Source organism: Peribacillus sp. P4_C12 (genome assembly GCF_056402095.1).
In genome coordinates this window covers 1-57,671 of record NZ_JBFUIB010000006.1, presented here as the reverse complement: position 1 = coordinate 57,671, position 57,671 = coordinate 1, and the positions used below count along the sequence as shown (strand labels likewise).

Below are 57,671 nucleotides of genomic sequence, written 5' to 3'. Positions count from 1 at the left end.
TCACCGGGAATGCATTCCTTAATTCATAGACTACTTGTGCTTTGTCTTGTTTGGTGATTTTTCCTTGTTTTGAACTAAGGCATTCAACTTTTTTAAATAGGCAATCTCCATACGTAAACGTTCATTCTCCGCCTGTAAAGCCTCTATTGATCCTTCATCGGGTACTTGAGTATTTGATGTCTTATTATTTTTATTTTTCATGGATGGACGCCCCTTTTCCTTTGATTGTAGGGCATCAAATCCTTTTGTTTCATAAGCAATTTTCCATTTTCTAAGCGTTTCATAAGATGGAATATTAAAAATCGCCGCTGTTTTCCTGATAGACGTCCCGTGTTCGTTCATATAATTGAGTACATCTAGTTTAAACTGTGCGGGGTAGAGTGTATAGCGTTTTTCAAAMGCATCATCACCAAAAAGTTCAAATTGTTTAATCCACTGATGGAGTAAACTCGGATGAACACCAATAGATTTAGCAATTGTTTGTCCTCCCTCATTACCATCTATATATTGTCTTACTGCCTGTATTTTTTCTTCTGAAGAAAATCTCGCCATAAAAAACTGCACCTCCAATTGTTAGTTGTGTCTAACAATTGGGGTGCAGTTCACATAGAGGAGATCGACTTTTTAGATTGGAATTCTCTTAGCCTATAAAATTTCCGAAATGGGCGGTATAGCATTGTTGCTACCGTTCGTTAAAGTCTTTTTTGAGTTTACTGACGTTCGCTGGTTGTTATGTACATTTATGAACGTGTCTAAAAGTTACAAGTAAGACACTAAATAAAATCCTTAGAATCTCCCTGTCACTTTGACCGATAATTTGCGTATATTTTAAGTGTTATTTTGCACATCCAACTTTAAAAACCCAGCTACCTTCATATAAGAAGATTAGCTGGGTTTCTTAATTATTTATAGAACTATTCGGATACGCCTAGTAGCGACTGCTCATTGTTCAGCAATCGCGCCCGTTTCTTGAATAACTATAGGTTCACCTCATATTTATCTCATTCTGTTTTATTTTTCTCCCATTATTGGAGGTATAAATGTAAAGAAAAGCAAGAAGTCCATATAAGATACCTCCTAACAAGAAAAACGGTTCAACAATTATTAATAGTAAAGAAAGTGGTTCTGCTTCCAACAAGCTTTGAATTATCCCTGCACCACCGCGCAAACCCAATACCACACACGCTCCCCATGCTGAAGTGAGCAACAACCAGGATGGAAACCTTCGTCCCCATGCTTGAACAAGTGCAAGTGCAGTAAAAGCAGCAATTATACATAGGGCAATTGCAACCAGATTAATGATGAATAACACTTCGCTCATCGTCCTGCCTTCAAATCCAAAAGTGCCTCCTGCAGCCCAGTAAATGTGGATTAACCCGAATAGAGTCGACCAAACAAACGCTGCATAACCAGTAAAAACCAACCAACTCTCTGTTTTGTCCAGAGGATGACGATCATTATTGTTTTTGATTGTAATAACTCCTTTCATTATGAGGGATAACAGAACTCTCTTTAAAATACGTATAGTTTTATATATTGTTTCATTTAATAATTTGTTAAGTTCAATTAAATTTTTCTGAATATCCAGATTATATTTGTGCATTAGTACAATCAGTTACTGCATTATATGGCCCGATTGCTGAACAAAAGTAAAAAAGTATACATTTCATAAATAAGTTATTATTTGTTCCAAAACTCATAAGTTCTAGAGACAGTTAGATAAAAAGAAAGCACCCGTAATGGATGCCTTACTTTTCAATCTTCATCTTCGTCATAAGTTGGATCAGTAGTGATGGTAAGCGTTTTATCCAAGCTTACTTCAATTTTAGTATCCCAGCTAGTGTTATCCACTTTAAGGATATCGTCGTTTACTGAAAATTTTAGAACCATTTCTTCTTCATGAAGTACTACATAGCTTTTGTCATTAGAGTACACTGTAAAATCTGGATGTGCTATAAGTTTCCAGCCATCGACTAATTCTTTTTTGATAGTTTCCATGAAAGTCCACCTCATTTTATGTAATACCTAAATTATACAATAACATGATGCAAAAGTAATAGTTGGAAGTTCTTCGTACAGGATAAAGTACCATACGAATATCTCGTACCCCATTATGAACTCTATTTTGTAGGTGATTGGATTGTGTCTAAAAAGGCTCTACACTATTGAGATTGTGAAAGAATGTACTTAAACTAAAGGGGCAGGATAGTTGAAGAAGGAAAATAGAATTATCCATTTGAATCATAGCAAGTTGCTCTTTTATCGTTAAAGTCTTTTAAGGTGGCTGTTATTAACATTATTAAACTCACAATGGAATCACTTGAATTTTCAGGAAAGATAGTTCAAGATTGGAAGGTGTTTAAATTAATGAACTTTTAAACTATTTTAGGGGAGAAAAAATGGATAAAGAAAAAATTCGTTTGTATTTAAATATGTTTTTGGGAACTATTGGTATAGTTCTAGTCGGAGTAGGTGCTTTGAAGTATCAAGTTGTAATGAATGATATTGAAGGATACATCATTGCCTATGCTGGTTTTATACTTACGGCCGGTTACATAAATTACTTAGAAAAAAAAGCTGGAATAAGCAATAAAATAATTTGGATTAAAGCAGGTATCTCTATTGCTCTATTTTTAATTATTTCTTTTATTTTATATCGCTATCCCTATCCCTATTAACAGGTTCTCTAACGACTATTAAGGTTGTAGCGGAAGGACAAAAGTGAGTGGTATCATATGGCGTTAATGAAGTACTAACAGAAAGAGAAACAGACCTATGCCAGAAAATAAAAATGATTCATTTCGTGATATGAATATAAAAGAAAAGATGACAACAGTTGCCGGAATAGCGTTTCTCATTATCCTGGTAGTAGGCTTTGTAATGGGGCTTTATTTCTTTGGACTGGTAGGGGTTTTTGAATTGCTCGGCGTTCAATATGAATCTATCCGGTCATTGGTTGTTTTTGTTGTCAGTTTCTTTATTCTAGGCATCATTGTCGAATTGTTTTTCAAAGCAATTTTCGAACTGTCTGTCCGAAATATAACAGGAAAAATAAAGGTATGTTTTATCCGAATCAGTTTTGAAGGGACATCGAACTTGCTAGTCCTGTTCGCCGTGGATGAGGTTATGAAAAGCATTACACTTTCCTTGAAAACAGAGATTATTATAGCATTGCTACTTGCCATAATAGAAATTGTTTTCGACGATGATAGGGAAATATCTTAATAAAACAATTTCCCTAAGTATAATTGGGGGATTCTTGTACCTCAGATAGAGAATAATGGAATTGGGAAGTGAACAGTTCGAAAATAATGTGTAAAAAAAGAGAAGTCTTGTTAAACTACCGGGTGCTTTAGCTGAAGAACGGAGTAGGCTTTAAGGCAGCTTTTTGTTATGGAACTAAAGGGGCAGTTTAGTTCAACAAGAAATATAGAATGAATAAGATAAAAATGTGTCAATAAAAGGAGGAACGATAAATTAATAACATACCTCGATTCATATTAACGTCATAAGTGAGCCACCAATAGCTCCGGTTATTACTATAACCCAAGGCGGCAATTTCCAGTACACAAGCATACTGAATAAGATCGCAGCAAAAGCAAAGTCTATAGGAGCTAAGATGGAGCTGGTCCAAATGGGATTATAAAATGCCGCAATCAAGATGCCTACAACTGCTGCATTTACTCCCATTAATGCCCCTTTTACTTTAGAATTACGGCGTAATGTGTCCCAAAATGGCAATGTCCCTAAAATAAGAAGAAATGCAGGTAAGAAAATAGCAATTGTTGCTAATAAGCCACCTTGCCATCCATTTATCACGGCACCTATGTATGCTGCAAACGTAAATAATGGTCCTGGAACAGCTTGTGTTGCACCATATCCAGCAAGAAATGTCTCTTTGTCTAGCCATCCAGTAGGGACAAATTCACGTTCAAGCAAAGGCAAGACTACGTGTCCACCACCAAACACTAAAGAACCAGACCGATAAAAGCTATCAAACAGAGCAATCCAATTTGATGAAGTAACTTCCCGTAAAATTGGAAGTAGAAACAGTAATCCGAAAAATAATGCTAAACTAACAAATCCAACACCCCGCGAAATCGGAAAATGAATATTAGATTCATAACTTTCGTCGTGTTGTTTATAAATTAGAAAACCAATCAATGCGGCCAGTATAATAATACCTACTTGCACATAGGCAGTCTGCCACATCAAGGTCCCAACCAAGGCTATTAATGCAATTGTTTTTCTCTTTATATCTGGAGTTAAATTTTTTGACATCCCCAAAATGGCGTGTGCAACTATGGCTACGGCTACTATTTTTAATCCGTGTATCCAGCCTGCATTTGAAACATCCATTCCTTGGAGAAATAATGCTAATATTACTAACGCTATCACCGAAGGCATTGTAAAACCAAGGAAAGCTAAAATTCCACCGATGAAACCGCCCCGCATAACTCCGACTCCAATTCCAACCTGACTGCTAGCTGGACCAGGCAAGAATTGACACAAAGCAACTAAATCAGCATAGCTTTTTTCATCCACCCATTTTCTTCGTCTAACATACTCATTATGAAAGTAACCTAAATGTGCTATTGGTCCACCAAACGATGTTAGACCAAGCCTTGTTGAAACAAATAGTATTTCAATTAGTGATTTAAAACTTCTGTTTGTTTTGTTTTGATCCACTACATTATTCCTCCTATTCTTTAATTTCTTTGAAAAGCATCCAACTATATTCCAATATCGATTATCTATATTGAAGTATAATATTAGAAATGTTTAATTTTTAAATTCTAACAATAGATTTACACACTCTTAATATTTGATCATTTAAAAAACCATCTTGTTGAACTAACGGGTGCGTTAGCTGAAGATCAGAGCTGTCTTTAAGGCAGCTCTTTCTTTATGGAACTTCGGGGCAGGATAGTTTATTAAGAATAAAAGGAATTTCTTACTAATTAATGGAATTTATATTAAAATGATTAAATCCAAATAACAAGAATTATAATTACATATGAAAGAGTGATGAAAATGAATTTTACTATCCGTAAAATGCAAATGGAGGACATACATCAAGTTCAACAAGTTGCAAAAGCAAGTTGGAACTCTACCTATGAAGGCATTATCCCTCTTAAAATTCAGGAAAATTTCTTAAAGTCTGCTTATAATGATGAGATGATGCAAAAACGTTTAGAGGGTTCTTTTATATTCGTTTCAGAGGTTGATAGGAAAATTGTGGGTTTCGCTAACTTCTCTCCTGTAAAAGAAGGCGGGGAGGCGGAACTTGGAGCAATTTATATAAACCCAGAATACCAAGGAAAAGGAATAGGAACTGCTTTACTAAAAGAGGGCATTAAGAACTTAGAAGGTGCAAAAGAAATTTTTATCAATGTAGAAAAAGATAATCAAATAGGAACAACGTTTTACAAGGCAAAAGGATTAGAAGTTGTATCTGAATTTGATGATAACTTTGATGGACATATCCTTAAAACAGTAAGAATGGTCCTAAAACTATAACTATGAATTTGTTTAAAGAACAATGATTTGAGAAGTTAAACAAAGGGTTGCTGCGGCAACCTTTTTCTTATTCAACAAATGGGGGAGGTTAATAAGTTAAGAAAATAGAAAAGATTCTTATTACGGAAAAAGGAGGGTGAAAATGGAGACTTGTATCTTTTGTGAGATCATCCAAAAAAAAGCTGAAGCCTACATAATATATGAAAACGAGTTGGTGTGTTGCTTTTTAGATAAATTCCCAATAAATAAAGGGCACGTTTTAGTAGTTCCTAAAACACATTACCAAGAATTCAGTGAAGTTGATGGAAAGAGTTTGAATGAAGTAATTCTTATATCTCAAAAAGTAGCTATTTCACTTGAAAATTTACTCAATACCGATGGAATAACCATTATGCAAGAAAATGGAATCTTCAAAGATGTGGAACACTATCATATGCATATAATACCGAGGTTTAAAGGTGATGGTTTTTCTTGGATCGAACCTGAAATTACCGTGAATCAAGTTGATTTTATGGATTTAAAAACAAGTTTGCAGGGCTATCTTAGTAAAAATTTTATTTAAAGCTGGTAGAACTAACGGGTGTGTTAGCTGAAGATCAGAGCTGTCTTTTGTTTCATTACTGAAAATAGGAAAAGCCCTTATGTACCAAGGGTTTAATAAGCACTTATAATCTGCTGTAGGAATCAATCTATTCGATGAAAATTGAATCACTCTAACAAAAAAGACGGCCAAATAATATCGGCTGTCTCTTTTTTAGGCTAACTAAATAGGCAGCCCACATTTATTGTCCATCTTTGTCCATATAGGACATAAACTGCCTTTCTACCATTTATGCTATTACTAAAATACCACATTCTTTTGATAGTATCACGATGTCCAAAGTGATTTTATTTATTATTTTAAATATTCAGTTTATTAAATTGACTTTAGTAAATATTTCAAGCTATGATGAAATAAACCCGGCATTATAATAGGGTTTTTATTTTTGAGAGGAGGCTAAGATTTACCCAAACTTGCTATATTTAAATTAAATGGAGGAGGGGAAAAATTGAAAAGATCACTTAGTATTATATTTACTTTGACTTTACTTTTAAGTATGATTTCGGGCAATTCTTTTGCATCTAATTTTAAAGAAGAGGCTGATATTGTTTATTTAAATGGCAATATTTACACTGTGGATAATAAATTTTCAAAAGCAAAAGCACTGGCAATCAAAGGGCAGAAACTCATCTATGTCGGTAATAAAGGGCAAGCCAAGAAATACATAGGTTCAAATACGAAGGTAATTGATTTAGAAGGGAAAACTGTGATTCCAGGATTAAATGATGGACATCTGCATTTTCCAAGTATGGGTATGAATTTACTCCAAATTAACGGTTTTAATAAACATAAGGAAGAGATATTGAACCTAGTGAAGGAAGAAGCCGGTCGACGTGAGCCAGGGGAGTGGATTTTAGGATATGGTTGGAACCATGAACTTTGGCCGGATAAGAAATTCCCAACCAAAGAGGAGCTTGACACTGTTGCACCGAATAATCCGGTTATGCTTCAAAGAGTCGATGGACACTCTATCTGGGTGAACTCCAAAGCACTGGAAATCGGTGGCATCACGAAAGACACTCCCGACCCTCAAGGTGGAGAGATATTACGAGATGCCAGTGGTGAACCAACCGGTGTCTTGATTGATACTGCCGGCACATCAGTTACATCAAAGATTCCACCGTACAGTACTGAGCGTATAGAGGAAGGCCTGTTAAAAGCTCAGGAAGAACTATTTGCAAATGGGATTACAAGCGCAACAGATGCTGGTACGCATCTAAGTTATATAAACGACATGAAGAACTTATATAAGAAAGGAGATTTAAAAGCTAGATTAAATGTCATGGTAGCCAATGGTAAAGGTGGAGAAACTGGTGAAAGCCTGGAATATTATTATAAAAATGGACCGGAAATTGGTCTGTTTGGAGACCGTTTAACCGTAAGATCTTTAAAACTTGTCGGTGATGGTTCCCTAGGCTCCCGCAGTGCGGCCCTTTTGGAGGACTATAGTGATCGATCAGGACATAAAGGAAACTATAGATTTACAGATGAGGAGTTATATAGACTGGTAAAAGAGGCTCGTAAGTATGGCTGGCAGGTAGCTACCCATGCAATAGGTGATGGTGCTATTCTTCAAGTGCTTAACACCTACGAGAGAGTATTGAAGGAGGATCCGTTGGCAGATCATCGCTGGAGGATCGAACATTTCCAAATAGCTAACGCGAGCGAAATTGACCGAATTTCCAAGATTGGCATCCTGCCTTCCATGCAGCCTGTGCATGCGACTTCTGATAAAAATATGGCTGAGGATCGAGTTGGACCCGAAAGAATAAAATACTCCTATGCGTGGCGAAAGGTTATTGATGCAGGGTCGTATATTATTGGAGGTTCAGATGCACCTGTAGAGTTGGTCAACCCTTTCCATGGATTATATGCTGCCATCACACGTATGGACCGTGACGGAAATCCTGCTAGAGGTTGGTATCCAGAGGAAAGTATGACAAGGGAGGAAGCTGTTAAAGCGTTTACAATCTGGGCAGCGGAAGGAAGTTTTGAAGAGAAAATCAAGGGCTCTTTGGAGGCTGGAAAGTTAGCTGACTTTATAGTAATTGACAAAGATCCTATGAAATGCCCAGAAGAACAATTAAAAGATATTCAAGTACTTACTACAGTATTAGGTGGAGAAGCTGTATATAAAAAATAGATCAACAAAAAAATCTTTTGAGACTGCTGATAACATCAGTAGTCTTTTTAATATGCATTCATTGTAGCTTTATAAAAAAGTTTGAAAAAAGAAAGTAAAGCGCCTGTAGTTCAATAAGAAAAGGTTGCCGTAGCACCCTGTTTTTGAAGTAAAGCATCCATTAGTTCGACAAGAAATTTATTTCGTTTTCCTTTTATGTACGTTTAAATACCTATACAACTGATAGGATAGACAAGCTATATTTGCCATATAAGTAAAACGCAAGAGGTATAGCTGTTAAGTCAGATATTTTATTAAAAGTGAGTGTTATGTTTGAACAACAAGGTTACCCTGGTACCCCCTATGTAAAGGATTTGTGACACTTAAGAAACAGAAAATACTAGTCTTGAAAAAGCTGTTCGACAAGTGCTTTCAGAAAGAGCAGGAGCAACAGTTTGCTTTATGAATCAAGACATATTAGAAAAGACTATAGAAAGCCTGGAAGCTAAATTAAAACAAGTAAAGTAGTAAAATACAGAACTTATAGAATTTAATAGAAGAATAGAATCCCAACTCACGAAAAGATGGTGGCAGAAATTATTTGATCGGAGTAAAATCTCGATCTTCTTTATTGTTGAAAAAATCGTAACAAAGAAGGCGTCTCACATAGGACGGTAAACAACATTACGAACGGAGTTGTAATTATTATGAGTAGAAAAAAACAATATATATGACATTGGGACTCGTTAGTTGTTTCTTGATGATTGGAATTGCAGTTATTTCAATATTAGTCAACGTTAAAACCTTTGATAGAAATTCACTAGGTAAAACGGGGTCACCGTCGATCGGTAGTGGCGGCGAAGATTATTCCAAGGAAGTTGTGAATGAACCCGTTGAAAAAGATATTGTCAAATTGGCGGACGGCACGGACGCACACTGATATACCAATCCTGAACCCATTTTAAACCATTCATAAATTCTCTCTCCCTAAGTTACCATAACTCGATGTTATCGGTACTGAAAAGGATCTTCGGTTGGAAGATCCTTTTAGCTTCTTATTCAATTAAAGCGCCTGATTACGGAAGATCATTCCAAGGCCTTATTAAAAGTAAAACTCCTTGTTGCTTATAGAGCTGTCACTTGATCAAAAGGCATTGATTCCCCATCCACTAGAACATCTATTACATCGTGTCCTGGGTCCGTTGTTAAATAATAAGTTTTTTGCTTTACAACATCATTTTGTAGATTAGATACATTAAACTTTATGGTTACTGTATCCCCTTGTGTTTCTAAATCCGTTCCTACATCTCCATTTGATTGAAAAATAATATAATAGCCTTTTTTACCATCATTGATTAATTGAAGTTTTAAATTGGAATCAACTTTTTCCTGCACATTATCAGGTACATATTCAATTTCACTAAAACTCAACGTTGATGAATTACAGGCCGATAAAATTAAAATTATTAAAAATGTGGCTACAAATATTTTCTTCAATGCCCTTCACTCCTTCTGTCCTATACTTTAGTACGATTAATCTCAATATTAAACGTAATTCCGAGTGCAGTCACTCATATTCCTAAAGAGGCAAGCCACTACGCCTTTGCAACTCGTTATTTCGCAATCTGGCTCTTTAGTTGAACAAGGTCCCAAATTATCACATGAATACTGTATACAAATCTAGTTCACTAAAAGCCAAATCCCTTTGTATCAGGGGTTTGGCTTTTAGTCGTTTTTTATCGTTTATTCAGGATTTTATACAACCTTGATGTAGCAAGGGTTTGCTAGATGATCAATAAAAAGGCCCTAGATTAACCACTAGAGCTTTTTCTATTTCATCTTTATTTATCTAATTATGAAAGCTGTAGGTTCGTAAAAGTACACTTTTACGAACTTTTTTTTGATTTTTCTACTTCAACTAAGGGGCAGGTTAGTCGAAGTAGAATTATTAATGATGTTGTTACATAAAGTGTACAAGAAAAAATAAGGAGGTAATTATGAATAAAAACCTAATGGCTTTTTCTATTATTTTTTTGGGGTTAAGTATTATTTTAGGTTGTTGGTTTATTTCACAATCTTTAAGTTTCAAAAAAGATGATGTGGTGGAGCAAAATCGTTATGAATTTATCATAATGAATGATAATGAGAATAGAATTTTTGATAAACAGACAGGAGAATATTGGCAAAGCATATCTAATAACGATAATTGGGACAAAAAAACTCCACTAACCTCAAATCAATCAAATTAGTATATTGCATCAAAAAAGTTAAACGCCAGTCCTATATGGAATACACAGTAGATTTGGAAATGAATCAGAACACAATGTTTGAAATTTTATAATTTTTATAAATAGTTAGAAGAGAGTAGGTGTAAGCCACCACTTGTACCAATACAATATTGTGAAGGATTACACTTAAAGTAACGGGTGCTTTACTTCAATAAGGGGTTACTACGGCAACCTTTTTCTAATGGAACTACGGGGCAGGTTTGTTGATGAAAAATGAACCTCTTGTTGTTCAATTTACGTAGATGATAATAACAAGGCTTAAATTAATTAGGAGTTGATATTACCTTGATTTGTTTATGGCTTTTGCTGGGGGAATTATTGCTATTACCGGCTTCTCCGTAATATTGGGGAGAAGGATTTTGGAACCGAAGAAAGAACTTCAACAAAAAATAGATAAACTAGAAGAAGAGGTTCGTATATTAAAAAATCACAATTAATAAACTATGCTTTAATGTACAGATGCGTTAGCTTATCGGAGCTGTCTATAAGGCTTGATAACAGGGTTCTTGCTGTAGACCGCAAAGTAACCTGTAATAAAAGTAAGGACAAAAAATTCTCCTTGTGTTTCTATTTCTTGAGGCTCACTTCGATTGACTGCTCTATATAGAGAACCTTGAGATATTCCTCTTACTTCCAAAATCTCTTTTAATGAATACTCTTTACAATCATACATTTGCAGAGCAACAGTAAGTTTTTCTTTATCTAACTTAGGTCTACCCAATTCTTTTCCAACTGCTGTATAATGCTGAGGATATCCAATGGTTTACGACCTAAACGGGAGATACTTTCCACTACAGCTGTATCTCCTTGTCTGATTACATCAAACAACCGATGAAGTCCTTTTCGATCTTTAATGGTACCAGTAAACTTCTCGTATACTAATTTTTCACAATCATATTCAGTATATAAGAAGATTATTAATTGGAGGTAAGTTGATGATTCGAAGATCTATCTTAATATTTTTAACGTTAATCGTATTCCTTGCTGGTTGTAGTAATGAAGCAGAAAGGAATACCTCAAAAATTCAGAAACCATCAGATTCAAATCAAAGTACACCTCAGACTTCCTTAACAGATGAACAAATATTAATGATACCTCCAGGACGTTTTGCTGGTTCTAACTATGATGAACAGAAAGTTCAGGCGGTTCTGGATCAATTACCAAGTAATTTGACAGCTGATCAATATATGGAAGAACTACTCCTCCTATTGGCTGAAGACTATCGCCCTTATGTGTCCACTTTCATTAATTTTGAATCCGAAGTTACAGTGAATAATCAACGACCTAATGAAAAGGTTACATTACCCACAAGTAAGAAGTTACATATTTCAATCTTACTTGATGCCAGTGGCAGCATGAAAGAACAGATTAATGGAAAATCAAAAATGGATTCTGCAAAAGAAGCTATTCAGAGCTTCGGGGATAAATTACCAAAAAATGCAGAGATATCTTTGCGGGTTTACGGACATAAAGGAACAGGAAGTCAGAAAGATAAACAAATATCATGTAACAGTACAGAAGAAATCTTTCATGGTCAAGGTGAGCAGACAAATCAAATAAAAACGGTACTTCAAGGTGTAAAACCGGCTGGATGGACACCAATTGCAAATGCTCTAAAATCTGTAAAACAAGATATTAATCCTGAGACAACCGATTCGATTGTATATGTGGTAAGTGATGGAATTGAAACATGTGGAGGTAATCCAGTACAGATTGCAAAAGAACTCAATCAATCAAAGGTTAAGACAGTTGTGAATATTATTGGCTTTGAGGTGGATAATGAAGGACAAAAAATGCTTCGACAGGTTGCTACATCTGGTGGTGGAGAATTTACTTCCATTGATAATGACGAAACACTAAAAAATTATCTGGATAAAACGTATGATAAATTACGAGGCGAGTGGACGAGATGGAAAGAAAAAGGAGCAGGGGAGGCAAATATACAAAAAGAACAGAAACAGGGAACAATCAATAGAACACAAGAAACGATGCAAGGTCTAGCGAACAAAGAACATTCTAATCTGCTTGCAGCCCTTAAGTATCTAGAAACTAGAAAAGAAAATGCTTTCCCCCAGAACGAGCTCTTTAAAAAGGTTAATGAACGCCAAAATTTCGCATGGAATTATGCTCGCGATACAGGGAAGCGTTTGTATGAAGAAGTTTCTAAAAGTGGAAATAAGGTTTATGACGATATAACTGATGAAGGAAATAAGAATATCGATGATTTGACTAATAATAAAAATAATTAGCTGCTGCAGCGGAATGACTCGGGCATGCTTTTGAAAATGTGATGGAGGCGGCCGAGGGCGCTACCCAATTGCTAGGAGGGGTCCAGACAGCATTTTGGCAAAATTGTACGTTAAGGATATAAATGTTGATATAAAAGGGGTGTTCCATTAACGTTCGATTATGGTACTGATGCATTTAAACTCAATCCAGGCTAAATATTAGTACCAAAAGGTGTTCCAAAATCAAAGTATCAGTTACACCCTTTATGAAACTATCATAACGTACGTAAATCACCTATTTTCCACTTTGAAAATGTCAGGTTGATAATGTTTTCACTTGAATAAATTTTGCTTTTCGATACTAATCACGCACCTTTTTTAGAGTAATAGTATCAGTATGTCCTAGATTTAGAGATTAATTGCAATTGTGTTGAAATTTTTGCACCAGAACCTAATAATGTATATATTGATTTAAAAGTGGAATTACCTTAGAATAAAAAGCAAAGATTACCTTTTTAGGATATCGGACCTTTCCAACTTTAGCAAAGAGTGGAAGGATTCAATGAAAGGCATTGTCATTAGCAGTTTCTTTACGGGACTGCTAACGACAATGCCTTTTTCATTAACTAAATCTAAATATAAGAAAGACAAAACATTTCGAATAAAATGAATGAGTGTTTCCGATATTTATTTGAATAGTTTGAACAAGGTAATTTCAATGAACTTGGAGGTCCTATAAAATGGAGTTTGTTACAAGTATAAACTCATTAGTCAACATTAAAGTAATTGGTATTGGCGGCGGAGGCAATAACGCCGTTAACCGTATGATCGAGCATGGAGTTAAAGGTGTAGAATTTATTGCTGTTAATACAGATGCACAAGCTCTTAATTTATCAAAAGCAGAGATCAAGATACTAATCGGTGCAACATTGACAAGAGGTTTAGGATCAGGGGCAAATCCAGAAGTAGGTAAAAAAGCAGTTAAAGAAAGCAAAGAGCAGATCCAAGAAGCATTAAAAGGTACAGACATGGTATTCGTTACAGCCGGAATGGGCGGCGGTATAGGAACGGGTGCTGCCCCTGCTATTGCTCAAATTGCCCGTGAGCTTGACATACTAACCATTGGCGTTGTAACACTTCCGTTTGCGTTTGAGGGCCATAAGCGTGCAACACAAGCAGCAGGCGGAATCGCCTCAATGAAGAAAGCAGTGGACACATTAATTGTTATTCCAAACGATCGCTTATTGGAGATTTTACATAAAAATACACCCATGCTTGAAGCATTTCGTGAAGCGGATAATGTTCTTCGCCAAAGTATCCAAGGTATATCGGATTTAATTGCTGTACCAGGTTTAATCAACATTGATTTTGCTGACGTGAAAACAATCATGTCCAATAAAGGGTCTGCCTTAATAGGCATTGGCAGAGCAACAGGTAAACATCGCGCTGCGGAAGCTGCAAAGAAAGCCATTTCCAGTCCGTTACTTAACACTTCCATCGACGGAGCCCAAGGTGTGCTAATGAAACTCACAGGCGCCAATATAAGTCTATATGAAGTACAAGAGGCAGCAAATATTATTACTTCTGCGGCAGACTCCGAGTTAAATATGATTTTCGGTTCTGTTATTAATGAAAACTTAAAAGATGAAATTATAGTAATTATTATTGCTACTGGCTTTAATGATCAGGAGGTTCCATCATTAAAAATGTCTGCCCGTCCTTCAATAGCAGAAATGGAAAAACCACTGTCACAAGAGTTCTGATGCAAAAATTTTACGAAGGGAGCCGTTTAGGCTTCCTTTTGTACGTTCAGTTTTTTACCTCCTTAATAATCGTAAGCTGTTAAGAATGACTAGAATCGTACTTCCTTCATGACTGATCACTTATACGGGGGTAACTCATATTACGTCGGTTGGAAAGTGATCGGCTTCCCTGGACTTAAATCTTTGGCTGACACCAACACCTTAAAGTACAGCTTTAAAGATTACTACCACCAAGATTACGATTGGGCTGATTTGATCCCTTACTTGAAAGAAAAGAAAGGGGATTAGCAATGGTTCTACCCCGGCTACGGTTATAAAGTCAAAGAATTGATGGAATTTGGCTAACTTTTTTTCCGTGCAAATAAATTAGAAGCCCAAACCCATTTGAAAACAGATCTTGGATGATAAATAAAGGAGAGAGGATGGCTAACAGTCACCTCTTTTCTTATCTAAAGAACGCTTTAAAATAGGCTTTTCCTCATTTTAATCAATCGTTTGATTAAAAAAATATTCTTGACTCCTCAACCGTTACGTTGGGCATCTTCCCAATCCTATTGCTCAGAATTGCAATCACACAAATTATATTTTAGTTCTTTTCGATTCCAGCTAGTAAGCGGTAACCGCCCCCGTAACCATAGCCACCGCCGCCGTATCCACCAACAAAGCTAGCTCCAACAATGATTAAGAGTATAAACAAAACGACTATAAAGGCGAAACCTCCACCAAATCCAAAACCGTCGTCACACCTTGATTCACAACCTGACATACAGAAACCTCTCCTTATTTGTTTTTAAGGAGAAAATTAATTAAATGGGTTATATCACCTTATGCTCTAATTAGGAAAATGACACAATAGTCTCCATTTCTGTTCATAGGATAAAATGTTGGAGGTACCCCATCACCATCAAGTTAAAATTCTATAACTCCCCCAGAGTTTTCTTAGCTTGATGGGCACATGTGGAGGTACCCCTATTTTACGTCCTATTCAAGAACTATCATTAATACTCCCACACTAGAAAAATCAGTTTAATCAATTGTGGATCTAGGATTCAAACCACTTTTTGAGTGGAACACAATAGAATTAGGTCTTATTCGTTATTGGTTTTTTTCAAAAGAAACAGACCGACAGCCGATCTTTCATATGTGTTCTTCAACTGAACTTCACTAGTTATTTGAAAGAATTTTCAGAATTTATCTATTGTGTTTTATCAGAATAGTTAGTATTATTATACCTAACTAAATTAGTTAGGTGGTATGTTGATGACGAAAAATAAAATTAAAGAAGTTGCTTACAAGCAATTAGCTGAGAAAGGCTATGAGCGTGCAACTCTTTCAAGCATTGCTAAAGAGGTGGGGATTAAAACACCGTCCATTTATGCTTTTTATAAAAGTAAAGAAGATCTATTTATGGCTGTATATAAAGATCTGTTGCAAGATAATCACCGTCACATAAAAAGTTCAATGGACAATTTAACAAATGGAACGGTAAAAGAAAAGCTCTATCAAATATTAGAAGCGATATGTCATTATCATTTAAGTCAACCTGAGAAAACGGCAGCCTATATGAAATTTACCTTTTTCCTTCCTCCGACTTTAAACGATGAAGTAAAAGAAACGTTTAGCGAGATGGAAGAGGTTCTTGGTGAGATGCTTGAAAGTATCTTTTCTGAGGGAATTAGGCAGGGGGTGCTAAAAAATCAACCTATTGATGATTTAATTGCCTCCTTTCTATGTTTAATGGATGGAATCTTTTTGGAATTGCTCTATTATCATCACCAGGAAAACAAATTTAAAAGACGGGTAGAGCAAACTTGGAGCATTTATTGGAATGGAATTTATAACGATCATGAAAAAGCAGCTTACTCTGATGAACAAAGTAAAAAAAATTGTGACAATAAATAGGGGGCTGCGTCTATGAAAGAGGAAAAAGTTATTTCAGATTTTGCACGAGAGGCCGTACCAAAGGAATTGCGAAGATCATGGTTTTCGATGTTTTCGGTATTAGTCGCTATCGGGGTCGACTTATCTGCGGTTATGTTAGGGGCGGAATTAGCGAATGGGATGCCGTTAAATCAAGCAATTTTATCGGTTTGTGTCGGATCGCTCATTCTTGCCATTTTATGTACGATTTGTGCGATTGTCGGAGCTTCCACCAATCTTTCTACATCAATGATTACAAAGTATGTATTTGGAAAATATGGTGCTCAAGTGTTTTCTGTTGTCCTCGGGATATCTTTACTTGGGTGGTTTGGGGTACAGGTGGGCTTTTTTGCTACCAATGCGCACACAGTTTTACAAGACGCCTTTCACTTATCCTTCAACGTTAAAGCCCTTTCTTTAATTGGCGGTCTACTGATGATGACGACCGCTATTTTTGGGTACCGGGCTATTGAGAAATTAAGCGTGTGGTCTGTGCCTCTATTATTAGGATTAATGCTGTTCACCTTATTTTTAACGCTGAAAAATTATTCGATACCCGTAAGTATTCCAAAAGCAGGAGGATTTACGTTTGGCAGTGCGATATCGCTTGTAATCAGTATCTTCATTGTAGGAGCAACAGTGCAGCCGGATTATGCTCGTTGGGCAAAAAGTAAAAAGGATGCAATCATTGCCACATTTTTCGGTATTTTTATTGGAAACAGCTTTATGATTATCCTGGCCATTTTAATGTCAAAGGCAATGGGAACTGATGATATGATGAAAATTTTTATCGCGCTTGGATTGGCGATTCCAGGAATACTCGTATTAACGCTCGCACAATGGACGACGAATACGACGAATTTATACTCTTCTTCGCTAAGTTTTTCATTAATTTTCACGAAAATTCCGAAAGAATGGTTAACGATTATTTTAGGAATCATTTCAACGATCCTGGCAGTTCTCGGTATTTATGATCAATTTCTTTCATTTTTAAATATTTTGGCGATTATAATCGCACCGATTGGTGGTATTTATATAGCTGAATATTTTTTTGTAAAAACTGAATTCCAACGCTATGACCAACATTTAGAGGCAAAGGCAGTCGTAATTCGTTCGAACCTTGCTTGGGTTGTTGGGATGCTGATTACTTATTTGACAACCGCACAGCCGTCAGGATTAGCTTTATTTTCCCTTACAAGCGCCTCTGCTCTTGATGGCTTTTTAACCGGATTTATTGTACAAGCGGTGTTAGGAAAACTATTGAAACAAAAGGATTCGTTTCAACAAGTAACGATTGACAAAAAAGAAAATGAGGAGTTTGGACAATGAGATATATAGATGAACAGACAATTGAAAAAATCGCATTAGGTGCAGCCGTTTTAGGAACAGGCGGCGGTGGAGATCCCTATATTGGGAAATTGATGGCGAAAGAAGCCATTAGAAAATATGGACCTGTGAAGTTAATTTCATTAGATGAATTAGAGGATGACCAGTTGGTAGTAACTGTATCTGGGATGGGTGCCCCAACTGTTGTAATTGAAAAAATACCGTCAGAACATGAAATGACAGCACCATTGGAAACGTTAGAAAGAGTGCTGGGGAGAAAAGTCGATGTGGTAATGCCAATTGAAGTAGGGGGGATCAACTCTTTATTTCCAATTATCGCAGCTGCTAAAAAAGGTTTGCCAATGTTAGATGCGGATGCGATGGGGCGTGCGTTTCCAGAAGCACAAATGGTCACCTTCTATTTGGACGGTTTTGACCCATCACCTGTTACAATGGCTGATGAGAAAGGAAACACGGTCGTGTTGTATCCACAAGGTGGAGTGTGGACAGAACGATTAGCACGTGCTCTTACGGTTGAAATGGGCGGAAGCTCATCCGTTTGTGAATATAGTCTTTTTGGAAAGGATGTCAAGATGTCAGTTATTCCTGATACACTTTCTTTGGTTGAACGAATTGGTGAATATTTGTTAGATAATCAAGTGAAAGAACAAGTAAGAATCAATAAAATGTTAGAGGAATTAAATGGATATCATTTGTTTGAAGGGAAAATTGCAGACATTGAACGGAGGCTTAGTGGAGGCTTTACAAGAGGTAGTGCAAAGTTGGAAGGTAGTCGTAATGACCAAGGGAAAACATTTACCATCTTTTTTCAAAACGAGCATTTAGTTGCGAAAGAAGGCGAGCATTTACTATGTTCTACTCCAGATTTGATTGCTGTTTTAGATGCGGAAACGGGTTTCCCTATTACAACAGAACGAATGAAATATGGTGCACGTGTTGTAGTCGTTGCATTTCCTTGCCATGATAAATGGAGAACGCCAAAGGGAATTGAAACAGCAGGACCTCGTTATTTTGGGTACGATTTTGACTATAAACCAGTAGAAGTTCTACAGAAGGAGAGAAGATAATGTATCGCTTAGGAGTAGATGTTGGAGGAACTAATACAGATGCAGCTTTACTAGACGAACGTTTACAAGTTATTCATACGGTTAAAGTACCAACTACAAAAGATGTAGAAAGTGGGATCTTTGGTGCCATCGCAAAAGTGGTACAAGAAAGCAGAATAGAGCCTAGTGATATTGGATATGCCATGCTCGGAACAACGCATTGTACGAATGCTATTGTTGAGCGTAAACGTCTAAATAAAGTAGGTGTTATTCGAATTGGGAAGCCTGCTACAACAGCTATCCCTCCGTTTGCAGATTGGCCACAAGATTTAAGAGAAGAAATTGAAGTAGCTTCCACTATTGTTTCTGGTGGCTATGAATTTGATGGAAGATTGATTTCTGAGTTAAATAGAGAAGAAGTGTCAAAATTTTGTAAAGAAATTCAGGGAAGTGTAGAAAGTATTGCTATTTCGGCTGTGTTTGCGCCTGTAAATAAAGAACAAGAAGAAAATGTTGCGAACTGGGTAAAGGAAGAGCTTGGAGATGTTCCAATTTCTCTCTCTAGTGAAATTGGCAGTATCGGTTTACTAGAACGTGAAAATGCCACTATTTTAAATGCAGCCTTAATGAAAACAGGTCAAACTGTTATTAATGGATTTTCTAAAGCATTAGTTAATCTCAATATTAAAGCGGAAATGTTTTTCAGTCAAAATGATGGAACTTTGATGAGTGCGCCTTATGCGCTTCGTTATCCGATTCTGACCATGGGGTGCGGTCCAACAAACTCTATTCGAGGTTCAGCCCATTTATCAGGAATAAAGGATGCCATTGTACTTGATGTTGGAGGGACAACGAGTGACCTTGGTGTATTAACAAGAGGATTTCCAAGACAGTCTTCTTTATCAGTAACCATTGGTGGTGTGAATACTAATTTTAGGATGCCTGATATTTTATCAATTGGGCTGGGCGGTGGAACTCGCATTTTTGGATTAGACGAAAAGTTTACGATTGGACCGGAGAGTGTAGGCTATGAGATTACCAGAAAAGCACTTCTTTTCGGTGGAGATGTATTAACTACTTCAGATGTTGTGACGCGTTTAGGATATGCTTTTGAGGATAAAGCAATGCAGGTTGAACATTTACCAATAGAGTTTTGTAATAATGTATATGAAAAAATGACAGATATGTTAGAGGATGCGATTGATCAAATGAAGACGAGCTCAAAAGAAGTACCACTTATTTTATCAGGTGGTGGGAGCATTATTGTTTCGAATTCTTTGAAAGGGGTTTCAGAGGTCGTTAGGCCAAAACATTTTGAGGCCGCAAATGCAATTGGAGCAGCACTTGGTCAAATTAGTGGTGAAGTTGAAAAGGTTTATAGTTTAGAAGGGATTTCCCGAGAAGATGCTATCCATCATGCTAAAAAGTTAGCTACTGAGGAAGCAATAAAGGCGGGAGCAAATAATGCCACTATATCGGTGGTTTCTGTAGAAGATATACCACTTTCGTATTTACCTGGAAATGCATTACTAATTAAAGTAAAAGTTGTCGGCGACTTAGTTGGTTCTGGTGTAAAAATTATTTAAAAAAGTCACAGGATATTACCTTTAAGAAAATTAAGAAGGAACTTATAGATACTTATAATTTGAAAGATTGGTATTGTTACTAGAAACCAAAGTACTGAACCACATAAACAACGACGTAATTGAGTAGAAGATTACTTAAAAACGAATTATCCTGATTTTGATGTTAAAGTGCGTGGTAAGGAAAGAATTGAGAGTTCTAAAAAGGAGTTGAAAGGGGGAATAATATTGCTTCAAAAGTTAAGCGATGAATTATTAATTAATACCTATCTTAAAAAAATTAGAAATTGATCCCAGTTTTATATCGTTATTAACCAAAGAAATAAATAAAAGATTTCGTTCTGATGTAATATAATCATTAAATTTTCTAGTACTATCTTAGAAATATACCCAGACCAACAGATAGTCTTTGYAAATGARATTGTACCWGTAAMATCGTTGAAAAAAATTCATAAGGAACAAAAACAACTCAAAGAAAAGTAGAGCAGCTAAAACGTTTTGAAATAATTGTCAATCGATATTCAAAAGAAGAAGTAGAGACAATTATCTAGTTGAAAAGCCTATTAATTAGGCTTTTTAATGTGTTTTTAAATTAAAGCAGAGGTCTCAGTCATAACTAATGGCTGATGCCGTGTGGGGGGAATCGGTTAAAGCCATTGTTGTACAAAGGGAAGGGGCTAATCTCATAGCAGAAGATATCAWTGGTTACTGCGAAGGAAAATTAGCCGGCTATAAGAAACCAAAATCAGTAGACTTTGTACATRAACTCCCACGAAACCCATCGGGGAAAATATTAAAAACAACATTGCGGGATTCCTTTGCAAATGATAGAAATGGAATCTTTCATATTAATTAATTTTTTCTATTACGGAAACAAGTTGAAAAGCAACTGCGTTGATTAAGCAGTTGCTATTTTTTTATAAAATAGACAAATAGGAGTATAGATAATAGGTTTTTTATGATGTTTATTGGTATATTATATCTATTTTACATGTTTAAGCACTATTTTTATTTATGTCAAGCTCAAGGTACTTATAAAGACAATCCCATATTCAGTGTAAAATAAGAAAGCCTAGTGATGAAATAATCATTACAAACATAATTTACAAAGAATATCCTGATAAAATTCACGAAAATGGGGGAGTAAAAGAAAGTGGAATTGGTAGAGAAGGGGTAAAGTACGCCATTGAGGAAATGACGGAACAAAAATTATCTCGACGGTAACAAGCACCAAGGTAGAAAAAAGCAGCGACATTTTTCAATCGCTACTTCTTCAAAAAGTTCCATTCATTATGGGTAGTGACAGTGCACTGGCTCTATTTCAAAAACTCCACCAGTTCCGTTGTAAATTCCCCTGAAGCCTCAATGTTGGACAGGTGGGCTCCTTCTAGTTCGACGTAGCGTGCGCCCTGAATCTGCTCAGCAAGGTATTGTCCGTCAGATGGAGGCGTTGCTAAATCCCCGGTGCCAACAATTACTAATGTTGGTACGTTAATTTGTTTGACTGAGTCCCGTTGATCCATATCACGGACTGCTGCACAGGCTTCAACATACCCCTCAGGTGAAGTCGACAAAAGAACCTTTCTCACCTGATCCAGCTCTTCAGACCCTTGCACCAGATATGGATCCCTGAACCAACGAGCCAAAACGCCCTCCGCAATTACTTCCATTCCTCCATTACGAGTAGCTGAAATTCTTGCATCCCAAATTTCACGAGGCCCGATGAAAGCAGCCGTATTGCAAAGCGCAAGTTTCCCAAGACGTTCAGGAACATTTAGTGCCAACCACATACCTGTCATGCCGCCCATTGAAACCCCAGCAAAGTGGGCACGTTCGATTCCTAAACCATCCAACAGGCCGATTACATCCTGTCCAAGTTGCTCAATTGTATAGGGACCTGTTGGCACACCTGATTCACCATGTCCACGAGTGTCATATCGTAACACGCGAAAATGCTGTGTTAGAGTTTCAATCTGGGGATTCCACATCGAAAGATCAGTCCCGAGTGAATTGGAAAGAACCAAAACTGGAAGATCTTCCCCGCCATCGAAACGGTAATGTATGCGAACACCATTAACTTCTATAAAATTCATGCCAAACACCTCCTAATAATGTCTACTTTTCTATTGATAGATAGTCGCTACCTTCAAACCAAGCCGGAATACCTGCAGTCAGTAACGCTACAAGAGATACATCAGCAATTTCCGCTTCGGTTGCTCCATATTTTTTTGCACCCTGAACATGGAGTTCTATCCCTTTTGGATACATTTCTGCGACATTAATCCCAACAAGAACAAGTTCCTTTAGTTTACGAGAGACAACATTGTCTTTTAGAACTGTTCTTCTTAAATCTGTATATCTTTCTAAAACAGACGGGTTAAATTGATTTAAAACTTTAACCCAGTTAGGCAGCTCCCCACCCACTTCTTTTTCATAATAACTGTTATAGTCAGCCAAGGAGGCGAAAAAGGACTCTTCATCTCCAGGAGGCGCAGCATTGAATTCTTCTTTTCCAACATAAGAAACCGCGTATTCAATCGCTTTAACACCCGTAAACCAGGCAGGTATGCCTCTAGAGATGATACAGGTAGCCAAAACATCGGCAACCTCCTCGATTGAGGCACCCGAATCGATAGCACCCTTTGTATGATAGATCATACTCCGTTCATATCTGCGGGCAGCATTAATACCGACCAGAATCAATTCTTTCTCCTTTTTAGAAAGGGCTCCGTCTACTAAAATTTCTCCCCTTAATTTTGTGTAATATTCAAGAGCCTTAGGTGCAAAATGATGCATCTTAGCTACCCAATCCGGAACCTGACCGTAAACACGCTCGAAAAATTCTAATCCATTAAAAGTTGTTGTCATGTTAACATCTCCCTAAGTTTTTTTATTTTTAGCATGAATGGTTATTCGACTAACACCAATTATGCGGATTTTAGAGATAATTCCGCAAGTTTTGGAATTAATTCCGTCGAGTTTTAACTTTAATTCCGTGAAATTCACAATGAATGCCGCTAAGTTCCCAATGGCTCCTACCCAGGATCTTTCGAAGGCTTTAAAAATTGCCCTTTATTCCTCGACCGACCGGAATAGTGTTGCAATCCCTTGCCCACCAGCAATACATAGGGTGCCAAGTCCCCATTTTGCGTTCCTCTTCTTCATGGCATGGATAAGTGATACACTAATTCGCGCACCGCTGTTTCCAATCGGATGTCCAAGAGCGATGGCTCCTCCATTGACGTTGATTTTTTCCATTGGTAAGTCTAGCTCTTTAATCACCGCTAATGCCTGTGCTGAAAAGGCCTCATTTAATTCTACTAAATCTAGATCGTCTAGGCAGATATTTGCCATTTCTAGTGCTTTTTTTGTTGCCTCAACAGGACCAATGCCCATCCGGTCCGGCTGTACACCAGATACTCCAAGTGCAACGACTTCCACAATAGGCTGAAGTTGATATTTCTTTACTATTTCACCGGAAACCACCAACAGCATCGAGGCACCATCATTTAACCCCGAAGAATTTCCTGCTGTAACCGTTCCACCCTTTTTAAATGCAGGTTGAAGAGTCGCCAGCTTTTCTAAACTCGTTTTTCTTGGGTGTTCGTCAACAGAGAAGACAACTGGTTCTCCTCGCTTTTGTAAAATAGAAACAGGTACAATTTCATCCTCGAAACTTCCATTTTCAATTGCATTAAAAGCTTTCACCTGGCTTCCAAAGGCAAATGAATCTTGTTCCTCACGTGAAATGGAATAGTCTTCTGCTAGGTTCTCAGCCGTCATCCCCATCACGAGACGTCCGTATTTTTCCTCCGGCTGTGAGCCAGGCTGGCTTTCCTTATTCGGATCCAAGATTTCGCCGTTACCTGATAGTAAGCCGTACCGTCCATTTCGGATATAATAAGGGGCACAACTCATACTTTCTACCCCACCGGTAATATAAGTATGCCCTACTCCAGATCGAATGGCCATAAAAGCGTTATGAATCGCCTGCATCCCGGAGCCGCACTGACGGTGTACCGTATACCCTGGCAAGGATTCCGGTAACTCGGCCTTAAGTAAAGCCTTTCGGGCGATATTAGACTGGTCCTGACTTTGTTTTGCTTGACCAATAATTACTTCGTCAATCACTTCATTAGGAAGAAGATTCTTGAGCTTAAGATCTTCAAATAATGGAAGCAAAAGATCATCAGGCTGCACATCCTTCAATGCACCACCGATTTTTCCAACAGCTGTCCTCTGTGCACTCACAACAAATACTCGATTATCCATGATTCTATCCCCTTATAAATGTCATAGCAGATTCACAAATTTCAAATGTTGCCTCTGTCTTATCCTTGACTTCATCCAAGCTGACACCCGGCATCAACTCTTTCAATATTAATCGCCCACCTTCAATGGTAAATACCGCCAACTCAGTGATGATCATATCGACCTTCCGGAGTGATGTAATTGGGTAGGTACATTTTCCAACAATTTTCGGGTCACCGTTTTTAGCGGTATGATTGGTCGTGACAATGACTTTTCCTGCTCCGCTTAAAAGGTCCATCGCTCCGCCGACACCCATAATGTTTTTTCCAGGTATCGCCCAGTTTGCAATCAAACCTTGCTCATCGACCTGTAGAGCCCCAAGGATGGCGATATTCACATGCCCTCCGCGAATCATTGCAAACGACTCCCCACTATTGAAGTACGAGGCACTAATCTCCTCGGAAATCGGGAGTTTCCCTGCATTCACCAAGCTTGGATCAAAGTCTTCGTCACTCGTTAATTCCTTTACCCCAAGCATTCCATTTTCGGTATGGAAAAAGACAGAACTTGAATCTACATATTTAGCAACAAGAGTTGGAATCCCGATCCCGAGGTTCACAATCGAGTTCGGTTGTAATTCGGCTGCAGCACGTTTGGCAATAAGTTCTTGACTCTCCCTGCTCATTTGGAAACCACTCCTTCTTTTCTTAAAATCATTTTGCTTTCGACGATGGCATCGACGAATAGGTGGGGCGTCACTATCTCTTCAGGAGACAATTTTCCAGCTTCGACAATCTCATCTACTTCCGCAATCACGTAATCAGCAGCGGTAACCATTAATGGATTAAAATTTCGTGCTGTTTTGTAATAGACTAGATTCCCAAGCGTATCTGCTTTCGCTGCTTTTACTAATGCAATATTGGCCTTTAGTGGTAGCTCGAGAACATAATGCTCGCCATTCATCTCCCGTACTTCCTTGCCTTTTGCGAGTTCAGTCCCCGCGCTTGTCTTCGTATAATAACCACCAATCCCTGCACCACCTGCACGAATCGATTCAGACATTGTACCTTGTGGCATTAACTGAATATCCAATTTCCCTTGATTATAGAAATCTCCTACTTCTCGATTGCTAGTAAAATAAGAACCTATCGCTTTTTTAATTTTCCCTTGTCGCAATAAAATCCCAAGACCTTTTCCTGGTTCACCTAGATTATTGCTAATCACCGTTAACCCATCTACATCATGTCTAGTAAGTTCATCAATCAAGGTTAAGGGTGCCCCTACAAGGYCGAACCCTCCGACCATAACGGTATCGTTAGATTTAATTTTTTTAATGATTTCTTCTACTTGCTTGACCTTTATCATCCTAATCCCCCCATAAATTGTTACCCAACAAAAAGCCCAGCCATCCCAAAAGAAAACGCATGAGCGCTCTTCTTTTGGAAAGGCTGGGCCATCTCATTTTATGAAAACGGGTTGAGCGTTTTCATCATGAAGATTTCAACTTTCCATCATCTAAATCAGCTTTTCTGACTAGATTTCCATGTTTCTTCTATTATATCATACGATTTTTTTCAATTTCCATGTTCTTTAGCCCAAAAACCCCCAAAGTAGAACGGCCGCGGAATAAACAATCCCAATCCAGAACATCATGACAACGGTATAGCCCATCACATCTTTTAACTTCAGACCTGATAATGCTAATGCTGGTAAAATCCAGAAAGGCTGCACTAAATCGTTCCATGCATTTCCGAGCATAACCGCCATTGATGTCTGGCTAATCGATGCACCTAATTCTTTCGCAGCGTCAATCATAAATGGTCCTTGAACCACCCAGTGTCCGCCAGCCGATGGTGCAAAGAAGTTAATAAAGAAAGAGCTGATTAATCCCCAGAATGGCAGTGTTTCTGCTGTTGAGAATTGCACAAACCAGTGAGCAAACGTATCTACCAGTCCAGAACCAGCCATGATCGCCATAATACCGGCATAGAATGGGTATTGAAGAATAATACCAGAAATTGTTTTAATTCCTTCATTTAAACTAGAAACATAATTAGCAGGAGTACCTAAAAGAATAATCCCAAGGAAGAGGATGATGAAGTTGATCATATTAAGATCTAACTTTCCTCCCTGATTAAAAGAGGCAACAACATAAATGACTCCAATACCACCGATTGCAAGAGAAAGCAAACGGCTATTGTTTAGTTTTGTTGCAAGTGTTGGTTCTTCATAAGTACTTACAGTCGAGGCCGCTGCTACTTGTTCCTGTGCCTCGACATCTGGATTAATTTCGATGATATTTTCTTTCTTTTTCGGATGAAGCCATGCATTTAAAAGTGGAAGTGTAATGATAACAACAAGACTAGTAATCAACATCGGAGCAGAAAAAATCGTTTCCGCTAACGAAACCAATCCCATATTACCTTCCATCGGATGACCTGCAGTCGAGATCAAAACGGGAATACTTGCCGAAAAACCTAGACCATACAAGGTAAAACCACTGTATGCAGCTGCGATAATAAGTGGATAATGAACCCCTTTAACCTTTAAGGCTAACTTTTTGGCAATGATTCCGCCGATTACTAACCCAAATCCCCAGTTTAAGTAACTACCAATTCCGCCTACAAGCGTGGCAACAATAATGGCCATCTTAGGTGTTTGAACGAGTAATACAATTCTGTTTAGAAAACGGTCAATAATCGGTGCTTTCGCTAATACATAACCCATTGCTAGGATAACGGCCATCTGAGTTGTAAACGATAACAAATTCCAAAAACCAGAACCCCAGCTAGTTGTTGCGGCAATGAACCCCTGCCCTTGAACTAGCATCGCCAGTATCATTGTCAAGATGGTTAAACCAATCGCAAACACAAACGGGTCGGGTAAATACTTTCTCATCAGATTCGTAAAAAAACCTGTAATTTTCTCCACAGTTATGCCCCCTTAATATTATGTTACTATTTTTTATCCCCTAAGTTAACGCTTACATTTCTTCTATTAATTTTAAGTAATTGAATCCTTTTGGAAGCACCTCCACACAATTAAGAATTTTTTAAAACAAAAAAACCTAGCCACCAAAAGGAATCAGAAAACAGAAAGGTTCTCTCATTGTCTCTTGGAAAAGCTAGGTATCCTTAATTTAAGTTGGAATTGGTAGATTCCGTCATTAAGAAGATGCTTTTCTTAGTTAATTATTATAAAAAATATATTCCACTTTATGAATAATGTCAAACTATTTTTTATTTTCTAAATGATTAATTTTTTCAAAATACCTTTTATAGGCTGCTTTTAAGGCAACAATGACAGAATTGGTAGATGGAGCAAAATAATGATCTTCTATCCTGTGAATAAGTTCTTCGATGCCATTAGATAATTGATACCCGACAATCAGCCGTTTGATAAAATCCTTGGCTAAATCCGTTATAAAAGTAAATTCAGCATTCACAATCGAATGGTTACTAGGATCAATCTCCAGAACAATCCCTGCATGTTTATAAACTTCAAACATAGCGCTCCCAGTCGGCGCCTTAGCATATGCAGTAACAAGTACAGTATTCATGTCATGTTGTTTATTCATGTCAGACCACCTAACTTCTATTTTTATTTACTACCTTTTTTATCATAGATTCTTGGACCCATCTTGGTAGAGTTTTTTCGAACATTTTCATATATAATCCCTCACATATTATGATAAGAATATCTCATATAACAATTATATTTACAACAACGTTCCTAGGGTCTAGACTATAAAAATTTTTAATATGGAATATTTTGAGTATCACGGGCAATCACTTACTCATAGCGATTAGGTTTTTAGGTAGCTTTTTTAAAAGTGGGATGTGCAAATTAACACTTAAATCACGCGCAAAATATCTCCAAAAGTTACAAACGAGATGTGGCGTTTTAGTCCGATAAAATAATTCCTCGATGCTTATTGTAGCAACCTCGCTAGAATATACGATAAGTTCTACGGACACAGGAAGTCGATAGGGGTGGCGTAAGGAAAATAACCCACCGGCTACCGCATTTTCCGGAATGACACCATCACATGTACCTTTGTTTCTTATTTCAATTAATTTAGCTATTATTCAGAAATAATAGTCTCTTAACATAAACAATATTTTCATCAACGATAAGTTTCTGTCGAAATTTTGACACAATTAGGAATATATAATTTAATTTAACAATAGATCTATAAATCTATTACTGCTATAAGGCTTTATCATGAAGGAGGACTTTTGATGGAAAACAAAATTAAAGAAAAAATTAATCAGGGCGAATCGGTTTTAGGAACTTTTTTTGAACTTGGTGGTACTACAGCTGTAGAGTGCTTGGGTATTGCCGGATTAGATTTTTTGATTATTGATGCGGAGCATGGTCCTTTTGATGTAGAAAGCTCTATGGATTTTATGCGTGCTGCAGAACTGAGAGGAATTACTCCATTCGTACGGGTAAAGGATGTTTCTCGATCTTCTATCCTTAAAATGCTAGATATAGGGGCTAAAGGCATTGTCGCTCCTTGCATTGACACTATTGATCAAGTAAAGCAATTGGTGGAATACGGAAAATATTATCCTATTGGTAAACGAGGCTTTACTCATGCTAGAGCAGCTAGTTATGGGTTTGCAAGTTTTACAAAGAATATGGAGGAATATTTCAATATTTGCAATGAAAAAACACTGATCATTCCTCAATGTGAAACTCAAGGGTGCTTGGATCATATTGAAGAGATTGTAAATATTGATGGGGTAGATGGAATTTTCATCGGCCCATATGATCTTTCTATTGGGATGGGAATACCCGGTCAATTTGCAGATCCAAATTTTGTGCAAGCCATTGAGCGAATTTTGAAAGCATGTAAAGAAGCAGGGAAATTTGCATTTATTTATTCAACAGATAATAGCACAGCAAAAAAATACTTAGCTGATGGATTTGACGGTGTTGCGATAAACATGGATGTTTCTGTATACATTAATGCATTCAAATCGATTATCAGCGAAGTAAGAAGTAAATAACTTAGAACCTGGACTGAGAAAGGAGAAGTTTGCTATGCCAGAACCAAAACGGTATTCAATTGAATTTAAGATAAGTAGCTGGTTATCCTTCTTGCCTCTGGTTATTTTTATGATAGCCTGCATTCTTTTCTTTGTTGTATTCCGTGTATATGAAATGGATGCCTTAGCCCTGGGCGGTTTTGTGGCGCTTATTATAGGAAGTTTTTTCGCAAAGAGTAATGGTAAGTACTGGAATGGTGTTATTAAAGGGCTGTCTTCTGAGATGGCTAATATGCTAATCCTTATTCTTTTTGTAGTCTCATTCTTTGGAAAAATGATGGCACAGGCTGGTGCGGCAGAAGGTTTTGTCTGGCTTGGTATGCAACTTCACCTGACAGGCGCTCTTTTCACATTGTTTACCTTTATCACTGCCACCATTTTAGCAACTGTAACTGGAACTTCAATTGGAACACTGACGACAGCTTTTCCACTTCTTTACCCCGCCGGCATTTTGCTGGGGGCGGATCCGGTGTTTTTAGCAGGCGCTATTTTAAGCGGAGCTATTTTTGGTGACAGCATTGGGCCAATTTCAGATGTCACTATTGCGAGTTGTGCTACCCAGAAGTATACCAGAAAAGAAGGTTTCGCAGAAATCGGAGGAATGGTTCTATCACGATTACGCTATGCTTTTGCAGCGGGGGTGATCTCCTGTGTGCTTTTCTTGGTTTTTGGGGGGGCAGGCCAGGAAATAGATCTTGCCGGTCAAGATTTAATCAAACAATACTCTGATCCAAGCGGCTTAATTATGTTAATCCCAATCGTAATCCTGTTGTTCGTTGCAGTAAAAAGCCAGAACATCTACTTAGCCGTTACGATAGGCACTTTATCCGGCATAGCTATCGCATTGCCACTTGGCATTTTTGGGATAACCGATATCTTTATAGTGCAGGATGGCCATTTAGGTGGATTTCTTATCGACAGCATCCGAGGTGTTATGAGCACTGTTGTGTTTTTGATGTCATTATTTGGTATTGTAGGAATTCTTGAAGAAAGCGGTACGATGGATAAGATCATGGATCGCTTAATAAACAGCAAACTAGCTTCTACGGCAAAAGGGACAGAGCTTATTATTATGATAGGGACAACTCTTTCTGGCTTTTGTCTTGGTGGTGCTAATGGACCAGCCTGTATGATGTTCGGTCCCCTCGCTGACAAATTAGGAAAACAGAAGCAGCTCCATCCTTATCGCAGAGGAAACCTATTGTCTGGATTTGCCTCTACACTTCCCATTTTAATTCCATTTAGCAGTCTGTTTATTATTATTACAAACGCAAATATAAATAGCTTAGTTGAAGAGTTTTCATTTATCCAGCCTGTTAACCCAATACTGATATCAGCAGGTGCATTCCATCCCATCGTTCTTTTCCTAGTCTTCCTGTTTGCGGTTGTTTCAGGATGGGGGAGACTTTTCGAAGGCCAAAATGGAGAGGCTTTAAAACAGCCAGAACAGAAGGTCCATTATCAAAAGTCTCATGACTTGGTTAAGTAAATATATAAAAAAGGAGCTTAATTATATGTATAATTTTGCAAAGCGTATGGAAGAGGTATCCGCGAGTGCGGTTCGAGAGATTATAAAATTAATGAGCAATCCTGAGATTATATCTTTTGGTGGAGGAAGCCCTGCAAACGAGTCGTTCCCGATTGATACAATTCAAGATATTATAGATAAAGCATTAAGAGAAAATGGAAACCAAATTCTGCAGTATGGCGTGACAGAAGGTTGGAAGGCTTTACGTGAAGCTTATTTAGAGCATATTGCTTATCCAAAGGGAATAAGTGCCTCATTAGAAAATGTAATAACTATTACTGGAGCAACACAGGGTATTCAATTAATATCCGATGTGTTTTTGGATCCGGGTGATGTCGTATTAGTAGAATCTCCTACTTTTTTAAGTACATTAATGGTTTTTAATAAAAATTTTATTAAATGTGTTCCGGTGGAGACGGATGAACATGGCATGATAATGGAAGATTTAGAGGAAAAGATAAAAAGATACCATCCAAAAATGCTTTACTCTATTCCCACATTTCAAAATCCAACTGGAATAACTTTACCTTTAGAACGACGCAAAAAAATTGCAGAACTAGCGTCTACTTACAATATGATGGTAATGGAAGACGATCCTTATGGCGATTTAAGATACAGAGGCGAAGCGTTACCACCTATTAAATCCTTTGATCAGACTGGACACGTAATTCTTCTAAATAGTTTCTCTAAAACTATCTCACCTGGTTTACGTGTCGGTACAGTTTTAGCAGAGCCAGAAATCATACAAAAATTAATTATCGCGAAGCAGTGTGCTGATACCCATACTACTAATTTGACACAGGTAGTTTGTGCAGAATTCCTAAATCGGGGGTTATTACCAGGACATTTAAAAGCCATTGCACCAATATACTCGGCACGAATGGATGCAATGTTAGAAGGTATTAAGAACTACTTCCCTACTGGTACACAATATATCCAGCCAGAAGGTGGTCTTTTCATATGGGCAGAGCTGCCTGGTGAGCCGGATATGCAAGCACTACTAGAAAAGGCAGTAAGAGACTGTAAGGTCGCCTTCGTTCCAGGTAAACCATTCTTTGTGAATCCGGAAGACGGAAGAAAATCCTTACGGTTAAATTTCTCTTCAAATACTCCAGAAAGAATTGAAGAGGGCATGAAACGCCTGGGCGGAGTGTTATCCGGAATCGAAATTTCTTGAAATTTTAAATACCAATAGGTTTATTTAACCTATTGGTATTTTTATTTTATTAGTAATCTTTCATCTACACTTAAAATAATTGTACAGAAATGAAATCAATTCTGTTATCATAAATGATGCTTCTTTTTGTAAAGTGTTCTATGCTATTTACATTTTACAAAAGAGCGCCTTTTTGTGATTTATTCACAAGAAAGTATTTATAGTCAATACACGCAAAATTTATATAAAATGTTTGATAAGCTACTATAAGGTAGGAGGGTGTCTATGGAAAAAGAAGAATTTTATGAAAAAGTCAAAGAAAATCCTTTTGTGGCGCTTGGTGACTTGGTTTATGATTTTCTGTTCGATAATATTATTACAATGAAAATACTGCCAGGATCAAGAATTAATGAAGTAAAGATTGCGAAAGAATTAGGAATTAGCCGTTCACCTATACGAACAGCAATAGAACGACTGGTTAATGAACAGCTTATTGTTAAGGAAAGTGGTAAGTACCCCTTTGTTGCATTAATCACACCTGATGACTGCCTGCAAATTACGCAAGCTAGGGTTTTCATTGAAAGCAATGCCAGCTACCTTGCAGCTCAGGCAATTGATCAGGCAAACCTTGAAAAACTAAAAATGTTGGCGCTGAACTTCGAAAAAATTGTGGAAAGTATTGAATTGAATGGTTTTGAAACTTGCGATCATGAATTTCATAGTTGCATCGTCAATGCTTCTGGCAACCCTTACATTATTGAAATGTACAATTGTATTCAAAGCCGAGTACTTAGGTATCGATATTATTTGAGACATCGCCTGGGAAATCAAACTCTGCAGACAATATTGAAGGGGAATATTAAGTCCCACCGGGCCATATGTTATGCTATGGAGATTGGCCTTCCTACTATCGTCAGGGATGAAGTTGCACGTCATTCAGACGCCATGCGTGATATCTTTGCTAGGTGGTAGCAAAAAGCTGAATCTTAGTAAGGAGCAATAATAATCATCCCTTAGCTGATTTTGCTCTTTCTTGACTTGTCCGATACTTGAAATTCAATTTATTTTTTAGACAAGACAAAGCGAGAGCATTTCGAATCTTTATTTTCTAAATAAATTTGTATTCATATCAGATTAACTCGTTTTTTCCATGAATTCTCTTAAATCGTAAAGTAGAGTCGGACCTTTTTATAATGAAAATTCCTAAACTTGTATATTCACTTTTCCTAATGCTATCCCATCCATCAGCTGGTGGTTATTTCCATAAATTCTTCGATTAACTTGCATGTTAGTTTAAGTGCAATTCTTCACAATGTTTTTTTGCATAAATATCCGGTTTTGTTAGGAAATATTATTCCATTAAATACTTCTTATAGGCATATTCGAGGGTGGGTTCAAGGAAGTTCTGCATGGGAGGTGAGCCTATTCACAGAATCCTCACTTCGCATCGCTACATTGATACAACCCTAATAAAGAAATCAATGTTTCTTCCTTCATTGTTTTCCTCGCCGAAGCTTTTTCCTCTCACTCAAAAAGCAACCCACACAGCAGCCGCCCGTATCTCCTCCAACACGGTCTCCAGAACTCATCGCTAATGAAGATAGCTATCATTCACCGTTCGTAAAAGTACACTTTTGCGAACGGGGCATTTTTTTATAAAATCACCTACTTTTAACGTCCGTTAAAGTATGGATAAACAAAGTGGGAAAAATTTTGAACGAGAACAATATCAATTGTTAAAACGAATGATCCGGAAAGGGGATGTTCTTTACATTCATTCACTGGATCGTTTTGGACGGAACAAGGATGAAACCCTTAGATTCTAAGACTAAGTGTTTTTATTTGTCAGATTGACTTAAGGTTGTAAATGAGAAAGGTGTCACGATTGTTTGCTTAATTGGCTAGTAATTTTGTTCTTAATCTTGACATTTCTTTATCCATTAAGGAAGAAGCTTTGGCAAGCTCAATTAGCTGCTTTTGAGCATCCTCAGGTATAGTCTCGCCTTGATATTTATAGTTTAGTTTATGCTCGGTGGATGCCCAAAAATCCATAGCGGAAGTACGAATTTGTATTTCTGCAGGAACCCATATTATTTCGTTGGATAGGATGACTTGGGTTTCTACAATCAGGTGCAAACTTTTATATCCGCTCATTTTCGGGTCCTGAATATAATCCTTTACGCGTATCATTCGAATGTCTTCACGTTGCTCGATATGCTCCTTCAACATATATACGTCATCAATAAAACTTGTGACAATTCTAACTCCCAAAATATCTCTTATTTCATTCCTCACCGCTTCTTGTGTTAAAGGAATTTCTTTTCTTTGTATTTTCTCCACCAAAGATCTTAATTTTTTCATACGTGTTTTCATATGTTCAATAGGAGAATAGCCATGTTGTGTTTTCCACTCTAAGTCAATAACCTTGAAATCACTTTCTAATTCATGTAATGCCATTTGGTAAGGTAAAAAGAAACCCCTCCAATTGTCTAATACTTTTTGAATAACCTCGATTTTCATCTTTTTTTTCAGCATGTCCACAGCCCTCCTGTTATTATTCTGTTATCATAACCAAGATACCCTAAAAAAGACAAACAAAAAAATACGAAAATTAATCAAAAGTCAACTTCAGGAATGGATCGAATGCCTTCCCATCTATATCAAGGCTTATTTGTCGATTTCACTCTGCGAAGTTTGAGTAAATAACAATTCTTGCAAGCCAAGGAAACGGCCCTTCTTTATTCTTTAATTGCTCCATTGAATTAAAAGCTTAAATATATGCCTCTTACGTGATCTTCTGCTCTTAGCCAATCTTTGACGATAGTATAAGCAAGTCTAACAAGACTTTGTGTGTACTTATCAATCCATACTTCTAGAACTTCCTTCTTATTCAAAAATTCGCCCCCTATTCAAAATTTTATTGTCTTTGTTTTTTCGAAAGTAAGATGCATTTAAATTAGGAAAGGTTCCATTTTTTTATCATAATTAAAAAAGGGCTAAAGCTTATCCACATTTGGACTTACCTCTGTCAAGTAGACAACTAAAAAAGGCTATGCTGCCATCTGGCATCGATATTCAATCGGTGCGAGGTGGCAGAGGCGTTTTTGGAAACGTTGATAGTTATAAAAATAAATATAATCTTCAATGGCTGCTTATAGTTCTTCTTCAGATTCAAAGTGATTTAAATAAATACATTCTGATTTTACATGCGAAAAGAATGATTCAATACATGCATTGTCATGGCAATTTCCCTTACGGGAGTGGCTGCCAATAACACCTAGGTGTGCTAAATACTTATGATTGGCGTGAGATGTGGACTGAAACCCCTGATCCGAATGGAGAATGGTTCTGTACACATTTCTTTTTTCTGTTACTAAATCTAATGTATCCATCACAAGCTGTAAATCATTCCGTGAAGACAGCTTCCAATCAATAACCTCTCTCAAAAAAATCTGTTCAAATCAATCGCTTTCTGCACACATGATTTCTACTTTTAATCGTATCCGTATCTTAGATACGACAGTGTTTCAACTGCCTGATCATTTTGCCACTGACTATCAAGGTTCAGGTGGGAGTAGTAATATGGCAGGCGTGAAAATCCAATTGGAATATGATTTACTGAGTGGTCAATTCATACCAAAATATAATTGTTTTTTACATTAGTTAAATAAAACCTATATATTAACCCTGTACAATTATGCATGAGATCAAAGAGAGGTGAGGGTGAAATGAGAAAGGTATCGTTCATGTTGGCTGTTATGGTTTTAGTTGTGTCACTATCATCTTTAGTCGGGAATGCTTTTGCCGAAGAGCAGGAATTCCCGCGCGGAAAATCGGTTAATGTCAATGTGATGTCTTATAATATTCATCACGGCGAAGGGGTAGACGGCGTTTTGGATTTGGAACGAATTGCACGTATCATTGAAGAGGGGGAAGCCGATATTGTTGGTCTGCAGGAAGTGGACAACCATTTTTCCGAACGCAGTGACTTTCAAGATCAGGCAAAATGGCTGGCAAACCGGCTTGGAATGTTTTATACATATGCCGCGAACCTTGATTACAAACCGTTAAATGAAGGTGAGCCACGTCGCCAGTATGGGACAGCCATTTTAAGCAAGTACCCAATTTTAAAAGCTGAAAATCACCTGCTGCCGAAAATTGGAAATACAGAACAGCGAGGACTGTCGGAAGTGACCATCAACGTGAAAGGGAATCACCTTCATGCTTATAACACACATCTATCACATTTGACTTCAGCTGAACGTCAAATCCAAATGGAGGAAATTATCCAGATTACTGGTGAATCAAAAGGGCCAAAAGTTATTATGGGTGATTTGAATGCGACACCTGAAGTTAACGAAATGAAGCTAATGTATTCCAATTATATTGATGCATTTGCAAATCAAAATGAGGCATACACTTTTCCTGCGGAAAACCCAACAAAAAGAATCGATTATATTTTTACCTCAAATAATATTGAAACAAATGGTGCCCGGGTGATTGACACTCTTGCATCAGATCATCTTCCATTGATGACTACGATTGTGCTGGATCGGGCTGAGCCTTTTAATAATGGAGAAAAGTAATTCTTTCGGGGTCCCTTCGCTTTTTGCGAGGGGCTTTTTTAAAACGTGCTATCTGTCAGGTTAAATCACAAAAAATTTTCAAATTTACCCTAATTATTTAAATGGTAAAAAGGGTAAATGATTTTTAATTTATTTTTGCTAAATCAGCTAATAGATTCTAATGTGTTATTCAATTAAAGGGCACGATTGTAAAAGATCCTAACTAAATATTTAAACGACTTTACTGTTATATTTTTTTCTTCTACTCAAGTACTCTAAAACTGCATGTAATTTTTCGTCTATCGTATATTTAGTCAAAAAAACTGCACCTCCAATTGTTAGATGTTGCCTAACAATTGGGGTGCAGTTCAAACCCTTGGCTCACTCATAAATCCATCCCCCTCTTTAATCAACTAACGTAGATATCCAATCGCTCTATTAGGTAGGTCCTTGTATAAACCCCTAGTTTAGTGGATTGCCACTTTACTCCAGATGAATGAAGGAAATTTGTAAAAGATCTTGATTATTTGGTCTTAACTCTGCCTTTAACGGACGCCACTCATCATATCATTTACCGGGACATTCTTTTAGCAATGAAACCGAAAGCTTGTCTTATCAACGTTGGTCGTGGAGCATTGATCGACGTAGGGGATTTAATACTTGTTATGCAATCGGGACATCTTCAGGCAGCAATCCTCGATGTATTTGAGAAAAAACCGTTGCCAAAAGACCATGTCTTCTGGTCAATGTTGAATGTGTATGTCACTTCTCATCTGTCAGGACCAAGCACTACGGACGGAGTGAGCCAATTTTTATGTAGAAAATTTAAAACGATTCTTACATGAACAACCATTACACGGATTAGTAGATCCAAAACGTGGGTATTAAAAAAGGATTTGTTGTCAAAAGGGTTAATTCACCATGTGGAAATATATGTATCCTGTAATTGGACCTAAGAAGCTTTAGTCATTTTTAACTATATTAATAATCAGTTTATTCTGATATTATAAAAGGGATAAAGGGTAGAGGAGGAAATAACATAAAAAGCTTATTTTCAATCTTAAGTACCTTTGTGTTAGTTCTGGTAGGTGGATTGGTATTAGGAACTTCTTCAGCTCAAGCAAGTGTTCCTCAGTATTCTTTTCAAACAGAAGATGGAAAATGGGATGGTGAAATTGGAAATCCTAACATAGGTAGTAACTTAGAGGTAGAACTAGTTCCCCCTATCTATTTAAAGACCTCTTCTGGAAGTAAGTTATTGACTAATTATAGTAACATATGGGCTCGTCTCTGCAATGCTAGTACGGGAAAGTGCACAGGCTATCATAGTTTAGCAGGTGGAAAGACATTGTTCACAGGCATGAAAATAGGTAAATTTTATGTTGATGTGAAAGATGGATACTCTTCTGGCAATGTATATGGAAAACTACAAATTGTTTTCAAATAACTTGTATTACTTGCTACTCATTCTTAATGGGTAGCTTTTTATATGAAAAGTTTCTAATATAAATTAATATCTAAATATTTTTGTGTAATTTCCTAAGATTGAGCTTTACCACGGCCCTTTTTTCCAGAAAAGAAGCGCAGTTTACTGACATGACTAGTAGGTTTACAAACGCTACACGAGCCATAATACTACAAGATACAGAACATGGTGCTTGTGTAGACATGAAATAAAGTTTGATAATTTGTTAATGAACTAACGGGGCAGGTTAGTTTATTGATTTTATTTCTCTTATTTGGAGGCAACTTGACTGATTTAGAAGAACAATCAACGACTACTTTAATAGCTCAACTAACATATAGCCCTCTATATATCATCACTGTAGTAATTGCTCTTGGAGTACTTATTTTCTTACGAAGTGAGAAGGGTTGCTTAATGCTTTTTTATAAAATATGCGCTGTAGGTTACATTATCATCTATCTCCTAGCTATTTATTTTTATTTGATAAACCCGAATTGATGCACAGTTTGATGCCAACTCTACAATAAATCTTAATGAATTAACAGGTCCGTTAGTGGAATAAGGAACATTAAATTAATCAAACTTTTTTATAAAAAGTAATTCTGTAAAATAGAAAATAACCATCGTTTTGTTCAATCTTTGTTAAAAACGATGGCTTTTTGTATGCAGTAAAATCAAAGATTTAGAGTAATCTTTGGTCAAACTTTATTCTAAAGCTACATCAACTTTATGAAGTTTAATTTCTTGAGGGCTTTGTTTGTGTAGCTATTTTACTTCGTGAAAGGGGCGAGAGGATGACCAGAACTTATAGGGGAAGTATTATTTTTCAAGCATAGGCATCTTGTCCAAGAGGCTAATAAGATTGGTACTTCTAAATGAGATGCACGAAAAAAGGAGAATCTGGTATTAATTCATTTAAGGGGTAGCCTCACATAATCATCAAGCTAAGAAAAACAATTACCCCCAAAACGAAAATTTTAGAAGTTCTTTACTGGATAAAGCTTAAATTTTTCATCTTGGGGGATATATCGATTGTTAGCTTGAGGGGCATGTGGCGGTACCCCATAAAGAGCAAAAAAACTTTTGCTCAATGTTGAAGTTTAAGTAAAAGTTCAATCATTAAACTTAAAATATTGGGCTTTAGGGAACTCGTTTCCCTTAACTCCGCAGACCTTTCGGCTCGGAATATTCTAGAATATTCTTGAATGCGTTACTGCGGCTTTACTTACATTTGTAATTTCAATTTTCCTTCACTGTTTTATTATTTTCGACATAGAGTTCTATTGAGTGATTTATCCACGAATACTTATCTGTATATTTTTGGGTCTAATTAAACAAGGGTAGTTACTAACTAAAATTTATATTATTTTTAAATTTTTCTTTTTTCGCACAAGAGTGGAGATGTTTACTTGGAGTTTGTCAGCACATTCCTGCATAGTAGCAGTCTGTAAAAGCATTTGTGTAATATACCGTTTTTCGAACTTCTCCATAGCATCTTTAAGAGGAACAGTAATTTCTGATGTGTTATAGTCTATATTTTGTATAAGTATTTTTGTCTTCTTTAAAATTGAAGTTGGTAACTCTTTCAAAGTAATCCTACTATCTTCACTCATATGATACATTCGCTCTACGATATTTTTTACCTCTCGAATATTACCTGGCCAATCATATTCCAAACACTTTTCCAATACAATGGTATCCATTTTCTTTTCAATTAAGTATTTTTGTTCTAATTTTTTTAAAAAGTAGAATAGAAGTGCAGAAATATCTTCTTGTCTTTCTTTTAATGGTGGTATTGTAAGATTAAGTACATTTAGCCTGTAATAGAGATCTTGACGAAATTTTTTTTGTTCAATCAAAGATTCAAGATTGCAATTTGTTGCTGCAATAATTCGCATGTCTACTTCGTAATATTTTGTTCCTCCCACTTTTCTTATTTTGGAGTCCTGTAAAACATTTAATAGTTTAACTTGTAATGGATAGGGAAGATCCCCAATTTCATCTAAAAAAATCGTACCTTTATGCGCCGTTTCAAACAAACCTTCTTTTGACTGATTAGCTCCCGTAAACGCTCCTTTTTCGTAGCCAAATAATTCTGATTCTAGTAGATTTTCTGGAATTGCTCCACAGTTTATTTTAACAAAATTACCCTTTCTTTGACTTTGTTTATGAATGTATTGGGCTATGACATCCTTCCCTACTCCAGACTCTCCTAGTAGTAGAATAGGAGAGTCATTTTTTGAAAAACGCGATGCAAGGGAGACAATTTGGTGCATAATCCTGCTACGGTATATAAGCTGATCCTGCGTATCAAGTTGTTCTTTGACTTGTTCTAATGCTATTTGATAGGCAGTGTTAATTTGTTGTACTTCCTCTAATTCTTTTTGTAGTCGATTAATTTCGGTCACGTCTCTTACACTTGTAACTACAAATTGAACTTCGTTATTATCATTTAACACAGGTGTTGCTGTAAGCATGGCTTTTTTGCCATTGTAATAAGAGACCATTGAACTGTGCATTTTTTTCGTTTGAATTGCAACTGTACTGGCGGAATTGGGTAGTCCACCGTTCTCCAACAAATTGAATACGCTTCCAAAAGAATTCAGATGTTCCATAGACATTCCGGAAATTTCCAATAAAGCTTGATTGTATAAAAGTGGATAACCACTTTTATCACATACAAATAAACCATCATAAGAAGTGCTAAAGATGCTAGTGAACAATGCAATAAGTTGATTATTATCTTTATTTTGAAAATGGGGGGCTGTATACATCTTATTCACATCCTTACTATTATTTGGTTTATATTTACTTTTTTGTAAATTATAAATATTTAAAATATTTAAAATTCATTATACATACGCAAAAATGCATATGCAACATATAAAAAATCAAATAATAGTTTGTTAAATCAGTATGAAACCATTGGCATGATTATTGCTTGTTTATTATTTAGTAATCTTTTTAAAAGAGATTAAAGGGAGGAGGTAATTCTAGTAGACAGTTATAAACGAAACCAAATGGATGAGCTACTCATTTGAAAGAAGTGGATGTCTTCAAATAAAACTATTAGAGGTGACTATTAGTGAAAAGTATTCGGGAATTAGTTGAGAGAGCGGTGAAAAAGAATCCAGAAAAACCATTTCTCTGGTGGCAAGGGGAGAATACATCAAATATCGAGATGTATAGGCAGATAGCTAAAGCAGCCAATGGATTTCGTGAAATAGGTATTCAAAGAGGAGATCGTATTGTCTTAATGTTGCCAAATCTCCCCGAATTTCTCCATATCTGGCTTGGATTAAACAGTATTGGAGCTTCTATCGTTCCTATTAATACCTTTTTTAAGGAAGAAGAAACCGCATACGTTATAAATCATAGTGAATCTATATTAGTGGTTACATATCAGGACTATTATCCATTGATTAAAACTATTTTGCCGCGGTGTCCGAAGATTCAAGAACTTGTGGTCATTCAAACAGAAGGAGAGTTGGAAATAGGAATTGATTATCATAGTCTGGTTCGAAGACAATCTGATGAACTACCTGTAGTCGATTTAGATGAAAATGATGAAGCTTCTATTCTTTATACGTCAGGAACAACTGGTCATCCAAAAGGATGCGTCCAATTACATTCTTATTATCTTATTGCAGGTTATCGTTATGCACAAAATATGAATCTAACGGAACAAGATTGTGTAATTACTCCTCTTCCATTGTTCCATATGAATCCACAAATTTTATCCACTATGGGAACGCTATGGGTTGGAGCGAGACTGGCTCTTGTGGATCGTTTTCATCCGAGAAGTTGGTGGGATAACGTACGTAAATCCGGGGCAACCAAGTTCCATTATCTTGGGGTAATGCCTGCAATGTTGATGGGACAAGAAGAGACGGAAAATGATGCAGACCATCCTCATTGGATTGGTATGGGTGGCGGTGTTCCTTCTAAATTGCATGGTGAATTTGAAAAACGTTTTAATGTAACCTTACTTGAAGGTTTCGGGATGACAGAATGTGGTTTAGCTATCTGTACCAATGTGGATATGGAACGAAAAATAGGTACAGGATGTGTAGGTAAAGTATTTCCTGAATACGAAGTTATGGTGGTGGATGATGACAATCATGCAGTAAAATCAGGAGAAATTGGGGAGCTTGTGTTACGCGGAAGTGATTCTTTCAATCGCCGTCGCGGTTTTATGAAGGAGTATTATAACAATCCGGAAGCAACCGAAGATGTATGGAAAAATGGATGGTTTCACACTGGTGATTATGTAAGAACGGATGATGAAGGGTATGTTTATTTTGTAGATCGTAAAAAAGACATCGTTCGTAGGTCTGGTGAGAATATTTCCGCTTCTGAAGTTGAAGACTCAATTAGAACACACCCTAATGTATTTGATGTAGCTGTGGTTGCGGTGCCAGATGAGATTCGTGAGCAAGAGGTTAAAGCCTATGTAATCAGACATGAAGGTGCTTCAGTAGAAGTGGAGGATCTAATTGCGTGGTGTGAAGAGAGATTAGCATATTTTAAAATCCCGAGATATTGGGGTTTCTGTAATGAATTTCCAGTTACTAATACTGGGAAAATTCAAAAGCAAAAACTTCGCACAGAATCGGAAGACCTTCGCATCAATAGTTATGACAGCGTAGATAAAATTTTCCGTTCCAAGATTCAGATTTAAATATTCAATAATTAATTTATAGTGGGAGGGTAAAGAGTGAAGAGGATAACAGATGTTGCATCCATTGCAGGAATAGGAGAGACAGATTATGTTCGCGGTACAAATAAAAGTACGCGTGAACTTATTTTAGAGGCTGCTGTAGCAGCTTGTCATGATGCTGGAATTGAAACGGAATCGATTGATGGAGTTGTCATCCCTTATTCAGATGTAACCAATGAAGATTTTGTTTCAGCGCTTGGTATTAGGGACTTAAAGTTTCACGCCCATGTGAATATAGGAGGAGCGAGTGCGACAGCAGGGGTGTTAATGGCTGCAGGAGCTATCGCAGCTGGTTTGGCTGACCGTATTATCGTTTCAACGGGATGGACTGGATATAGCGGATTAAGATTAGGAGCAGGGAATACAGATCTTATTACATCACAAAAATTACCTGGTTCCGATTTTCGTACGAACTTAGAATTTCCATATGGAATGATTGTTCCAATGCAATGGTACAGCTTACATGCCAATAGATGGTTTCATGAAACAAAGGCAGATCGCTCTGGAATGGAAACGGTTGCTTTAACAACTCGGAAACATGCTCAATTAAATCCAAAGGCGTATATGAAAAATCGTCCGATGACACAGAAAGACTATCAGTCCTCCCCATTTATTGTGAAACCTTTTCGGTTATATGATATTTGTATAGAAACTGATGCAGCAGCAGCCGTACTCGTTATGCGATCGGATGATGCACGGGATTACGGGCGTCACTCTCCTATCTATATTGCTGGAGGAGCCGAAGGTCACGCTGACCACCCAGATGATTTGATTAGTCGACCCGATATTTTGAACATGGGGATTACAAAAGCGGCACCACGAGCATTAGAATCAGCAGGAGTTACACTGAAAGAGATTGACTTTGCAGAGATTTATGATTGTTTTACATTTATTGTTCTTCGTCAGTTAGAGGAAATCGGATTTTGTAAGAGAGGAGAAGGTCCAGAATTTGTTAAAAATGGAAGGATTAATCTGGGAGGGGAACTACCTATTAATACCCATGGAGGACTTCTTTCGCAAGCCCATGTTCTTGGTATGAATCATGTGGTGGAGGCCGTCCGCCAATTACGTGGGGATGCGGGACCTGCACAAGTAAATGATGCTCATATTGGTCTTGTAACAGGTTACGGTGATTTTGGCGATGGCTCGATTATCATCATGCATAATTAAAATAAAGAAGGAGGAATCATTACGTGTCAGAGATAATTGCTAGACCATTCCCGGTTATTAATCAGTTTTATGCTCCATACTACCGCGGATTAAAGGAACGTAAAATTCTTATTCAATGTTGTACAGCATGTGGACACATTCAGTGGCCACCACGAGACCTCTGTTTCGAGTGCCATGCTAATCAACTATCATGGACCGAAGTGCCTCAAGTGGGCAAGGTCTATACTTATTCAGTTTATTATAGAGCTTTTCACCCTTGGTTTAAACAGTATCTTCCGATGGCGGCTGTTGTTGCTGACTTAGGAGAAGGAGTGCGTATCCTTGGTAACTTTTTAGGAAACGTAGAAGAAATCGTTTGTGAAATGGAAGTAAAAGCAGTGTTTGAGGATGTCAACGACGAGATTACATTACTTCATTGGGAAAAGGCCTGATATTAAGATGATTAATTAATTATAGGAGGTTAGTGATAAATATGAAAGAAAATATTTCTACCAACTCTATGGATCAACGGCGTGGCAGTTATCGTTGGAAAGTGATTATGCCAATGCTCCTAATTATGTATCTATTTGCTTATTTAGATCGAACCAATATTTCATTCGCGATGACCGGCATGCAAAACACCTTCTCTATAACCTCGACCGTAAGCGGATTCATTTCGGGAGTTTTCTTCTTTGGATATATGCTACTGCAAATGCCAGCTGGTCATTTAGCGAGTCGTAGCAGTGCAAAGAGAAATATACTCATTCTTGGATTCTTCACCGGACTTTTTGCGACCTTACAAGGAGTAGTCAATGATGTTCCCACCTTTATCGTAGTTCGTTTTCTCTTAGGAGTAGCTGAGGGGGGCATGCTACCAACTATGTACGTGTTGATTGCTAATTGGTTTCCTGAAAGGGAACGAGGGCGTGCCACAAGTACTTTTGCGCTTTATCAAACACTTGCTCCTTTAATTATGTCACCAATTTCTGGCCTAATCGTCGCTTCAAGCTGGATTGATTTTCCAGGTTGGAGATGGATGTTCATTTTCGAAGGACTAGCCCCTCTTGTTTTCGCATTTATTTTTTATTTAATCGTTCCTGACCATCCAGAAAAAGCAAAGTCGAAACGATTGGGTGAAGAGGAGCGACGTTATCTACTTGAGGAATTAGATAAGGAAGAGAAAAAGCCAAAAATTATACAAGAAAAGAGCTATTGGAGAGCTGCGCTTAATTGGAATTTTATTTTTCTTACGTTATCTTGGGGGGCCATGGTCATTGGTAACTATGGGGTCAGTATGTGGTTACCTGTAATCATTAAGGGAATTTCTCAATATGGGTATGCAAAGATAGGTTTTATTTCTGCATTACCTTGGTTAGCTGCGACTTTTGGTATGATCTTGACAGGAATTATTAATGATAAATGGGGGAATAAACGGTCTTTATTGTTTATTTTGGAGGCCATTGCGGGAATATGTCTTTTCAGCACGGCTTTGATTGGGACTAGTAATTTTATATTGTCCATTGTATTTATTAGTCTTACGTTAATGGCTTCTGCATCTGCAACTGCTGTTTACTTAAMGGCGCTGTCTGAATTATTTCCAGCGAATATGCTTGGTGGATTGACAGGTATTTTTTCTGCAATAGGAAATTYGGGTGGYTTTTTTGGGCCATTTATTGTCGGAGCTCTTATGTCAGGTGGAAATAAAATTGCAGGCTTGCTGTTTTTATCGGGWATTWATATTATATCGGCCATTTTGGTTACTTTGGTGAAATTACGTAAAAAGTCTACCGATGTTCCATCTAACTTWACACAGGTCCAATAATTTATATAAATTCATTTTCACTTAAATRATTCACCTAWATCTATTATCGTAGTAATCTCAAATCAAAAGGTTTCCAAAATTGAGGAATCAGCTTTTTTTCGTAATAAATAAGTGACAKWGRTAAATATCTAAATRCTCATATTCAAATATGCTTGTGTAAAATCGCATATGCAAAGTTAAARGGGGTATATACTTTATTTTCATTACTTTATTTCCTTTCAGATAGAGAATCTAGAGTTGGCGTGATTATTACTACTARTATATTTCGATGAAGGTAGGTAGAAAAGGTCTTAAGAACAACTTGGTATAGTATTTGCAATATATTAAGTAATTCTCCCCCTAGAAAACTCAATTAATGGACTCATCCAAATAAGTGCAGTGGAATAATCGAAAAGTGAGGAGGCATTGGAAAAATAAATGACTTACGTCATTCAGTTTAAATATTAAAAAATGAAATTTAACTTTATTTATAGGAGAGATGGGGATGGAAGATATTTTCCAAGAAAGGTTAGAATATTTATACAATCTTTATCCTGTTTGGGAGAGAATGACTATTAGTCAGCGGTTGGAGCGTACTGTATCTAAGTATCCAGAACGAACATATATTTATACCTCACATCACTCTTATACTTACCAAGAAACAGATAAATGTATGAATCATCTAGCACAAGGATTAGTTAAATTAGGAATCAAAAGAAGGGACCACGTTGCTTGTCTACTGCCTAATAGTCCAGAATTTATTTTTAGTAAATTTGCGGTATCGAAGGTGGGTTGTGTCAATGTTCCTCTAAACTTTAAGGCAGGAACTGAAGAATTAGAATACTTGCTAAAACAGTCCGATTCAAAGTATTTAATTATGATGGATAATTTTGCAGGTATCAATTACATTGATATGTTAAATGAGATTGATCCCGATCTTTTATCAAAAGGGAAAAGTGCAAAGTTACCAATGCTTTGTCATGTTATCATCGTTTCCCCAAATAACAGACAATACGAAAATACGATAGATTTTTATAATCTCATTGAAAAGGGGAAAACAGTAGGTGATCAAATCAAAGAAACGATTCGAAATATTCTCCACTACCCCGAGGAAGTATCAGATATTTTGTACACCTCAGGCTCTACCGGCAAACCAAAGGGGGCAATGCTTACACATGATACACTTCTCCGTTCATCTTTTGCTACCTGTTTGAGTCGTGCTTATGAGGACGGGAGACGTATTTATTTTCCATTACCTTTACACCATTCTTTTTCTTACGTCGAAGGTTTATTAGCCGCTTTATTTGTAGGAGGCATGGTTATTCCACAAGCTGTTTTCAAACCCCAAGAGACTCTTATATTAATAGAGCAGAGTAAAGCTACCGATATGTTAATTGTCCCTACCATTGCCCTTGCATTACTAAACCATCCAACAATTAAAGATTTTGATCTGACTTCCCTAAAATCTATCATGTGCGCGTCTGCACCTGCACCTATTACTTTATGGAAACGACTTCAAGAAGAATTGCATATTAATGAGCTGTGTACCGCTTATGGTATGACGGAGGTATCTGCAGCGTCTATGCATACGGCACCTGGAGATTCTCTTGAAATTATTACTACGACTGTTGGAAGGATTATGCCGGGTGGAAGTAGTGGATTACCCGAATATGGCTGGCGCAATACTCAGTACAAGGTTATTGATCCTTTTACAGGAGAGGACTTGCCGCTCGGTTCTGAAGGAGAGTTAGTGTGCAGGGGTAACATACTCACAATAGGTTATTACAAGAAACCAATGGAAACTTCAGGGGTGATTGATAAGGATGGTTGGTTAAAAACAGGAGATTTAGGAAGAATTCGTGAAGACGGCTATTTTGAACTTACCGGTCGAAGTAAAGAATTATACATTATTGGTGGTGAAAACGTAGCACCAAAAGAAGTAGAAATTATACTGTCTCGTCATCCAAAGATAAATCAGGCCTATGTCGTTGGAGTTCCAGATGAAAAAATGGGAGAGGTAGGAATGGCATTTATCACCATAAACGATACTGAAAGAGCTTCAGAAGAAGAAATTAGAGAATACTGTAAAGAAAAACTAGCAAAGTTTAAAATCCCTAAATACATTAAGTTTATTTCAGCTGATGAATATCCTTTGACCACAACAGGGAAAGTTCAGAAGTTCAAGTTAGTTGAACAAGCCATTGAAGAATTAAAGCTAAAGGATGTTCGTGAAAAAATGACCAGTAATAAAAGGATGTAACCACTTCAGAAAAGGAGATTCAGATATGGAACTTGAAGAGCTACAAAAATTAATTAGGAAATGGATCAAGAAAGAAGTCTTTCCTAGGGATCAGACTAAAGAACAAATCGTTCAACTTTTACAGAAATCCGGAGAACTTGGTTACATGTCTTTTATGTACGATGATGAACAAGAATGGCAAGATAACGTTGTAAGCGCACAATTATGTTATTTGCAAGAATTAGCTCGTACTGGAAACAGTTCATTGGCATATGCAACCTTCATTCAGTCTATTGCTTTTGCCTTTCCAATTTATACTTGGGGTTCCGAAGAGCAAAAACAAAAATATTTAAATCCTGTAATTTTAGAAGGTAAACTAGCATCTACTTCCTTGCCCGAAATAGAACAGACACTATTGACTGCAGAGCAAGTAGATGAAGGATGGAAAGTAACAGGAAAAAGTAGTTATGTTGCACCATCAATCGAATCTGATTTCTATATGTTTACAGCGTTAAATTCTAATAATGAGAAGGTTTATTTTATAATTGACAAAGAGAAGATGCAAGATGCCAAGGTCATACCTACGCAGATGATGGGTTTCGATCAAGTTCAGTTTTATGAAATAGAAATTGAAGCCATGCTCTCTAAAGAATATGTCATAGATCCATCAGTGGCATCCGAATCATCGAGATTAAACTTTAGTTTTAAGGAAGTTCTTGATCTTTCTTTAGCAATAATTGGTGTAGGTATGGCTCAAAAAGCTTATGAGTTGGCTAAGAGTTATGCGAATGAAAGAAAACAGTTTAACCAAAAAATAGCAACAAATCAGACTATATCTCATCGACTTGTCGAAATGGCTGTGGAGTTGGAGGCTTGTGAAGCGTTAATTTATTCAAAACTAAAGCATGATAAAAGGCACCTCGCTGTACTTTATCCTGCTTCAACAGGGGCCTTAAGACGAGATATTTTAGAAACTGTTCACGAAATTACGGACAATGCATTTCAAATATTTGGTGGGAACGGATACTCGATGGAATACCCTATACAAAAGCTGTGGCGTGATAGTCAACTGCTAGTACTAATGACTTGCTATGATAATGAAGAGATTGCTTATATTGAGGAAAAGAACATAACGATGAATAAAGATGAAGCCATTTTCCATCGTAAATTAGAAGAGTTTATTTATCGGGAGGTCACGCCCAATATAGAGATATGGGAACAAGACGGGGAGGTTCCACGCGATTTATTTGAAAAATTTGGACAGCAAGGATATCTCGGTATTAAATTTAGCAAACAATATGGAGGCACAGAATTAGGATATCAATGGGATGGAAGATTTATTAAGGAATTAGCCAAATGTGGTTCCGGTGGGGTTACCGTTGGAATAACAGCTCATACTTCTATCGCAATTACAGCAATTGAAAAGTTAGGAACTTCAATGCAAAAGGAACAATATTTACAACCAAGCATTCAAGGAGAGAAAATAGCTGCACTTGGCATTACCGAACCTCATGCCGGATCGGATGTAGCCTCCATGACTACTACCGCAACACGAGAAGGTGACTACTATCGTATAAACGGATCTAAAGTTTTTATTACAAATGGTGTTAATGCGGACTATATTGTATTGGCAGTTAAAACGGATCCGGATAAAGGCTATAAGGGCATTAGTTTCTTTATTGTAGATACAAACCTTGAAGGTATCTCTTCAAGTAAAATTGATAAACTGGGATGGAGAGCATCTGATACAGCGATTATTTATTTGGAGGATGTTAAAGTACCTTCTGAAAACTTGTTGGGAGTTGAAAACCAAGGCTTCTATGAAATCATGAAAAATTTCCAGTGGGAACGTGTCATGGTTTCATATTTTTCTATAGGTATTGCAGAGAGGTCATTAGAAGAATTTTTACAAAGTGATAAAAACACCATTGATAAAGAAAAAGAAATTTCTAAGGTTAAGGTGGACATTGAAAAGGCTTATGTACTTGTGGATAAAGCCGTTAAGCTATTTGATAGTGGTATAGATCCAACGATAGAGTCCACAATTGCTAAAATTTATGCAACAGAAATGGTAACTCGTATTACATCAAAAATACTTAGATTAATGGGAATTGATGGTTGCAGAACTGATTTAATTTTAGAAAGACAGTGGCGTGATGCAAGGATAATGACAATAGGTGGCGGTACTTCTGAGATTATGAAGGAAGTTTTGGTCAAACGTTTAGGAATTATTTAAACCACTATTAACTGGAGTTGATAAGAGTAAAGGCCACCGTTGTTATTTTCTGATTATTTTTTATTTTCAATTAATAATTCTGAGGTTATAAACAAAAATAAATTACCTTCTCCAAATTGATTACACAGGCGATCATAGGGCATGAGTATGATTTAATCTTTGGTGGAAATATGGTGGTGGATTCCGCATCTGGACAAGTTGCCATCTAAGCGACCGAAGCATTAGGAATCCTTATGTCTCTTTAATTAAAAAACACACTAGTAAATGATGATACTGCTGAAACCGTGCAACACAAGGCAGTAACAACTATACAATAGAGTTCCCTATTCAGTTTATTAGCTGGATGCATATTTATATTAATTAGCTCGGAACGCTCTTGAGATAAATGAAATACTGGTCAAGCGAATTGGCTTGAGTTAAAACTAAAATAGAAATCGGAGTGAACGAAATGGAAAAGAATCAATTTGTCTATTGGAGTAAAGAGGAAAAGGTTGCCGTCATCACGATTGACAATCCTCCTTTAAATGTGCTGAACATTACTGTAGCAGACCAATTGAAGGAAACAGTTAAGCAAATTGAGAGCGATCCAGACATATACGCCGTAATTGTTACTGGTGCAGGGGAACGAGCATTTATGGCGGGAGGTGATATCACATCATTTCCCCCGTTACTTGGAGTTGGAGTGGAGGAAGTACGTGAATTCGCACTTCGCCTCCAAGAGCCACTTAATTTGCTGGAATCTCTTGACAGACCAGTGATTGCTGCTATTAATGGATTTGCGCTCGGAGGTGGTTGTGAACTTGCATTAGCCTGCGACATTCGAATAGCAGAAGAACAAATTCAAATTGGTCTGCCTGAAATCACATTGGGTATACTGCCAGGTGCTGGCGGAACCCAACGATTGTCTAGATTGGTTGGGAAATCAAAAGCAAAGGAATTAATGTTTACGGGCGATCGATTATCTGCTGAGGAAGCGAAACGAATTGGATTGGTCAATCATGTAGTATCGAAAAGAAAAGCTCTATCTGTTGCGCGAGAAATTGCTACAAAGATTGCACAGCATTCATTTCTTGCTTTATCTCGAATAAAAAGATGTGTGGATGAAGGGATGGATTTGACATTACGAGAAGGGTTACAAATGGAAGCAGGGTGTTTGGGAGAAGTATTTCAAACGGATATTGCCAGAGAAGGGATTTATGCTTTTCTTGAAAAAAGGCCAGCACGCCTTTAAAGTCTTCTATCCAGTTGTTGTTTCAAATCACTAACGTATCGGTCTACTATTTGTTCAGAAAGCATTTTAAAAATGCGCTGTTTTTTGAAAAAAGGGAAGGTCACTTGTGAACACTCCCATTTTCTTTGTTAACTACTTTGTTTTTCTAGACCCAAATAAAAAGGTTGACCAAATTAACTTGGTCAACCTTAAAATACAAATGGAAGACAATAAGCTTTATACATAAATAAGGCGTACTACACAAGATATGTACAAATTTGTTAGTACGCCTTTATGCTATATACCAAAAATATAATGAAATGATAGTTTATCATAGGTGATTAAAACACTCGTAAAAACTTTACAAATACTGGTAAATCAAGCTACATACGGATTACTTTAGAAACTAGTTTTGTTTCTAAATAGTCTTCTAACCCATACTTTCCACCTTCTCTTCCTGATCCACTTTCTTTCACTCCACCAAAAGGAGCTTGGACAGCAAATGGTGCTGGATCATTAACACCAACCATTCCATATTCTAACTTTTCTGAAACTCGATGTGCTCTTGAAAGGTCATTCGTATAAAAATATGAGGCTAACCCGAATTGTGTATTATTGGCTTTTTCTATGACCTCGTCTTCAGTACTAAAGCGAATTAATGGAGCTACTGGACCGAATGTTTCTTCATAGGTAATTTTCATCTCTTCATTAACATCAACTAATACCGTCGGGGCATAAAAATATCCATTTTTATATTCATTTTTCGTCAATGCTTTACCACCACAAAGAATCGAAGCTCCTTTACTTACTGCGTCAGTCACATGATCGTGTGATTTATCTACCGCATCTTGATTAACCATTGGCCCTATCTGAGTCTTATTATCTAGCCCATCACCGACCACCATTGTGGAAACTCTATCGGTAAATCGGTGTGCAAATGTATCATAAATCGAATTGTGTACATAAATACGATTAGCGCATACACATTGTTGGCCAGTAGATGCAAACTTACTACTAATTGTACCTTCAATAGCAAGATCAATGTCTGCGTCTTCAAATACGATAAATGGTGCGTGTCCACCAAGCTCCATTGATACACGTTTTACTGTGTCAGCAGATTGACGAATAAGTTTCTTTCCAACTTCTGTTGATCCGGTAAATGATATCTTCCGAACATCCACACTAGCCATTAGTTCTCCTACAATGTCAGAAGAATTCCCGATAACAAGATTAACTACACCTTCAGGTAGACCAACTTCGTCAAACACTTTAAAAAGCTCAAGAGATGATAAAGGTGCCTCACGGGATGGACGTAAAATAACTGTACAACCAACTGCCAGTGCTGGTCCTAATTTTCTAGCTCCCATTGATAATGGAAAATTCCATGGTGTAATGCATCCAACGACTCCAATCGGCTGCTTTAGAACAGAGATTCTTTTGTTTGGTGCAGATGCTGGAACTAAATCACCATAAACGCGGCAGGCCTCTTCAGCATACCATTTAAAAAAGGAAATTGTATTCCCTACCTCGTAACGAGCATTATGAATGGATTTTCCCATTTCTCTTGTAATTATTTGAGCAAGGTGTTCTTTTTTTTGTTCTAATTTTTCTACTACTCTGTGTAAATATGCACCACGCTGTTCTCCAGTTAATCCGGACCATAAGGGTAATGCACTTTTAGCTGCTGCTATCGCACTTTTGGTTTCTTTCTTTCCAACTAAAAATACTTTATCTACCAATTGGCCATTTGCAGGATTTTTAACTTCTAAAATAGGATCAGTCACCAACCATTTTCCATTGATATACATTACGTTAACGCTCCCTCCTCTTGGTATAAAGGTAAGACCTTATTATAAATTTGAACAATGTCCTCTTTAATAACTTTTCGCGGATTATTTGGAATTGTTCCTTTATCATCCATTGCATCATGGGCTAAACGATTAACCATTTCCTCTGTGAATTTTATCCCTAGATAATTAAAATCTTTTGGAATACCTAATGATTGATTAAAACTATTGAGTAAATATACAAGGTTTTCCGCAGCAACTTTGTTATTCTGGACTGTTAAAGAAGAATCAAAGATTCTAGCAATCTCAGCATACTTTTGGTAGTTTGAAATTAGATTATATTCAATAACATTAGGTAGTAGAATCGCATTAGCCAGACCATGTGGGACATTGTAAATAGCTGACATAGGATGTGAACAAGAGTGGACGAGCCCAAGACCTCCAAGACTAAAGGCCATACCAGCAATTGTACTAGCTAAATGAACTTGTGATCTTGCTTCAAGGTATTTAGGATGTGCATATGTCGATGGCAAATTTTCTACAAGCATTTTTATTGCTTGAATAGCTAAACCTTCAGTTATTGGCGTTGCACGAATAGCTGTAAAAGCTTCTATTGCATGAACTAATGCATCTATTCCTGTTGCCACAACTACTTGACGTGGTAGAGATGAAGTTAAGATTGGATCCACAAATGCGACTTTAGGTGCCAGCATCGGAGACGATACAACATATTTTCTACCTGCAACATGATCCGTTACTACTGCCACAGTTGTTACTTCGGAGCCGGTCCCAACTGTTGTAGGAATAGCAAACAATGTGGGAATTTCGTTAACAATTGGATTTTCTCCCCGGCGATAATCGAGGATGTGTCCTGGGTGGCTAACTTTAACACCAACAGCTTTTGCGAAGTCCATCGCACTTCCTCCACCTACAGCAAGAATCATGTCACATGATTCAGCCTTATATAATTCTGATCCCTTCATGATTGTAACTGCATGAGGGTTAGGCTCTACCTCTGAAAATACAATTGCTTCAATTCCGTTATCTTTTAAAAGAGAGTATATTTTATCTGGTATCCCAGCCTTTACAAGTCCTGGGTCAGTTGCGATAAATACATTTGTCTTATTATATTCTTTAATCTTAACAATTAAGTTTTCTTCAACACTATTGACACCAAAAATAACATTTGTAGGTAAAGTAGAGTTAAAGGTTTGTTGATTTAAATACATAATTCTCCTCCTGTAAATAGGCAATCTACACCTACCTTTTAAGAAATATGATCAATTGTATTACTTAGTTCATGTGGAAAGAAGTCGGAAAGAACTCGGAAAGAACTCCGACTCCATCAGCTTTCTATTTTATTTTTTGTCAGCAAATGCATGATCAAAAGCAAAGCCGTTATATCCTACTTCCTCTAGAACCTTCCTATAATTCCCTAAACCACCCATATAGAACCTGACCGCATTTTTCTTACCTGGAATATTGGCTCCGAAAATCCATGATTCAGCTTTTGGAAATAGTGTCGCATCTGCGATCGTACTGCATGTCGTAAGCCAATCATTCTCTGCATCCTGAGTAGGTTCGATAGTTTTGATGTTTCTTTCCACCATGTACTTAACGGTGTCTGAAATCCATTCGACCTGAGTTTCAATGCTAGGTGGTAAATTGGTGAAAGGACCGTTCGGACCGAGGATCATGAACAAATTTGGGAAATCTGTATTCGTTATGCCTAAATATCCTGTCGGTCCATCCTCCCATTTTTCACGCATTGTGACACCACCGCGACCACGCAAATCCATCCTAATATAGTGACCATCTACCGCATCAAAACCAGTAGCATAGATTAACACATCAAGCTCATATTCTCCGTCTGTGGTGCGTATACCCTTTGGTGTGATTTCCAAAATGGGGTTCTCCTTGACATCAATGAGAGAAACATTATCTCTATTGAAAATGTCATAGTATCCATTATCACAAAGTGGACGCTTTGCATAAAGGCTAGTCGGTGTCAGCTTTCTTGCTGTTTCAGGATCCTTGACGATCTCCCGAATCTTTTTACGGATGAATTCGCAGGCTGCTTCGTTTGCCTCTGGATTAGTAGCAATGTCACTGAAGGTTCCAAACATGAAACGGAAACCACCGCCTTTATTCCACGCTTCCTCGAACACACGATCTTGTTCCTCTTTCGAAACGGAAACAGCCGGCACTGTACTTTCATCGAAACCGAAGGCCACGGCAGAAGACTTAACTTGCTTCCAAATTTCATCGTAATTTCCCTTTATCTTAGCGATATCTTCTTCAGATTGAGGTCGCTTACCAACCGGTACACTGTATTGAGCTGAACGTTGAAAAACAGTCAGATGCTCCACCTCAGGAGCTATAGCAATAATTAACTGTACCCCAGTTGATCCAGTACCAATCACACCAACGCGCTTGCCCTTAAGGTCAACACCAGACTCTGGCCATGCCCCAGTGTGATACTGTTCGCCCTTGAAGGTCTCTCTGCCTTTGAAGTTCGGTACGTTGGTTGCAGATAACAGTCCAAGTCCGGTCACAAAGAATTTTGCAGTAACTTCATCCCCTCTATCGGTCATAATTTGCCATAAATTTGTCTCCTCGTTGAAATGAGCTGCTGTGACCTTGGTTCTAAACTGGTAGTTGCTACGTAAGTCAAATCGGTCGGCGACGTGAGAAAGATATTCAAAGATTTCCGGCTGGGTTAAATAAGTATTCTTCCACGTCGATTCTTGAAGAAGCTCCTTGTCGAAGGAATATCGATAAATATAACTTTGGGTATCTGAAAGTGCTCCTGGATAACGATTCCAGTACCAGGTTCCACCAACATCTGCGCCTGTATCATATGCACGTACCGTCAAGCCTAGTTCATTTTTAAGCTTGTGAACTGAATAAAGGCCTCCGAATCCTGCACCAACTACAACGGCATCAAAATGTGGAATATTGCTTTTATTTATTTGACTCATAACGTTTCCCTCCCTAATAGTCGTCTTGTCCATTTTGTTAGAGTGCTTGATACCAAGTTGCTATCTTACTGATCTCCTCATCCGCCTCAGGAGCGCGACCAGCAAGGATTGGGAAAACATGTTGCATTCCCTCTACGACTGACAATGTTGCCTGTACTCCTGCTTCAGTAGCACGAGCATACAAACGACGAGAATCGTCAAGAAGTGTTTCGGCTCCACCCGCATTTATGTAAAGTGGAGGAAAGTCCTTGAAATCAGCATACAGAGGGTTAGCTAAAGGATCCTTAAACTTTGTGATGTCTTCTCCAAGTAACATTCCTCGCATTCCTTCTAGAACTCCTCTCGAACAAAGCGCTTCGGTCTCAGTGTTACTATCAAGTGTACCTCCAGATAGTTCCATATCCAGCCAAGGAGAGAATGCTATTACACATCTAGGAAGTTCTAGAGCTAATTCGCGGAACTTTAGTACGGATGCTACGGCAAGATTTCCACCAGCAGAATCACCTATTGTCCCGATATCCTTAGCGTTAATGCCAGACTCTAGTAACGCCTTGTAAACTGCGACAGCATCCTCTATTTGTGCCGGGAACGGATTCTCAGGTGATCGGCGATAATCCAAAACTAATGAAGACACTCCTAAAGCCTTTGCTACGTGACCAGCCAACTTGCGATGACTTGTTGAAGATCCTACAGCAAACCCGCCACCGTGGGTATAGATTAGTACCTTGGATTTGTCACACCCGATAGGGAAGACCCAAATAGCATCGACACCGCCGACCCTGTCGGATTTATAGGTCACATCCACTGGTTCTATAGTAGGCTTCTCCCATTCATCGAAAAGACTTCTCATTTCAGCCATCGTCATAGATGGGTTACCTGCCATACGATCAGTCCAGTCCTGATATAGTCCTCTTAAGAAATCTGATTCCTTTGATAAATTCGTTTGCATTTTGTAAGTATTCCTCCTTATTTCCTCATTATTCCCACCAACTTATTTGGATGTGATTCTATTAAATAAGTTTTCTAGGGGGAGAATTACTTAATATATTGCAAATACTATACCAAGTTGTTCTTAAGACCTTTTCTACCTACCTTCATCGAAATATAYTAG

General features: G+C 37.4%; 51 protein-coding genes and 4 pseudogenes (1 of these 55 running past the window's edge). 32 read left to right on the top strand and 23 right to left on the bottom strand.

From position 1 onward, the window contains the following. The 3 genes from AC1DUW_RS03245 to AC1DUW_RS03235 form a co-directional block, all read right to left on the bottom strand. A protein-coding gene (locus tag AC1DUW_RS03245; protein ID WP_477641991.1) for an IS3 family transposase occupies positions 1 to 552 on the bottom strand; the annotation gives its coding sequence in 2 pieces (ribosomal slippage) (positions 1 to 96 and positions 96 to 552; 1,362 coding nt in all); it reaches 809 nt to the left of the window's first position. Positions 553 to 985: 433 nt separating this feature from the next. Further along, positions 986 to 1,489 carry a DUF3995 domain-containing protein gene (locus AC1DUW_RS03240; protein ID WP_053345740.1) on the bottom strand — a complete coding sequence of 168 codons (504 nt, stop codon included), beginning with the start codon at positions 1,487 to 1,489 and terminating at the stop codon, positions 986 to 988. Between the two features lie 266 nt (positions 1,490 to 1,755). Beyond that, complete coding sequence (locus AC1DUW_RS03235; RefSeq protein ID WP_053345742.1) at positions 1,756 to 1,998, bottom strand: hypothetical protein; 243 nt, start codon at positions 1,996 to 1,998, stop codon at positions 1,756 to 1,758. A 401-nt stretch (positions 1,999 to 2,399) separates the two neighbouring features. Here AC1DUW_RS03235 and AC1DUW_RS03230 point away from each other — a divergent pair, with 401 nt between their 5' ends. Together AC1DUW_RS03230 and AC1DUW_RS03225 are read left to right on the top strand one after the other, a co-directional pair. Next, the gene (locus AC1DUW_RS03230; protein ID WP_477641990.1) at positions 2,400 to 2,678 is read left to right on the top strand and encodes a hypothetical protein; all 279 of its coding nucleotides are present in this window, start codon (positions 2,400 to 2,402) and stop codon (positions 2,676 to 2,678) included. 97 nt (positions 2,679 to 2,775) lie between these two features. Further along, positions 2,776 to 3,225: a YrvL family regulatory protein gene (locus tag AC1DUW_RS03225; protein ID WP_477641989.1), complete on the top strand. Its 450-nt coding sequence runs from the start codon at positions 2,776 to 2,778 to the stop codon at positions 3,223 to 3,225. Between the two features lie 270 nt (positions 3,226 to 3,495). Here the strand turns inward: AC1DUW_RS03225 and AC1DUW_RS03220 are convergent, their stop codons facing one another. Further along, positions 3,496 to 4,689, bottom strand: coding sequence for a chromate transporter (locus tag AC1DUW_RS03220; protein ID WP_477641988.1), 1,194 nt, complete (start codon positions 4,687 to 4,689; stop codon positions 3,496 to 3,498). A gap of 345 nt (positions 4,690 to 5,034) precedes the next feature. On the opposite strand from AC1DUW_RS03220, the gene AC1DUW_RS03215 reads away from it, so the two are divergent. From AC1DUW_RS03215 to AC1DUW_RS03200, 4 genes are all read left to right on the top strand, one after another. Beyond that, on the top strand, positions 5,035 to 5,520 hold the full coding sequence (locus tag AC1DUW_RS03215; protein WP_387587917.1) for a GNAT family N-acetyltransferase: 486 nt from the start codon (positions 5,035 to 5,037) through the stop codon (positions 5,518 to 5,520). A gap of 142 nt (positions 5,521 to 5,662) precedes the next feature. Next, positions 5,663 to 6,082, top strand: coding sequence for an HIT family protein (locus AC1DUW_RS03210; protein WP_477641987.1), 420 nt, complete (start codon positions 5,663 to 5,665; stop codon positions 6,080 to 6,082). A 487-nt stretch (positions 6,083 to 6,569) separates the two neighbouring features. Continuing rightward, entirely contained in the window at positions 6,570 to 8,264 is a 1,695-nt protein-coding gene (locus AC1DUW_RS03205) for an amidohydrolase (protein ID WP_477641986.1), read from the top strand. A 709-nt stretch (positions 8,265 to 8,973) separates the two neighbouring features. Continuing rightward, a complete protein-coding gene (locus AC1DUW_RS03200; RefSeq protein ID WP_477641985.1) occupies positions 8,974 to 9,183 on the top strand; it encodes a hypothetical protein in 210 nt (69 codons plus the stop codon). Between the two features lie 185 nt (positions 9,184 to 9,368). Here AC1DUW_RS03200 and AC1DUW_RS03195 read toward each other — a convergent pair whose 3' ends face one another. After that, entirely contained in the window at positions 9,369 to 9,740 is a 372-nt protein-coding gene (locus AC1DUW_RS03195) for a peptidylprolyl isomerase (RefSeq protein WP_477641984.1), read from the bottom strand. 500 nt (positions 9,741 to 10,240) lie between these two features. Between AC1DUW_RS03195 and AC1DUW_RS03190 the strand changes: the two genes are divergently transcribed. Beyond that, positions 10,241 to 10,492 (top strand): hypothetical protein, encoded by a 252-nt coding sequence (locus tag AC1DUW_RS03190; RefSeq protein ID WP_376110711.1) that lies wholly within the window; start codon positions 10,241 to 10,243, stop codon positions 10,490 to 10,492. Positions 10,493 to 11,096: 604 nt separating this feature from the next. On the opposite strand, the pseudogene AC1DUW_RS03185 reads toward AC1DUW_RS03190, so the two are convergent. After that, a pseudogene (locus tag AC1DUW_RS03185) lies at positions 11,097 to 11,479 on the bottom strand (recombinase family protein); the annotation flags it as partial. Here AC1DUW_RS03185 and AC1DUW_RS03180 point away from each other — a divergent pair. Together AC1DUW_RS03180 and ftsZ are read left to right on the top strand one after the other, a co-directional pair. Beyond that, on the top strand, positions 11,467 to 12,780 hold the full coding sequence (locus AC1DUW_RS03180; protein ID WP_477641983.1) for a VWA domain-containing protein: 1,314 nt from the start codon (positions 11,467 to 11,469) through the stop codon (positions 12,778 to 12,780). The pseudogene AC1DUW_RS03185 and the gene AC1DUW_RS03180 sit on opposite strands and share 13 nt — an antisense overlap. A 719-nt stretch (positions 12,781 to 13,499) precedes the next feature. Continuing rightward, positions 13,500 to 14,522: a cell division protein FtsZ gene (gene ftsZ / locus AC1DUW_RS03175; RefSeq protein WP_477641982.1), complete on the top strand. Its 1,023-nt coding sequence runs from the start codon at positions 13,500 to 13,502 to the stop codon at positions 14,520 to 14,522. Positions 14,523 to 15,171: 649 nt separating this feature from the next. Here the strand turns inward: ftsZ and AC1DUW_RS03170 are convergent. Further along, positions 15,172 to 15,288: pseudogene (locus tag AC1DUW_RS03170) on the bottom strand (YjcZ family sporulation protein); the annotation flags it as partial. 494 nt (positions 15,289 to 15,782) lie between these two features. Between AC1DUW_RS03170 and AC1DUW_RS03165 the strand changes: the two are divergent. The 7 genes from AC1DUW_RS03165 to AC1DUW_RS03135 all read left to right on the top strand — a co-directional run bounded on the left by AC1DUW_RS03165 (position 15,783) and on the right by AC1DUW_RS03135 (position 21,642). Next, positions 15,783 to 16,424 carry a TetR/AcrR family transcriptional regulator gene (locus AC1DUW_RS03165; RefSeq protein WP_201183603.1) on the top strand — a complete coding sequence of 214 codons (642 nt, stop codon included), beginning with the start codon at positions 15,783 to 15,785 and terminating at the stop codon, positions 16,422 to 16,424. A gap of 12 nt (positions 16,425 to 16,436) precedes the next feature. After that, entirely contained in the window at positions 16,437 to 17,771 is a 1,335-nt protein-coding gene (locus AC1DUW_RS03160; RefSeq protein ID WP_477641981.1) for a cytosine permease, read from the top strand. Further along, a complete protein-coding gene (locus tag AC1DUW_RS03155; protein ID WP_477641980.1) occupies positions 17,768 to 18,856 on the top strand; it encodes a DUF917 domain-containing protein in 1,089 nt (362 codons plus the stop codon). The genes AC1DUW_RS03160 and AC1DUW_RS03155 overlap by 4 nt, the downstream gene beginning before the upstream one ends. After that, positions 18,856 to 20,421 (top strand): ROK family protein, encoded by a 1,566-nt coding sequence (locus AC1DUW_RS03150; protein ID WP_477641979.1) that lies wholly within the window; start codon positions 18,856 to 18,858, stop codon positions 20,419 to 20,421. Before AC1DUW_RS03155 ends, AC1DUW_RS03150 begins: the two co-directional genes overlap by 1 nt. Positions 20,422 to 20,680: 259 nt before the next feature. Beyond that, positions 20,681 to 20,773, top strand: a complete 93-nt coding sequence (gene sda / locus AC1DUW_RS03145; protein ID WP_477641995.1) for a sporulation histidine kinase inhibitor Sda — start codon at positions 20,681 to 20,683, stop codon at positions 20,771 to 20,773. Positions 20,774 to 21,037: 264 nt separating this feature from the next. Continuing rightward, complete coding sequence (locus AC1DUW_RS03140) at positions 21,038 to 21,274, top strand: AMP-binding enzyme (protein WP_477641978.1); 237 nt, start codon at positions 21,038 to 21,040, stop codon at positions 21,272 to 21,274. A gap of 194 nt (positions 21,275 to 21,468) precedes the next feature. Next, on the top strand, positions 21,469 to 21,642 hold the full coding sequence (locus AC1DUW_RS03135) for an aldehyde dehydrogenase family protein (RefSeq protein WP_477641994.1): 174 nt from the start codon (positions 21,469 to 21,471) through the stop codon (positions 21,640 to 21,642). A gap of 92 nt (positions 21,643 to 21,734) precedes the next feature. Here the strand turns inward: AC1DUW_RS03135 and pcaD are convergent, their stop codons facing one another. From pcaD to AC1DUW_RS03100, 7 genes are all read right to left on the bottom strand, one after another. Then, positions 21,735 to 22,511: a 3-oxoadipate enol-lactonase gene (gene pcaD, locus AC1DUW_RS03130; protein WP_477641977.1), complete on the bottom strand. Its 777-nt coding sequence runs from the start codon at positions 22,509 to 22,511 to the stop codon at positions 21,735 to 21,737. 22 nt (positions 22,512 to 22,533) lie between these two features. Then, a complete protein-coding gene (locus tag AC1DUW_RS03125; protein WP_477641976.1) occupies positions 22,534 to 23,286 on the bottom strand; it encodes a carboxymuconolactone decarboxylase family protein in 753 nt (250 codons plus the stop codon). A 204-nt stretch (positions 23,287 to 23,490) separates the two neighbouring features. Beyond that, on the bottom strand, positions 23,491 to 24,690 hold the full coding sequence (locus AC1DUW_RS03120; RefSeq protein WP_477641975.1) for a thiolase family protein: 1,200 nt from the start codon (positions 24,688 to 24,690) through the stop codon (positions 23,491 to 23,493). Positions 24,691 to 24,694: 4 nt separating this feature from the next. After that, on the bottom strand, positions 24,695 to 25,354 hold the full coding sequence (locus AC1DUW_RS03115; protein ID WP_477641974.1) for a 3-oxoacid CoA-transferase subunit B: 660 nt from the start codon (positions 25,352 to 25,354) through the stop codon (positions 24,695 to 24,697). Beyond that, entirely contained in the window at positions 25,351 to 26,034 is a 684-nt protein-coding gene (locus AC1DUW_RS03110; RefSeq protein ID WP_477641973.1) for a CoA transferase subunit A, read from the bottom strand. Before AC1DUW_RS03110 ends, AC1DUW_RS03115 begins: the two co-directional genes overlap by 4 nt. A gap of 225 nt (positions 26,035 to 26,259) precedes the next feature. Next, positions 26,260 to 27,600, bottom strand: coding sequence for a short-chain fatty acid transporter (locus tag AC1DUW_RS03105; protein WP_477641972.1), 1,341 nt, complete (start codon positions 27,598 to 27,600; stop codon positions 26,260 to 26,262). Between the two features lie 301 nt (positions 27,601 to 27,901). Then, a complete protein-coding gene (locus AC1DUW_RS03100) occupies positions 27,902 to 28,246 on the bottom strand; it encodes a DUF3870 domain-containing protein (protein ID WP_477641971.1) in 345 nt (114 codons plus the stop codon). A gap of 664 nt (positions 28,247 to 28,910) precedes the next feature. Between AC1DUW_RS03100 and AC1DUW_RS03095 the strand changes: the two genes are divergently transcribed. From AC1DUW_RS03095 to AC1DUW_RS03075, 5 genes and pseudogenes are all read left to right on the top strand, one after another. After that, positions 28,911 to 29,684: an HpcH/HpaI aldolase family protein gene (locus tag AC1DUW_RS03095; RefSeq protein ID WP_427698957.1), complete on the top strand. Its 774-nt coding sequence runs from the start codon at positions 28,911 to 28,913 to the stop codon at positions 29,682 to 29,684. Between the two features lie 34 nt (positions 29,685 to 29,718). Continuing rightward, complete coding sequence (locus tag AC1DUW_RS03090; RefSeq protein WP_477641970.1) at positions 29,719 to 31,212, top strand: Na+/H+ antiporter NhaC family protein; 1,494 nt, start codon at positions 29,719 to 29,721, stop codon at positions 31,210 to 31,212. A gap of 25 nt (positions 31,213 to 31,237) precedes the next feature. Further along, complete coding sequence (locus AC1DUW_RS03085; protein ID WP_477641969.1) at positions 31,238 to 32,428, top strand: aminotransferase-like domain-containing protein; 1,191 nt, start codon at positions 31,238 to 31,240, stop codon at positions 32,426 to 32,428. Positions 32,429 to 32,692: 264 nt separating this feature from the next. Continuing rightward, the gene (locus AC1DUW_RS03080) at positions 32,693 to 33,379 is read left to right on the top strand and encodes a GntR family transcriptional regulator (RefSeq protein WP_477641968.1); all 687 of its coding nucleotides are present in this window, start codon (positions 32,693 to 32,695) and stop codon (positions 33,377 to 33,379) included. Positions 33,380 to 34,095: 716 nt separating this feature from the next. After that, a pseudogene (locus AC1DUW_RS03075) lies at positions 34,096 to 34,227 on the top strand (recombinase family protein); the annotation flags it as partial. Positions 34,228 to 34,300: 73 nt separating this feature from the next. Here the strand turns inward: AC1DUW_RS03075 and AC1DUW_RS03070 are convergent. The 4 genes from AC1DUW_RS03070 to AC1DUW_RS03055 all read right to left on the bottom strand — a co-directional run bounded on the left by AC1DUW_RS03070 (position 34,301) and on the right by AC1DUW_RS03055 (position 35,853). Further along, complete coding sequence (locus AC1DUW_RS03070; RefSeq protein WP_377431224.1) at positions 34,301 to 34,942, bottom strand: GTP pyrophosphokinase; 642 nt, start codon at positions 34,940 to 34,942, stop codon at positions 34,301 to 34,303. 227 nt (positions 34,943 to 35,169) lie between these two features. Continuing rightward, the gene (locus AC1DUW_RS03065; protein WP_377431221.1) at positions 35,170 to 35,301 is read right to left on the bottom strand and encodes a hypothetical protein; all 132 of its coding nucleotides are present in this window, start codon (positions 35,299 to 35,301) and stop codon (positions 35,170 to 35,172) included. Positions 35,302 to 35,457: 156 nt separating this feature from the next. After that, on the bottom strand, positions 35,458 to 35,553 hold the full coding sequence (locus tag AC1DUW_RS03060) for an IS3 family transposase (RefSeq protein WP_387787229.1): 96 nt from the start codon (positions 35,551 to 35,553) through the stop codon (positions 35,458 to 35,460). Between the two features lie 6 nt (positions 35,554 to 35,559). After that, the gene (locus AC1DUW_RS03055; RefSeq protein ID WP_477641967.1) at positions 35,560 to 35,853 is read right to left on the bottom strand and encodes a DDE-type integrase/transposase/recombinase; all 294 of its coding nucleotides are present in this window, start codon (positions 35,851 to 35,853) and stop codon (positions 35,560 to 35,562) included. A 1-nt stretch (position 35,854) separates the two neighbouring features. Between AC1DUW_RS03055 and AC1DUW_RS03050 the strand changes: the two are divergent. The 4 genes and pseudogenes from AC1DUW_RS03050 to AC1DUW_RS03035 form a co-directional block, all read left to right on the top strand. After that, a pseudogene (locus AC1DUW_RS03050) lies at positions 35,855 to 36,043 on the top strand (IS4 family transposase); the annotation flags it as partial. Between the two features lie 92 nt (positions 36,044 to 36,135). Next, positions 36,136 to 36,993, top strand: coding sequence for an endonuclease/exonuclease/phosphatase family protein (locus tag AC1DUW_RS03045; protein WP_477641966.1), 858 nt, complete (start codon positions 36,136 to 36,138; stop codon positions 36,991 to 36,993). A 506-nt stretch (positions 36,994 to 37,499) separates the two neighbouring features. After that, on the top strand, positions 37,500 to 37,817 hold the full coding sequence (locus tag AC1DUW_RS03040; protein ID WP_477641965.1) for an NAD(P)-dependent oxidoreductase: 318 nt from the start codon (positions 37,500 to 37,502) through the stop codon (positions 37,815 to 37,817). 227 nt (positions 37,818 to 38,044) lie between these two features. Beyond that, positions 38,045 to 38,419 (top strand): hypothetical protein, encoded by a 375-nt coding sequence (locus AC1DUW_RS03035; RefSeq protein ID WP_377431213.1) that lies wholly within the window; start codon positions 38,045 to 38,047, stop codon positions 38,417 to 38,419. Positions 38,420 to 39,795: 1,376 nt separating this feature from the next. On the opposite strand, the gene AC1DUW_RS03030 is transcribed toward AC1DUW_RS03035, so the two are convergent. Continuing rightward, positions 39,796 to 41,211 (bottom strand): sigma-54 interaction domain-containing protein, encoded by a 1,416-nt coding sequence (locus tag AC1DUW_RS03030; RefSeq protein WP_477641964.1) that lies wholly within the window; start codon positions 41,209 to 41,211, stop codon positions 39,796 to 39,798. Between the two features lie 311 nt (positions 41,212 to 41,522). On the opposite strand from AC1DUW_RS03030, the gene AC1DUW_RS03025 reads away from it, so the two are divergent. The 7 genes from AC1DUW_RS03025 (at position 41,523) to AC1DUW_RS02995 (ending at position 51,813) form a co-directional block, all read left to right on the top strand. Next, complete coding sequence (locus tag AC1DUW_RS03025) at positions 41,523 to 43,118, top strand: ATP-dependent acyl-CoA ligase (protein ID WP_477641963.1); 1,596 nt, start codon at positions 41,523 to 41,525, stop codon at positions 43,116 to 43,118. A gap of 36 nt (positions 43,119 to 43,154) precedes the next feature. Next, complete coding sequence (locus AC1DUW_RS03020; protein WP_477641962.1) at positions 43,155 to 44,327, top strand: thiolase C-terminal domain-containing protein; 1,173 nt, start codon at positions 43,155 to 43,157, stop codon at positions 44,325 to 44,327. Between the two features lie 23 nt (positions 44,328 to 44,350). After that, positions 44,351 to 44,758: a Zn-ribbon domain-containing OB-fold protein gene (locus AC1DUW_RS03015; protein ID WP_477641961.1), complete on the top strand. Its 408-nt coding sequence runs from the start codon at positions 44,351 to 44,353 to the stop codon at positions 44,756 to 44,758. Positions 44,759 to 44,799: 41 nt separating this feature from the next. Further along, positions 44,800 to 46,128, top strand: coding sequence for an MFS transporter (locus tag AC1DUW_RS03010; RefSeq protein ID WP_477641960.1), 1,329 nt, complete (start codon positions 44,800 to 44,802; stop codon positions 46,126 to 46,128). A gap of 484 nt (positions 46,129 to 46,612) precedes the next feature. Continuing rightward, positions 46,613 to 48,367 carry an AMP-binding protein gene (locus AC1DUW_RS03005; RefSeq protein WP_477641959.1) on the top strand — a complete coding sequence of 585 codons (1,755 nt, stop codon included), beginning with the start codon at positions 46,613 to 46,615 and terminating at the stop codon, positions 48,365 to 48,367. A gap of 25 nt (positions 48,368 to 48,392) precedes the next feature. Further along, positions 48,393 to 50,582 (top strand): acyl-CoA dehydrogenase family protein, encoded by a 2,190-nt coding sequence (locus AC1DUW_RS03000; protein ID WP_477641958.1) that lies wholly within the window; start codon positions 48,393 to 48,395, stop codon positions 50,580 to 50,582. A gap of 448 nt (positions 50,583 to 51,030) precedes the next feature. Next, positions 51,031 to 51,813: an enoyl-CoA hydratase/isomerase family protein gene (locus tag AC1DUW_RS02995; RefSeq protein ID WP_477641957.1), complete on the top strand. Its 783-nt coding sequence runs from the start codon at positions 51,031 to 51,033 to the stop codon at positions 51,811 to 51,813. A gap of 362 nt (positions 51,814 to 52,175) precedes the next feature. On the opposite strand, the gene AC1DUW_RS02990 is transcribed toward AC1DUW_RS02995, so the two are convergent. The 4 genes from AC1DUW_RS02990 to AC1DUW_RS02975 form a co-directional block, all read right to left on the bottom strand. Further along, a complete protein-coding gene (locus AC1DUW_RS02990; protein ID WP_477641956.1) occupies positions 52,176 to 53,600 on the bottom strand; it encodes an NAD-dependent succinate-semialdehyde dehydrogenase in 1,425 nt (474 codons plus the stop codon). Beyond that, positions 53,600 to 54,808, bottom strand: coding sequence for an iron-containing alcohol dehydrogenase family protein (locus AC1DUW_RS02985; RefSeq protein WP_477641955.1), 1,209 nt, complete (start codon positions 54,806 to 54,808; stop codon positions 53,600 to 53,602). Before AC1DUW_RS02985 ends, AC1DUW_RS02990 begins: the two co-directional genes overlap by 1 nt. A gap of 129 nt (positions 54,809 to 54,937) precedes the next feature. Next, positions 54,938 to 56,560 (bottom strand): flavin-containing monooxygenase, encoded by a 1,623-nt coding sequence (locus AC1DUW_RS02980; RefSeq protein WP_477641954.1) that lies wholly within the window; start codon positions 56,558 to 56,560, stop codon positions 54,938 to 54,940. Positions 56,561 to 56,597: 37 nt separating this feature from the next. After that, positions 56,598 to 57,509, bottom strand: coding sequence for an alpha/beta hydrolase (locus AC1DUW_RS02975; protein ID WP_477641953.1), 912 nt, complete (start codon positions 57,507 to 57,509; stop codon positions 56,598 to 56,600). Positions 57,510 to 57,671 lie beyond the last annotated feature (162 nt).

Excerpts from the sequence above, each read along its gene's own strand:
- AC1DUW_RS03240 (WP_053345740.1), bottom strand. The coding sequence starts at position 1,489 with ATGAAAGGAGTTATTACAATCAAAAACAATAATGATCGTCATCCTCTG.
- AC1DUW_RS03235 (WP_053345742.1), bottom strand. The coding sequence starts at position 1,998 with ATGGAAACTATCAAAAAAGAATTAGTCGATGGCTGGAAACTTATAGCA.
- AC1DUW_RS03230 (WP_477641990.1), top strand. The coding sequence starts at position 2,400 with ATGGATAAAGAAAAAATTCGTTTGTATTTAAATATGTTTTTGGGAACT.
- AC1DUW_RS03225 (WP_477641989.1), top strand. The coding sequence starts at position 2,776 with ATGCCAGAAAATAAAAATGATTCATTTCGTGATATGAATATAAAAGAA.
- AC1DUW_RS03215 (WP_387587917.1), top strand. The coding sequence starts at position 5,035 with ATGAATTTTACTATCCGTAAAATGCAAATGGAGGACATACATCAAGTT.
- AC1DUW_RS03210 (WP_477641987.1), top strand. The coding sequence starts at position 5,663 with ATGGAGACTTGTATCTTTTGTGAGATCATCCAAAAAAAAGCTGAAGCC.
- AC1DUW_RS03200 (WP_477641985.1), top strand. The coding sequence starts at position 8,974 with ATGACATTGGGACTCGTTAGTTGTTTCTTGATGATTGGAATTGCAGTT.
- AC1DUW_RS03190 (WP_376110711.1), top strand. The coding sequence starts at position 10,241 with ATGAATAAAAACCTAATGGCTTTTTCTATTATTTTTTTGGGGTTAAGT.
- AC1DUW_RS03180 (WP_477641983.1), top strand. The coding sequence starts at position 11,467 with ATGATTCGAAGATCTATCTTAATATTTTTAACGTTAATCGTATTCCTT.
- ftsZ (WP_477641982.1), top strand. The coding sequence starts at position 13,500 with ATGGAGTTTGTTACAAGTATAAACTCATTAGTCAACATTAAAGTAATT.
- AC1DUW_RS03165 (WP_201183603.1), top strand. The coding sequence starts at position 15,783 with ATGACGAAAAATAAAATTAAAGAAGTTGCTTACAAGCAATTAGCTGAG.
- AC1DUW_RS03160 (WP_477641981.1), top strand. The coding sequence starts at position 16,437 with ATGAAAGAGGAAAAAGTTATTTCAGATTTTGCACGAGAGGCCGTACCA.
- AC1DUW_RS03155 (WP_477641980.1), top strand. The coding sequence starts at position 17,768 with ATGAGATATATAGATGAACAGACAATTGAAAAAATCGCATTAGGTGCA.
- AC1DUW_RS03150 (WP_477641979.1), top strand. The coding sequence starts at position 18,856 with ATGTATCGCTTAGGAGTAGATGTTGGAGGAACTAATACAGATGCAGCT.
- pcaD (WP_477641977.1), bottom strand. The coding sequence starts at position 22,511 with ATGAATTTTATAGAAGTTAATGGTGTTCGCATACATTACCGTTTCGAT.
- AC1DUW_RS03125 (WP_477641976.1), bottom strand. The coding sequence starts at position 23,286 with ATGACAACAACTTTTAATGGATTAGAATTTTTCGAGCGTGTTTACGGT.
- AC1DUW_RS03120 (WP_477641975.1), bottom strand. The coding sequence starts at position 24,690 with ATGGATAATCGAGTATTTGTTGTGAGTGCACAGAGGACAGCTGTTGGA.
- AC1DUW_RS03115 (WP_477641974.1), bottom strand. The coding sequence starts at position 25,354 with ATGAGCAGGGAGAGTCAAGAACTTATTGCCAAACGTGCTGCAGCCGAA.
- AC1DUW_RS03100 (WP_477641971.1), bottom strand. The coding sequence starts at position 28,246 with ATGAATAAACAACATGACATGAATACTGTACTTGTTACTGCATATGCT.
- AC1DUW_RS03095 (WP_427698957.1), top strand. The coding sequence starts at position 28,911 with ATGGAAAACAAAATTAAAGAAAAAATTAATCAGGGCGAATCGGTTTTA.
- AC1DUW_RS03090 (WP_477641970.1), top strand. The coding sequence starts at position 29,719 with ATGCCAGAACCAAAACGGTATTCAATTGAATTTAAGATAAGTAGCTGG.
- AC1DUW_RS03085 (WP_477641969.1), top strand. The coding sequence starts at position 31,238 with ATGTATAATTTTGCAAAGCGTATGGAAGAGGTATCCGCGAGTGCGGTT.
- AC1DUW_RS03080 (WP_477641968.1), top strand. The coding sequence starts at position 32,693 with ATGGAAAAAGAAGAATTTTATGAAAAAGTCAAAGAAAATCCTTTTGTG.
- AC1DUW_RS03070 (WP_377431224.1), bottom strand. The coding sequence starts at position 34,942 with ATGCTGAAAAAAAAGATGAAAATCGAGGTTATTCAAAAAGTATTAGAC.
- AC1DUW_RS03045 (WP_477641966.1), top strand. The coding sequence starts at position 36,136 with ATGAGAAAGGTATCGTTCATGTTGGCTGTTATGGTTTTAGTTGTGTCA.
- AC1DUW_RS03030 (WP_477641964.1), bottom strand. The coding sequence starts at position 41,211 with ATGTATACAGCCCCCCATTTTCAAAATAAAGATAATAATCAACTTATT.
- AC1DUW_RS03005 (WP_477641959.1), top strand. The coding sequence starts at position 46,613 with ATGGAAGATATTTTCCAAGAAAGGTTAGAATATTTATACAATCTTTAT.
- AC1DUW_RS03000 (WP_477641958.1), top strand. The coding sequence starts at position 48,393 with ATGGAACTTGAAGAGCTACAAAAATTAATTAGGAAATGGATCAAGAAA.
- AC1DUW_RS02995 (WP_477641957.1), top strand. The coding sequence starts at position 51,031 with ATGGAAAAGAATCAATTTGTCTATTGGAGTAAAGAGGAAAAGGTTGCC.
- AC1DUW_RS02990 (WP_477641956.1), bottom strand. The coding sequence starts at position 53,600 with ATGTATATCAATGGAAAATGGTTGGTGACTGATCCTATTTTAGAAGTT.
- AC1DUW_RS02985 (WP_477641955.1), bottom strand. The coding sequence starts at position 54,808 with ATGTATTTAAATCAACAAACCTTTAACTCTACTTTACCTACAAATGTT.
- AC1DUW_RS02980 (WP_477641954.1), bottom strand. The coding sequence starts at position 56,560 with ATGAGTCAAATAAATAAAAGCAATATTCCACATTTTGATGCCGTTGTA.
- AC1DUW_RS02975 (WP_477641953.1), bottom strand. The coding sequence starts at position 57,509 with ATGCAAACGAATTTATCAAAGGAATCAGATTTCTTAAGAGGACTATAT.